General features: G+C 67.1%; 51 protein-coding genes (2 of these 51 cut by a window edge). 18 read left to right on the top strand and 33 right to left on the bottom strand.

Annotated elements, in window-relative coordinates; translation table 11 throughout:
- The 24 genes from ACFQ2S_RS05615 to ACFQ2S_RS05500 form a co-directional block, all read right to left on the bottom strand.
- Positions 1-300, bottom strand: partial view of a molybdopterin oxidoreductase family protein gene (locus tag ACFQ2S_RS05615; protein ID WP_386073405.1) — the 5' portion only. 2,556 nt of this gene lie to the left of the window's left edge; 300 of the gene's 2,856 nt are visible here — the first part of the coding sequence; its start codon is at positions 298-300; the stop codon falls past the left edge of the window.
- 86 nt (positions 301-386) lie between these two features.
- On the bottom strand, positions 387-941 hold the full coding sequence (gene comE / locus ACFQ2S_RS05610) for a sulfopyruvate decarboxylase subunit beta (RefSeq protein WP_386073404.1): 555 nt from the start codon (positions 939-941) through the stop codon (positions 387-389).
- Positions 938-1,444, bottom strand: a complete 507-nt coding sequence (gene comD, locus ACFQ2S_RS05605) for a sulfopyruvate decarboxylase subunit alpha (RefSeq protein ID WP_386073403.1) — start codon at positions 1,442-1,444, stop codon at positions 938-940. Before comD ends, comE begins: the two co-directional genes overlap by 4 nt.
- Before the next feature lie 12 nt (positions 1,445-1,456).
- Entirely contained in the window at positions 1,457-2,380 is a 924-nt protein-coding gene (locus tag ACFQ2S_RS05600) for a hydroxyacid dehydrogenase (RefSeq protein WP_386073402.1), read from the bottom strand.
- Positions 2,381-2,382: 2 nt separating this feature from the next.
- Positions 2,383-3,834, bottom strand: a complete 1,452-nt coding sequence (locus tag ACFQ2S_RS05595; protein ID WP_386073400.1) for an NAD-dependent succinate-semialdehyde dehydrogenase — start codon at positions 3,832-3,834, stop codon at positions 2,383-2,385.
- Positions 3,831-4,841: an aldose epimerase family protein gene (locus ACFQ2S_RS05590; RefSeq protein ID WP_386073398.1), complete on the bottom strand. Its 1,011-nt coding sequence runs from the start codon at positions 4,839-4,841 to the stop codon at positions 3,831-3,833. The genes ACFQ2S_RS05595 and ACFQ2S_RS05590 overlap by 4 nt, the downstream gene beginning before the upstream one ends.
- Entirely contained in the window at positions 4,838-5,929 is a 1,092-nt protein-coding gene (locus tag ACFQ2S_RS05585) for a Gfo/Idh/MocA family protein (RefSeq protein WP_386073397.1), read from the bottom strand. Before ACFQ2S_RS05585 ends, ACFQ2S_RS05590 begins: the two co-directional genes overlap by 4 nt.
- 4 nt (positions 5,930-5,933) lie before the next feature.
- Positions 5,934-7,316 carry a hypothetical protein gene (locus ACFQ2S_RS05580; protein WP_386073395.1) on the bottom strand — a complete coding sequence of 461 codons (1,383 nt, stop codon included), beginning with the start codon at positions 7,314-7,316 and terminating at the stop codon, positions 5,934-5,936.
- A 10-nt stretch (positions 7,317-7,326) separates the two neighbouring features.
- Complete coding sequence (locus ACFQ2S_RS05575) at positions 7,327-8,352, bottom strand: tagatose 1,6-diphosphate aldolase (RefSeq protein ID WP_386073393.1); 1,026 nt, start codon at positions 8,350-8,352, stop codon at positions 7,327-7,329.
- The gene (locus ACFQ2S_RS05570; protein ID WP_386073391.1) at positions 8,352-9,236 is read right to left on the bottom strand and encodes a PfkB family carbohydrate kinase; all 885 of its coding nucleotides are present in this window, start codon (positions 9,234-9,236) and stop codon (positions 8,352-8,354) included. Before ACFQ2S_RS05570 ends, ACFQ2S_RS05575 begins: the two co-directional genes overlap by 1 nt.
- A 203-nt stretch (positions 9,237-9,439) precedes the next feature.
- Positions 9,440-10,498, bottom strand: a complete 1,059-nt coding sequence (locus ACFQ2S_RS05565; RefSeq protein WP_386073389.1) for a TRAP transporter substrate-binding protein — start codon at positions 10,496-10,498, stop codon at positions 9,440-9,442.
- A gap of 29 nt (positions 10,499-10,527) precedes the next feature.
- Entirely contained in the window at positions 10,528-12,024 is a 1,497-nt protein-coding gene (locus ACFQ2S_RS05560) for a TRAP transporter large permease (RefSeq protein WP_386073388.1), read from the bottom strand.
- A complete protein-coding gene (locus ACFQ2S_RS05555) occupies positions 12,024-12,608 on the bottom strand; it encodes a TRAP transporter small permease (RefSeq protein WP_386073387.1) in 585 nt (194 codons plus the stop codon). The genes ACFQ2S_RS05560 and ACFQ2S_RS05555 overlap by 1 nt, the downstream gene beginning before the upstream one ends.
- A gap of 141 nt (positions 12,609-12,749) precedes the next feature.
- Positions 12,750-13,523, bottom strand: a complete 774-nt coding sequence (locus ACFQ2S_RS05550) for a DeoR/GlpR family DNA-binding transcription regulator (RefSeq protein ID WP_386073385.1) — start codon at positions 13,521-13,523, stop codon at positions 12,750-12,752.
- A 115-nt stretch (positions 13,524-13,638) separates the two neighbouring features.
- Positions 13,639-16,080: a GcvT family protein gene (locus tag ACFQ2S_RS05545; protein ID WP_386073384.1), complete on the bottom strand. Its 2,442-nt coding sequence runs from the start codon at positions 16,078-16,080 to the stop codon at positions 13,639-13,641.
- Between the two features lie 339 nt (positions 16,081-16,419).
- Positions 16,420-16,953: a DUF3833 domain-containing protein gene (locus tag ACFQ2S_RS05540; RefSeq protein WP_386073383.1), complete on the bottom strand. Its 534-nt coding sequence runs from the start codon at positions 16,951-16,953 to the stop codon at positions 16,420-16,422.
- 15 nt (positions 16,954-16,968) lie between these two features.
- Complete coding sequence (locus ACFQ2S_RS05535) at positions 16,969-17,553, bottom strand: DUF3833 family protein (protein ID WP_386073382.1); 585 nt, start codon at positions 17,551-17,553, stop codon at positions 16,969-16,971.
- Positions 17,550-18,815 carry an MFS transporter gene (locus ACFQ2S_RS05530; protein ID WP_386073380.1) on the bottom strand — a complete coding sequence of 422 codons (1,266 nt, stop codon included), beginning with the start codon at positions 18,813-18,815 and terminating at the stop codon, positions 17,550-17,552. The genes ACFQ2S_RS05535 and ACFQ2S_RS05530 overlap by 4 nt, the downstream gene beginning before the upstream one ends.
- Positions 18,812-19,306 carry a hypothetical protein gene (locus ACFQ2S_RS05525; protein WP_386073378.1) on the bottom strand — a complete coding sequence of 165 codons (495 nt, stop codon included), beginning with the start codon at positions 19,304-19,306 and terminating at the stop codon, positions 18,812-18,814. The genes ACFQ2S_RS05530 and ACFQ2S_RS05525 overlap by 4 nt, the downstream gene beginning before the upstream one ends.
- Positions 19,299-20,456 carry a class I SAM-dependent methyltransferase gene (locus ACFQ2S_RS05520; RefSeq protein WP_386073376.1) on the bottom strand — a complete coding sequence of 386 codons (1,158 nt, stop codon included), beginning with the start codon at positions 20,454-20,456 and terminating at the stop codon, positions 19,299-19,301. The genes ACFQ2S_RS05525 and ACFQ2S_RS05520 overlap by 8 nt, the downstream gene beginning before the upstream one ends.
- Positions 20,395-21,741: an NAD(P)/FAD-dependent oxidoreductase gene (locus ACFQ2S_RS05515; protein ID WP_386073374.1), complete on the bottom strand. Its 1,347-nt coding sequence runs from the start codon at positions 21,739-21,741 to the stop codon at positions 20,395-20,397. The genes ACFQ2S_RS05520 and ACFQ2S_RS05515 overlap by 62 nt, the downstream gene beginning before the upstream one ends.
- A gap of 124 nt (positions 21,742-21,865) precedes the next feature.
- Positions 21,866-22,939: an ABC transporter substrate-binding protein gene (locus ACFQ2S_RS05510; RefSeq protein ID WP_386073373.1), complete on the bottom strand. Its 1,074-nt coding sequence runs from the start codon at positions 22,937-22,939 to the stop codon at positions 21,866-21,868.
- Entirely contained in the window at positions 22,936-24,294 is a 1,359-nt protein-coding gene (locus ACFQ2S_RS05505) for a sensor histidine kinase (RefSeq protein ID WP_386073371.1), read from the bottom strand. Before ACFQ2S_RS05505 ends, ACFQ2S_RS05510 begins: the two co-directional genes overlap by 4 nt.
- Before the next feature lie 6 nt (positions 24,295-24,300).
- Positions 24,301-24,972, bottom strand: coding sequence for a response regulator (locus ACFQ2S_RS05500; RefSeq protein ID WP_386073369.1), 672 nt, complete (start codon positions 24,970-24,972; stop codon positions 24,301-24,303).
- A gap of 210 nt (positions 24,973-25,182) precedes the next feature.
- Here ACFQ2S_RS05500 and ACFQ2S_RS05495 point away from each other — a divergent pair, with 210 nt between their 5' ends.
- From ACFQ2S_RS05495 to ACFQ2S_RS05485, 3 genes are all read left to right on the top strand, one after another.
- Entirely contained in the window at positions 25,183-26,169 is a 987-nt protein-coding gene (locus ACFQ2S_RS05495; protein ID WP_386073367.1) for a Bug family tripartite tricarboxylate transporter substrate binding protein, read from the top strand.
- Positions 26,170-26,318: 149 nt separating this feature from the next.
- Complete coding sequence (locus ACFQ2S_RS05490; RefSeq protein ID WP_386073366.1) at positions 26,319-26,750, top strand: tripartite tricarboxylate transporter TctB family protein; 432 nt, start codon at positions 26,319-26,321, stop codon at positions 26,748-26,750.
- Between the two features lie 15 nt (positions 26,751-26,765).
- Positions 26,766-28,310: a tripartite tricarboxylate transporter permease gene (locus ACFQ2S_RS05485; RefSeq protein ID WP_386073364.1), complete on the top strand. Its 1,545-nt coding sequence runs from the start codon at positions 26,766-26,768 to the stop codon at positions 28,308-28,310.
- Between the two features lie 61 nt (positions 28,311-28,371).
- On the opposite strand, the gene pbfA is transcribed toward ACFQ2S_RS05485, so the two are convergent.
- A complete protein-coding gene (gene pbfA, locus ACFQ2S_RS05480) occupies positions 28,372-29,730 on the bottom strand; it encodes a (R)-1-hydroxy-2-aminoethylphosphonate ammonia-lyase (RefSeq protein ID WP_386073363.1) in 1,359 nt (452 codons plus the stop codon).
- Positions 29,731-29,848: 118 nt separating this feature from the next.
- On the opposite strand from pbfA, the gene ACFQ2S_RS05475 reads away from it, so the two are divergent.
- The 9 genes from ACFQ2S_RS05475 (at position 29,849) to ACFQ2S_RS05435 (ending at position 41,004) form a co-directional block, all read left to right on the top strand.
- A complete protein-coding gene (locus ACFQ2S_RS05475; RefSeq protein ID WP_386073362.1) occupies positions 29,849-30,724 on the top strand; it encodes a LysR substrate-binding domain-containing protein in 876 nt (291 codons plus the stop codon).
- Between the two features lie 119 nt (positions 30,725-30,843).
- Complete coding sequence (locus tag ACFQ2S_RS05470) at positions 30,844-32,892, top strand: ABC transporter substrate-binding protein (protein WP_386073360.1); 2,049 nt, start codon at positions 30,844-30,846, stop codon at positions 32,890-32,892.
- A gap of 88 nt (positions 32,893-32,980) precedes the next feature.
- Entirely contained in the window at positions 32,981-33,973 is a 993-nt protein-coding gene (locus ACFQ2S_RS05465) for an ABC transporter permease (RefSeq protein WP_386073358.1), read from the top strand.
- A gap of 2 nt (positions 33,974-33,975) precedes the next feature.
- Positions 33,976-35,127, top strand: coding sequence for an ABC transporter permease (locus ACFQ2S_RS05460; RefSeq protein WP_386073357.1), 1,152 nt, complete (start codon positions 33,976-33,978; stop codon positions 35,125-35,127).
- Entirely contained in the window at positions 35,127-36,290 is a 1,164-nt protein-coding gene (locus tag ACFQ2S_RS05455; RefSeq protein ID WP_386073355.1) for an ABC transporter ATP-binding protein, read from the top strand. The genes ACFQ2S_RS05460 and ACFQ2S_RS05455 overlap by 1 nt, the downstream gene beginning before the upstream one ends.
- Positions 36,287-37,429 carry an ABC transporter ATP-binding protein gene (locus tag ACFQ2S_RS05450; RefSeq protein WP_386073353.1) on the top strand — a complete coding sequence of 381 codons (1,143 nt, stop codon included), beginning with the start codon at positions 36,287-36,289 and terminating at the stop codon, positions 37,427-37,429. The genes ACFQ2S_RS05455 and ACFQ2S_RS05450 overlap by 4 nt, the downstream gene beginning before the upstream one ends.
- A 17-nt stretch (positions 37,430-37,446) precedes the next feature.
- Positions 37,447-38,628: a 2-aminoethylphosphonate--pyruvate transaminase gene (locus ACFQ2S_RS05445; RefSeq protein WP_386073352.1), complete on the top strand. Its 1,182-nt coding sequence runs from the start codon at positions 37,447-37,449 to the stop codon at positions 38,626-38,628.
- 27 nt (positions 38,629-38,655) lie between these two features.
- The gene (gene phnX, locus ACFQ2S_RS05440) at positions 38,656-39,441 is read left to right on the top strand and encodes a phosphonoacetaldehyde hydrolase (RefSeq protein WP_386073350.1); all 786 of its coding nucleotides are present in this window, start codon (positions 38,656-38,658) and stop codon (positions 39,439-39,441) included.
- 51 nt (positions 39,442-39,492) lie between these two features.
- Entirely contained in the window at positions 39,493-41,004 is a 1,512-nt protein-coding gene (locus ACFQ2S_RS05435) for a sulfatase-like hydrolase/transferase (protein ID WP_386073349.1), read from the top strand.
- A 9-nt stretch (positions 41,005-41,013) separates the two neighbouring features.
- Here the strand turns inward: ACFQ2S_RS05435 and ACFQ2S_RS05430 are convergent, their stop codons facing one another.
- The 8 genes from ACFQ2S_RS05430 to ACFQ2S_RS05395 all read right to left on the bottom strand — a co-directional run bounded on the left by ACFQ2S_RS05430 (position 41,014) and on the right by ACFQ2S_RS05395 (position 50,075).
- The gene (locus tag ACFQ2S_RS05430) at positions 41,014-42,243 is read right to left on the bottom strand and encodes a D-amino acid dehydrogenase (RefSeq protein WP_386073347.1); all 1,230 of its coding nucleotides are present in this window, start codon (positions 42,241-42,243) and stop codon (positions 41,014-41,016) included.
- A gap of 11 nt (positions 42,244-42,254) precedes the next feature.
- Entirely contained in the window at positions 42,255-43,034 is a 780-nt protein-coding gene (locus tag ACFQ2S_RS05425) for an SDR family oxidoreductase (RefSeq protein ID WP_386073346.1), read from the bottom strand.
- The gene (locus ACFQ2S_RS05420) at positions 43,034-45,274 is read right to left on the bottom strand and encodes a molybdopterin-dependent oxidoreductase (protein WP_386073344.1); all 2,241 of its coding nucleotides are present in this window, start codon (positions 45,272-45,274) and stop codon (positions 43,034-43,036) included. The genes ACFQ2S_RS05425 and ACFQ2S_RS05420 overlap by 1 nt, the downstream gene beginning before the upstream one ends.
- A gap of 10 nt (positions 45,275-45,284) precedes the next feature.
- Positions 45,285-46,223, bottom strand: a complete 939-nt coding sequence (locus tag ACFQ2S_RS05415) for a dihydrodipicolinate synthase family protein (RefSeq protein WP_386073342.1) — start codon at positions 46,221-46,223, stop codon at positions 45,285-45,287.
- Between the two features lie 15 nt (positions 46,224-46,238).
- Positions 46,239-47,528 (bottom strand): TRAP transporter large permease, encoded by a 1,290-nt coding sequence (locus ACFQ2S_RS05410; RefSeq protein ID WP_386073340.1) that lies wholly within the window; start codon positions 47,526-47,528, stop codon positions 46,239-46,241.
- A complete protein-coding gene (locus ACFQ2S_RS05405; protein WP_386073338.1) occupies positions 47,525-48,004 on the bottom strand; it encodes a TRAP transporter small permease in 480 nt (159 codons plus the stop codon). Before ACFQ2S_RS05405 ends, ACFQ2S_RS05410 begins: the two co-directional genes overlap by 4 nt.
- A 67-nt stretch (positions 48,005-48,071) precedes the next feature.
- Positions 48,072-49,067: a TRAP transporter substrate-binding protein gene (locus ACFQ2S_RS05400; RefSeq protein ID WP_386073336.1), complete on the bottom strand. Its 996-nt coding sequence runs from the start codon at positions 49,065-49,067 to the stop codon at positions 48,072-48,074.
- 90 nt (positions 49,068-49,157) lie between these two features.
- Positions 49,158-50,075, bottom strand: a complete 918-nt coding sequence (locus ACFQ2S_RS05395; RefSeq protein WP_386073335.1) for a LysR substrate-binding domain-containing protein — start codon at positions 50,073-50,075, stop codon at positions 49,158-49,160.
- Between the two features lie 220 nt (positions 50,076-50,295).
- Between ACFQ2S_RS05395 and ACFQ2S_RS05390 the strand changes: the two genes are divergently transcribed.
- The 6 genes from ACFQ2S_RS05390 to ACFQ2S_RS05365 all read left to right on the top strand — a co-directional run.
- Positions 50,296-51,066: an alpha/beta fold hydrolase gene (locus ACFQ2S_RS05390; protein WP_386073333.1), complete on the top strand. Its 771-nt coding sequence runs from the start codon at positions 50,296-50,298 to the stop codon at positions 51,064-51,066.
- Positions 51,063-52,529 carry an amidase family protein gene (locus ACFQ2S_RS05385; RefSeq protein ID WP_386073331.1) on the top strand — a complete coding sequence of 489 codons (1,467 nt, stop codon included), beginning with the start codon at positions 51,063-51,065 and terminating at the stop codon, positions 52,527-52,529. The genes ACFQ2S_RS05390 and ACFQ2S_RS05385 overlap by 4 nt, the downstream gene beginning before the upstream one ends.
- The gene (locus ACFQ2S_RS05380) at positions 52,526-54,025 is read left to right on the top strand and encodes a M81 family metallopeptidase (protein WP_386073330.1); all 1,500 of its coding nucleotides are present in this window, start codon (positions 52,526-52,528) and stop codon (positions 54,023-54,025) included. The genes ACFQ2S_RS05385 and ACFQ2S_RS05380 overlap by 4 nt, the downstream gene beginning before the upstream one ends.
- Positions 54,026-54,072: 47 nt before the next feature.
- The gene (locus tag ACFQ2S_RS05375) at positions 54,073-55,587 is read left to right on the top strand and encodes an ABC transporter substrate-binding protein (RefSeq protein WP_386073328.1); all 1,515 of its coding nucleotides are present in this window, start codon (positions 54,073-54,075) and stop codon (positions 55,585-55,587) included.
- A 65-nt stretch (positions 55,588-55,652) separates the two neighbouring features.
- The gene (locus ACFQ2S_RS05370; protein ID WP_386073326.1) at positions 55,653-56,573 is read left to right on the top strand and encodes an ABC transporter permease; all 921 of its coding nucleotides are present in this window, start codon (positions 55,653-55,655) and stop codon (positions 56,571-56,573) included.
- Positions 56,570-56,745, top strand: the 5' end (the start) of a protein-coding gene (locus ACFQ2S_RS05365) for an ABC transporter permease (protein ID WP_386073325.1). It continues 703 nt past the right edge of the window; the window shows 176 of its 879 coding nt (coding positions 1-176); the start codon lies at positions 56,570-56,572; its stop codon lies beyond the right edge, outside the window. Before ACFQ2S_RS05370 ends, ACFQ2S_RS05365 begins: the two co-directional genes overlap by 4 nt.

Here is a 56,745-nt window from a genome sequence, read left to right as displayed (position 1 = left end):
GGCCGTCTCCAGCGCCTCGTCCCAGGTGATCTCCTCGAACCGGCCTGAGCCGCGCGGCCCGACGCGCCTCATCGGCGCCCGCAGCCGCGCCGGGGAATAGTGCTGCATGATGCCCGAGGCGCCCTTGCCGCAGATCACCCCCTTGTTCACCGGATGGTCGCGGTTGCCCTCGATGTAGCGGACCTTGCCGTCCCGGATGTGCACGTCGATCCCGCAGCGGCAGGCGCACATGTAGCAGGTCGTCTTGGCAACCCGGTCGCCGACCGGCTGGTTGAGTTCGATTGTCGGCTCACGCATCATGTCCTGCCCCCGAGCGGCCGCAGCCTGCTGCTGTCCTGTTCGCCAATCCCAAGCCAGTGCGCCCGTCCGCTGGCGGCACCTCGGCGCTAGCGCGCGACCTCGCGCATGAAACGCTCGCGGATCGTGATCGGGTTCATCGTGATGACCGGGCATTTCACGTTGCCGCTGTCGCATTTCGAGACGATGACCGTCATCCGGTTGGCGTCCAGCGCGGCACGCAGCGCCTCCGGCGTCTCCTCGGCCGAACATTCCACCACGTTCTCGCAACCGCAGGCCTCGGCGACCTTGGCCAGAGAGGTCCGGCCGCCGGTATAGGTCGGCTGGTCTCCGGTGGAACCGTAGCTGCCGTTGTCCACGATCAGCAGGATGAAGTTGTCGCAAGGATTGTTGCCGATGGTGGCCAGGGTGCCGAGGTTGGTCAGCACCGAGCCGTCGCCGTCGATGGCGATCACCTTCTTGTCGGTCGCCATCGCAAGGCCGAGACCGATGGACGAGGCCAGCCCCATGGTGCCCAGCATGTAGAAGTTCGACGGCTGGTCGTCGAGCGCGTGCAGTTCCTGGCTCGGCGAGCCGATGTTGCAGACCACGAGTTCCTCGGTGAGGATCGGTTTCAGCAGGTCCAGAAGCTCGTAACGGATCATTTTGCGCTCCCCCAGAAGCTGGCGTCGGTCAGGATGGCGGTGGGCTTGGAGCACATCTGGGTGTGCTGCAGGATGCCGGGCAGTTCGGCGACGTTCTCGGCCTTGTGGAAGTGATAGGTCGGGATGTGGAACTGGGCGAGCAGCGCCTTGGTGTGCAGCGCCATCTCGACCTGGCAGGCCACCGGCTCGCCCACCTCGCCGCGATAGGAGATCAGCATCGGCAGCGGGATCTGGTAGAACTGGATCAGCGTCGCCAGCGAATTGAGCGTCACGCCGAGCGCGGTGTTCTGCATCATGATCAGCGGCCGCATCCCGCCCATGTAGGCACCGGCGCACAGGCCCATGCCCTCGTCCTCCTTGTTGCAGGGGACGTGCAGGATGCCGTCGGTCTGGTCGACCAGTTCGATCACCCCGGCGAGCTGCTTGCACGGCACGCTGGTGACGAAGTCGATTCCGTTGTCGCGCAGATCCCCGATGATCTGCCTGTCGATCTCCCTGGCCATGTCGCCTCCTCCTCAGGACTTGTTCAACCGCTCGAGCACCATTTCGGCAATCATGGTGCTGACTCGGACGTTGGATTCCTCCGTGACGCCGGCAATGTGCGGCGTCAGGATCAGGTTGCCCAGACCCTCGAACTTCGCGGCCGCTTCCGCGGTCAGCGGCTCGGTCTCGAAGACATCGAGCGCTGCGCCGGCGATCTTCCCCTCCCGCAGCGCCGCGACCAGCGCATCCTCGTCAACCACCCCGCCACGAGCGGCGTTGATCAGGACGGCGCCCGGTTTCATCGCCGCAAGCGTCTGGGCATTGACCATGTGTCGTGTGGCGTCGACCAGCGGCACGTGCAGGCTGATCACGTCCGCGGCCCGGAGCACGCCGGAAAGATCGGTCCGCATCACGCCGGTCCAGGCCGGGCTGTCGGCGAGCACGTAGGGATCGGTGGCGCAGATCTGCATGCCGAGGCTCTGCGCCAGCTTTGCCGTCTCCTGCGCGATCGCGCCGAAGCCGATCAGGCCGAGCGTCTTGCCATGCACCTCGCGGCCCGCGCAATCCATGCGCGGCCACTCGCCCGCCAGCATCCGCGCATTGGCCTGATAGGCGCCGCGCAGCAGCACGAGCGCATTGGTGATCACGTATTCCGCAACGCTCAGGTTGTTGGCGCCGGTCGCGGGAATGACCTCGACGCCCTTCGCCTTGCAGGCCGCGAGGTCGATGTTGTCGAGGCCGACGCCAAGCCGGCCGACGACCTTCAGGTCCGCCGCGGCAGCGAGCAGATCCTCGGTGACCTGCGTCCGGTTGCGGACGATCAGCGCCTGAACGCCTGCCATCATGCCCGGGATTTCGCCCTGCCGGTCCGCCAGATCGGGCTGGTATTCCGCAGGCACGGCGGACTTGAGGGACGCAACGGCGTCTTCGTCCATGAACTCGGTGATCAGGATCATCGTCAGAGCACTCCCGCCACGCAGACATACTTGGTTTCGAGGTAATCGTCCAAACCCTGGCTGCCGCCTTCCTTGCCCATGCCGGATTCCTTGAGCCCGCCAAAGGGCGCCTCGACCGTCGTGATCAACCCGGCGTTGATGCCGATGAGCCCGTATTCCAGCCCGTCGTTCAGCCGGAACACCCGGCCGACGTCCCGGGTATAGGCATAGGCCGCGAGGCCGAAGTCCGTGGCGTTGGCGGCGGCGATGGCCTCGTCCTCTTCCTCGAACTTGAACACCGCCGCGAGCGGGCCAAAGATCTCCTCGGTCGCGAAAGCCATGTCGGCGGTCGCACCGGTCACCACCGTCGGCTCGAAGAAGGTGCCGCCGTTGCCGTGGCGCTTGCCCCCTTCGACGATGGTCGCGCCCTTCCCGATGGCGTCGGAGATGAACTCCTCGACCTTCTCGACGGCGGCCATGTCGATCATCGGCCCCTGCTGCACGCCCTCCTCGACCCCGTTGCCGACCACGAGGGCGGCCGTCGCCTCCTTCAGCTTCGCGACGAAGGCGTCGTGGATGCCGGACTGCACGTAGAACCGGTTGGTGCAGACGCAGGTCTGCCCCATGTTGCGGAACTTCGCGATCATCGCCCCTTCGACCGCCGCATCGAGATCGGCGTCGTCGAAGACGATGAAGGGCGCGTTGCCCCCCAGTTCCATCGACACCTTCTTCACCGTGGCGGCGGACTGGCGGATGAGCTGCTTGCCGATCTCGGTGGAGCCGGTGAAGGTGACCTTGCGAATCTCGGGGCTCTCCATGATCGCGCCGCCGATGGCGCGGGCCGATCCGGTGACGATGTTGACCACCCCGGCCGGGAAGCCAACCTCCTCGCAGAGCTTGCCCCAGGCCAGGCCGGAATAGGGCGTGGCCGTCGCGGGCTTGGCCACCACGGTGCAGCCTGCGGCGAGTGCCGGGCCGAGCTTGCGCGCCAGCATCGACGAGGGGAAGTTCCACGGCGTGATCGCCCCCACGACCCCCACCGGGTGGCGGGTCACCAGCAGGCGGCGATCCTGCGAGGGAGAGGGCACGATCTCGCCCTTGGCGCGGCGGATCTCCTCGGCGAACCAACGGACGTAGGCCGCGCAGATGGCGATCTCGCCTCGGGCCTCGAAGAGCGGCTTGCCCTGCTCGGTCGTCAGCAGCAGCGCCAGCGCCTCCTGGTTGTCCATCAGCGCGTCATGCAGGCCCTGAAGCAACTTCACGCGATAGAGCAGATCGGTTTTGGACCAGCTCCGGAAGGCGTCGCTCGCGGCGGCGATGGCGCGGTTGGATTCTTCCGCGCCGCAGTTCGGCACGGTGCCGATCACCTCGCCGGTGGCAGGATTCGTGACGTCGATCGTCTTGCCGCTGTCGGCCCCGACCCACGCGCCGCCGATCAGGTTGGACTGCTGCAGATAGGAGGTGAAATCGGTCATCGGCTGTCCTTCCGGAAGATGAACTGGGTGTGTTGGCTGTATGTCTCGCCCGGACGCAGCACAGCCTGGGGAAAGTCCGGATGGTGTGGCGCATCCGGCCAGACTTGCGGCTCGAGCGCAACCCCGGAACGCGGCCCCATGCGCCGGCCGTCAAGGCCCGGCACCGGCACGTCGAGCGCCGATCCGTCATAGACCTGCAGGCCCGGTTCGGTGCTGCGCAGCTCCATGGAAAGCCCTCTGTCGGGGCAACAAAGCTCCGCCACCCGGCGGATCGCCTCGCGGCCGGAGGAGAGGCAGAAATTATGGTCGATGAGCCCCTGCGCGCAGGCCGGACCGAGGGAAGCGGGCGTACGGAAATCGAACCGCGTGCCAGCAACGGAGGCGCGCTCGCCTGTCGGAATCATCTCCGCATCGACCGGCAGGTAAGCCTCTGCCGCGACCTCGAGAAGATGCCCGTCGATCGTCTCTGCCGCGCCCAAGTTGAAGTAGCTGTGATGCGCGAGGTTGCAGAGCGTCGGTGCATCGCTCCGCGCCAGCAGGGTGATGTCCAGCACCCCGCCCCCGGCGAGACGGACCGTCTGGAGGATCTCGAGATTGCCGGGAAAGCCCATCTCGCCGTCCGCCGCGCGGATACCGAGTGTGATGCTGTCGGCCGTCAGGTCCTTCAGCTCCCAAACCCGCTTGCCGATGCCGGCGGCGCCCCCGTGCAGCGTGTGCCGGCCGAGGTAGTTGGTATCGAGCTGGAAGGTCTCGCCGTCCAGTTCCAGGTGGCCGTCGCGGATGCGGTTGGCGTAGCGGCCCGCCGTCGCGCCAAAATAACGCGAATGGGCGAGGTAATCGTCAAAGGCCTCGAAGCCGAGCACCAGTGGGGCCTCGTGCCCCTCGAGCCGCAGATCCTGGAGCACGGCGCCATAGGTCAGGTACTGCGCCGTCAGCCCCCCACCCCGGAGCGTGTAGCGCCGGACCGGGGTGCCGTCGGGCATCAAGCCGAAGACCTCGGCGCTCACAGCGACACCTCGATGGCCTGGCCGGTGCGGGCAGATTGCTCGGCCGCCTCGCCCACGATGACCGACCAGAGCCCGTCGGTCAGCGTGACCTCCGGCTCCCCTCGGCCCGCCAGCACCAGATCGCGGAAGCGCTGATGCTGGAAATAGGTCGAGCCGTGGTGATCGCCGGCCTGGAGCACCTCGTTGGGCACATGGATCACCTCGCGCGTGATCTTCTTGGTGGCGCGCTCGGAAATGACGACCTCCGCGTCGCGCTCCTTGCCGTCGGGCGAGAAGCGCGAAGGACCCGGCACCTTGGCCTCGATCCGGGCATGGTCGCCGGTGACGCAGATCTTCTCCTGCCAGTAGGCGCCTTCGGAGAACATGCACAGATCCAACATCCCCCGCGTGCCGTTGGCGAAGTCGATGGTGACGAAGGCGTTGTCGATGATGTCGGGCCGGCGTCCGTCGTATTCCTCGTCGCGGTGGTTCACATCCATCGCCCCGCTGGCGTAGACCCGCACCGGGTCGCTCTGCAGGGTGAAGCGCATCAGATCCCAGAAGTGGCAGCATTTCTCGACCAGCGTGCCCCCGGTGCGCTCGTTGAACCGGTTCCAGTCGCCAACCTTGGGCAGGAAGGGGAAGCGGTGCTCGCGGATAGACATCATCTGCGGCCGCCCGATCCGACCTTCGGCAAGGTCGGCCAGAAGCCGCTGCATGGGCGGCATGTAGCGGTATTCCATCGCCACCCATATCGGCGCCGCGCGGCCCCGCGCCTTGGCCACCAGTTCCCGGCAATGGTCGGATGTGGTGCAGAGGGGCTTCTCGCAGAGGATCGGTTTGCCGGTGTCCATGACGTCCAGCATGATCCGATGGTGGGTGTCGTTGGGCGAGATGATCATCAGCACATCGCAGATGTCGGCCGAGAGCATCTCCCTGTAGTCGTTGAAAGCCCGCGCCGTTCCGCCCGAGGTCTCGACCGAGAGCACCCGCATCCCCTCGTCCGGGTCGGCGATGGCCGTCACCTCGCAACCGCCGAGGATGTTGAGGTTCCGGATATGCTCCTGCCCCATCATGCCCGATCCGATCAGCCCGTATCGCAATGTCATCGAGTCAGATCTCCAGGAGTGGCAGGCCAAGCTCCGCGGCGACGGCTCGAAGCGTCGCGCGGTGGTCGCCGTATGCCAGCGCCATGTGGTGTTCGAGCCCGCAGGCAATGATATCGGCCAGCACAGCGCCCGCCGGCCGCTCGAAGCGGACGACGCCGGAGGTGCCGGTGAAGGCCATCGGCCGGCGCAGCATCTCGCCGAAGGAAAGGATCATCTTCGGCGCGCCAAAGGCCTGGCTGATGCGCAGGAAGGTCACCGGCCCCGGCTTCAGAGGGAACTGGTAGAGCAGCGGCTGCTTTCGGTTGGTGTGGACCGTCGCGGTGGCCTCGGCCGTGTCGTCGCGCATGGAGATCGGCGCCTGCCCGCAATGCCAGACGACACCGGTGTTGTCGGCGGCATCCATATCGACGAGATCGGTCAGGAACACCGGCGCCTGCGCCGCCTCCAGCAGCACAAGCTGGGTGAGCGCACCATAGACGTCGGCCTCGCAGGCGCAGGGCACCTGGCCCTCGCCCAGCATCGCCGTCGGGCCGCAGACGGCGCCGCCGTACTGGGTGAAGGTCTCGGGCCAGCAGCGGATGGCGAAGGCGTTGTAGCTGCCGGACTCCCGGATCGTCTCGAGCGCGGCCTTCAGCCGAAGCGACCGGTCGAGCTCCTCCTGGTTTACCGCGTCCAGCCCGGTCACGTCGGCCTCCGCCGCCCGGCGCACCTCGGCCGCCGCCTCGGCGGGCACGGTCCGTGCGGTGTCGAACAGGTCGTCGAGCGCCAGCGCATCCACGGACACACCGGCAAGCGCCTGCACGGCCTCCGGCGTATAGGCGCAGGTGTCGAAGCCCACGGGGTGTTCGCCGATCCGGGCGATCTTCTGCCCCCGGAGCGCTTCCGCGACACGCGCGCCATCGGGCGACCGCGTCGCGACCGGCACCGCGTCGAGCCGCCCGGCCGGCCGTTCACCCGCCAGAAGCGCCTTGAGATCTCCGGCAATATCGTCCCCCGGATCGGCATAGAGCCAGGAGAAAGCCCGTCCGTTCAGCCCGAGCGCGTGAGAGGCGAGGTTCAGACCGCAGAACGCGTTCAGCCGCAAACGCCCGCCAAGGCGCGGCTCGGGCACGGCCCAGATTGACAACGGCTGGTCGAAACCTGCGGCGGCCGCCACGGCCATCGAGGCGTCGGTGAAGGTGACCTGCAAGATCAGCAGCTGGTCGATCCCTGCCCTGGCAAGCCCGGCCATCGCGGCGCGCGTCGCCGCCTCGTCGAAGAGCAGCTCGCGCGGGCCCACGATTTCGTGGCCGGTCGCGTCGAGCGCCGCTAGCATGGCCGCCAGTTTCTCCTCGGCGAATGGCACATCGAAGGTGGGGCGACCGAGCGGAAGGAGTCCGATTTTCACGGCCTTGTCCTCACATGGATGCGTATCTGTGGCGGAAGCTGGCATCGGCCGGGGTGAACCGCGCGCCGCCCGCGCCATAACAGGAATGTTGTGACCATTCGGCCGCGTGCGCGTCGGCCAGCGCGGAGATGTCGGCCATGTAGTCGACGGCGCCGCCGCGCAGCCCCGCCTCGATCGCGGCCCAGTCCGGGTAGGCCCGGAAGGCATCGAGCCAGATCGCGCGTCCGGCGAGGAACCCGCTCGCCCCCGCCGCGAAGGCATGCTCCAGCACCTTGCGGAACTCGGCCTTGCCGGCCCCGGCGGAGAGCATCACCCAAGGGCGGCCGGCCAGCCGACCCATCTCGTCGAAGATCGCCTGCACCTCGGCCGAGCCGTCGGCGTCGGCGGCGTTCACCGGGCTTTCCAGCTTGAAGACGTCGACACCGTAGTCGGGCTTGGCAAATTCCTCGACGGTCGCCAGCACGTCGTCGGCCTTCTTGCCCTTCATCTCGACGTAGTCCTTCGTCTGGTGCGCATCGGCCGCCAGCGGATAGACCAGCATCTCGAGCAGGAAGGGGATGTCGTAGCGTGCGCATTCCTCGCCGATGCGCTTCACATAGTCGTTCTGCTTCCGCACGACCTCGGCGTCGGCATCCGGGCGATACCACACCAGCACTTTCACCGCGTCGCCGCCCATGCGCTTGATCTTGGCCACCGACCAGTCGTCGATATCCGACGAGAGCCGCCCGCCCGGCGTCTCGGTGAAAACCGAGTCCTCCAGCGTCACGATCAGACCCCTGGTGGGCGAGAGCGCACCGATGCCGTAGGGGATCGCATAATGCGGGTCGAGCAGCATGGCGGTGGAGTGCGCCTGCAAGGTCTCGATCAGAAGGCCCTTGAAGCGGGCGACCTCCTCCCACGGCGCCTGCTCGAGCCCGAGATGCGCGGCGATCGGGCCCTTGATCGGCGGGCGCTGGTCCACCGCGGTCATCTTGAAGATGCCGTTCGCATCGGCCATGCGACGCAGGCCCCAGAGCTTGCCCGGTGTCAGTTCCATCATCCCGTCTCCTTGAGGAAGGTCATCACGGCGGCGCGGTCGGGCGATCCCGAACGGCCACCAAAGGTCATGCATTTGAGGGCGGCGGCCGCGCTGGCGAAGCGGATCGCCTCCGGCTCGCCCTGCCCTTCGGCAAGCGCCAGGGCAAAGGCGCCGTGCCAGACATCGCCCGCGCCGAGCGTGTCCTTCACCGCCACACGAAACGCCGGGAAATGCCGGATATCTGCGTCCTCGGTCCACCAGACACCGTTCTCGCCGTCCGTCACGCAGGCCCAGCCCGGGATTCGCGCGGCCAGACGGGCCAGCGCCGTGGCCGCATCCTCACCGGGTTCGAGCGAGGCCAGCCCCGGCCGGGACAGCGCAACGTGGCTCGCAGCCTCCAGCAGCGCGAGGTCGATCGGCGCCTCGCCGTCGACGATGCCCGGCACGCCCCATGCACGGGCGGAGGCCAGTGCCGCCGCCGCGCCGGCCGTCCATCGCGTGTCCACCAGCACCGCCTGCGCCCGAGGCGCGGCCGCGATCCAGTCGGTCGTTTCGGTCAGCCCGGAACCTCGGAAATTCATGATCTGCCGCTCGCCCGCGGCGTCGATATAGATCGAGGAGAAGGAGGAGCGCCCGCCCGCCGCGCGATGCACGTGGTCGATGCGAACGCCCTCCCCGGCCAGCTCTCCCAGCACCAGGTCGGCCAGCGGATCGTCCCCGACCCGCGTCGCCAGCGTCGCCTTGCCGCCGAGCCGGGCGATCGCCACCGCGGCATTGGCAGCCACGCCCCCGCCCACGATCTCGGCCGTGTCAGCGCGATACTTGGCGGCCGCGGTCGGAAAGCGCTCCATCGAGAGCACGAAATCCACCACCGCCATCCCGAGCACGAGAACCTCGGTCATGCCGCCGCCTTCCGGCCGTGGCCGGCCGCCCGTGGCAATACGATGCCCGGCCGCAACCGGGGCGCTGCCCGGAGACGATGGCGCACATAGGGATAGGACATACCTTGGTCCTGCTCGATGAATGTCAGTTCTGGCCCATCCCGCTGGCGGAAGGGGCCGGCTTTGCCCGGAGCCCCAGGGCGGGGCTCCGGAAACGTCGCTTGTTACTTCAGGTCCATCGCATTGGCTTCGGCGATCTTCGCCTCGACCTCGGCCACGGCCTCGGTGAGCGCGGTGAAGATCTCCTCGCCGCCGTCGACATTGGCCTTGAACCAGTCGTAGACCGGCGCAGCGGCCTCCTTGAACGCGGCCTTCTCTTCGGGCGTCGGCACGTAGAGATCGCCGCCCCCGGCCACGAAATCCTCGTAGGCCTGGATCGACTTGCGCTTGGGCGAGGCGAAGGTCGCCTGCTGGAGCGCGTAGAAGCCGTCGTTCACGACCATCTTCAGCTCGTCGGGCATCTCCATGAACTTGGCGTTGTTCATCCACCAGAGCGCGCCCATGTAGGCGTGGCCGTCGAGGGTCATGTATTGCAGGCCGGCATCGGGGAACTTCATGCCCATGATGTCGGTGATGCCGTTCTTGGAACCTTCCACCACCCCGGTCTGCAGCGAGGTGAAGAGCTCCGGCCACGGGATCGGCGTGGGCGACGCGCCGAGCGCGCGCACAAGCTCCTGCGGCAGGTCGGCGACCACGGTTCGGATCTTGAGCCCGGCGAGGTCATCGGGGCCCTGCACCCGCCGCTGGGTATTGGCGAAGTTGCGCCAGCCGCCGGTGTTGCCGATGGTCATCAGCCGGATCATGTTGTCGCTGTCGGCCAGCGCCATGTCGCGCATCGTCCGAGTGAAATCTCCCTGCAACACGGCCTCGGCGATCCGGTCCGAGGTCATCAGGTAGGGAAGGTCGAGCACCTGCACATATGGGAAGATCCCGGCAGCTCCGCCCGAGGTGGAGATGTAGATGTCGATCGAACCGTCGGCCACGCCCTGCAGGCATTCCGCGCCGTTGGCGCAGAGTTGGGTGCCGATGAACAGCTCGACCTCGATGGCGCCGTTGGAAGCGCTTTCGACATAGTTCTTGAAGACCACGAGGCCGTCGTAATCCTCGTCGTTCTCGTTCGAGTTCGCGGTCGCCCGCAGCGTGTAGTCCGCCGCGGTCGCCACGACGGTCGACCCGGCCAGGATGGCCGCGGCCGCGAGGGTCCTTATGGATGTTCGGAACATGCTTTCCTCCCTTTCAAGCACTTCTTCGATCATTGCACGAATCCCGTCAGCCGGGGGATCGTCATGGAAATGGCGGGAAAATAGGTGATCAGAAAGATCACGACCACCTCGACCGCCAGGAATGGCAGGATCGCCCTGGCGATACTCTCGACCTTCTCGCCCGAGACGGCCGAGGCGACGAAAAGCACCAGCCCCATCGGCGGCGTCGCGAGGCCCACAGTCAGGTTCACCGACATGATGATGGCGAAATGCACCGGGTGCACGCCGAGCTCGGTGAAGATCGGGCCGAGGATCGGACCGAGGATGATGATGGCCGGCCCGGCGTCGAGGAACATGCCGACGATGAACAGCAGAATGTTGATCAGGAACAGAAGGATCAACGGGTTTTCGGACAGGCCCAGGATGAAGCTGGCCATGTGCTCGGGTGCGTGACTGAGCGAGACCACCGTCTTGAACGACACCGCGGCACCGACGATGAGCAGCACCGTCGCGGAGGACAGCGCCGCCTTGGTGATCGTCGCCGGCAGGTCGCGGAGCGTCATGCTGCGCAGCACGAAGAATGCGATGATCAGCGCATAGGCCACCGCGATGGCCGAGGCCTCGGTGGGGGTGAAGATGCCGATCAGGATCCCGCCGAGGATGATGATCGGCGTCTGCAGCGGCGCCACCGCCTTCTTGCAGATGATCCGGAAATCCTGCGACACGGTCCGGCGCAGGCGCATCAGCAGAAGGTGGGCGATCGGGAGGAAGACGAGGAAGACCAGCCAGCCATTGACCGACACCGGTATGCCCACCGTCGCGAGCGAGGTCGCGATCAGCGCGAAGATCCCGGCAAGAAGCCCCGCCAGGTTCAGCCGCAGCAGCACGAAGGCGACACCGCTTTCCAGCCGGGAGATCTCCTGGCCCGGCGTCACGATGCGCTCCGCCTTGGGGAGGTCGTACTTGTCCGCCATCAGGCGCACCACCAGCATCAGGCCGATCCCGACGAGGACGCCGGGCACGATGCCTGCAAGAAACAGCGCGGCAACGCTTTCGCCCATGACATAGGCATAGATGATCATGATGCCCGAGGGCGGGATGATCGGCCCGATAACCGAGGACGCCGCGGTGACGGCGGCTGCGAACCTGCGCGAATAGCCGTTCCGCTCCATCGCCGGGATCAGCGTGGAGCCGAGCGCGGAAGTATCCGCGACGGCCGAGCCGGAAAGGCCGGCGAAGAGGATGGAGCTGAGGATGTTCACATGCGCGAGCCCGCCGCGCAGGTGGCCCATCAGGGCCTGGCTGAACTCGACGAGCCGGGTGGTGATGCCGCCCTTGTTCATCAGCTCGCCTGCGAGCACGAAGAACGGCAGCGCCATCAGCGGGAAGCTGTCCATCCCGTTGTAGAGGTTGCGGTAGAGCAGAGCGATGTCGCGCTCCTGCCCGTTGATCTGCAATAGCAGCCCCGGCGCCAGGAGCAGCGCGAAGAACACGGGCATCCCGATCATCAGGAAGACCAGAAAAACGGGGAGGAACCAGGCCAGCATCAGTCGGCCGCCTGCAGGATAGCCGGCGCATCATCGTGCGGCAGCTCGGCATCTGGATCGAAGAGCAGGACCACGCTGCGCAGGATCAGCTCGATGTTCACCGAGATCAGCAGGATCATGCAAACGAAGAGCGAGGCATACATGTACTTCAACTTGAGCTTCACCGTCTCCAACCCGACCCAGTCCAGCGGAATGCGTAGCGAGGAACTGTCGAACCGGCCGCCGAAGCCGAAGGTGTGCTGGTATCCGTGCTTTACACCGACCAGCAGCACCAGAAGCGACAGCACCAGGATCACCAGCATGAGCATCTGCCCTGCCGCGCGCGGCAGGGCCAGCGGCAGCATGTCGATGGCCACGAAGCCGCCCCAGCGATAGGCCGAAGGCGCCATTAGCCCGGTCATCCAGAGCATCAGGAAGCGTGCCGCCTCGTCCGGCCAGGCCAGCGCGTTGTTGAGAACGTAGCGGAAGAAGACCTGCAGCAGGATCACCACCACCATGATGGCGAGCGCGACCCAGCCGAGACTGCGCCCGAGTCGCAGCACGTGCGTATTGACCCAGCTCAGCGGGCCCAGAATTGCCAGCATCGGGTTCCTCCTCCCCGGCATTCGGCAGCGGCGGCGCACACATCGAGGCGCGTTTCCACTTTCGAATGGATCGAACGCTGCGCCATACGAACCATCCTGTCAAGCATCGTCGACAGCCCGGCATAGCGCTTTTGGGCCCGATCACCCGGCCAGCGTCAAGCCCACGCCGTTTTCGCGGCAGAGCGCGCGCAACTCCTGCGGACAGCCCGCGTCGGTCACCAGCGTGCGCATCTGGCGAAGGTGCCCGATGCAGACCGGCGCCATGCGTCGGAACTTGGAGGAATCGGCCGCAAGAATCGCGTGCCTGGACGCCGCCAGGATAGCCCGCGCCACTGCCGCCTCGCGCAGGTCGTAATCGAGCAACGCGCCGTCCGGGGCGATGGCCGCACAGCCTACGATGGCGATGTCGGCCCGGAACTGGCGAATGAACTCCACCGCTGTCTCGCCGAGCACGGTGCCGTCGGAGCCACGGATCACCCCGCCGGGAACCATCACCTCGACACCGGGAAAGCGCCTTATTTCGTTGGCCAATGCAACGTTGTCGGTCACGATCTTCAAGCCGACGTGCTGCCCCAGCCGCATCGCGGCCTCGGCCGTGGTCGTGCCGGAATTGATGATGACGGCGGTGTTGTTGGGCACCAGTGCGGCGGTGGCGCGCCCGATTCGTTCCTTCTGTTCGCGGGCGATCTGCTTGCGCAGTTCGTAATCGGTGTATTCCGTCCCCGCGAGAAGCGCCGCGCCGCCGTGAAACCGCATCACACGGCCGGTATCGGCCAGCGTGTTGAGATCCTTTCGGATGGTCTGCGGCGTGGTGTCGAAAAGGGCCGCCAACTCCTCCACCATTGCGCGCCCGTTCTGGCGCAGATGGCGCAGGATCGCCTGCTGACGTGTCTTGGATGCGCGAACGGCCTTCATCCCCTCCCCCTGCGCCGAAACACTTTCGATTTGAACACAAAACGAAAGCCAAGGGAAATGATGTTCTCCTCCTTCGCCGCGGCCGAGGTGGGAGATGCGCATGCCTTCGCCGCCTTCACGCCCGCAGGCGCAGGTTCTCCGCATCCCAGAGCGGCCCGTCTGGCTGCACGACCGCCCTGCGCCGCTCGCCGAAGATCGCGACCTCCAGCTCGGTTCCCGGCGCCGTCCTGTCGGCCCGCACCATCGCCAGCGCGATCGAGGCGTTGACGCGGTAGCCCCAGCCGCCCGAGGTCGTCTCGCCGACGATCTCGTCGCCGCTCCAGACCGACGACATGTAGGGCGCGTCGCAATCGCCGGCATCCACGACCAGCGTGGCGAACCGCTTGGCGACGCCGCGCTGGCTTTCCGCGAGAAGCGCGGCCTTGCCCGGAAAGTCATCGGGCTTGTCGAGCTTCACAAAGCGGTCGAGCCCGGCCTCGAGCAGGGAATAGTCGCTGGAGAGATCGCCCTTCCAGGTCCGGTAGCCCTTTTCGAGCCGCAGCGCGTCCAGCGCAAACATCCCGAAAGGTTTCGCCCCTCCGGCGAGAACGGCGTCATAAATCGCCGGCATGTCGTCGAAGGACGCGTGGACTTCCCAACCGAGTTCACCGGCATAGGACACCCGCACCATCAGCGCCGGCTTTCCCGCGACCTCCGCCTGCTGATGGGCTAGCCAGCCGAGGCTCAGGTTTGCGGTCGAGATACCCTCGAAGAGGTCGCGGGATTTCGGGCCGGTGACGATGAGCGTGGAGAGCTCCCGCGTCCGGTCAACCAGCGACAGCCCTTCGGGCAGGTGCTTCTTCAGGAGCTCGAAATCGTGCCACTGGGCCGACGCGGCGGTGATCAGCGTGAAGGCATCCTCACCATGCCGCAGCACCGACATCTCGGTCAGGATGCGGCCGTGCTGGTCCGGGAAATAGGCTAGCGTCATCCGGCCCACACGACAAAGTGCGCCGGCGATCCGACTACGTAGCCAGTCCGTGGCGCCCGTGCCTTCGAGCGAGAAGCGCGAGAAACCGGGCAGGTCGAGCACCCCGACGCCGTCGCGCACCGCCTCGCATTCCTCGCGGATGCGCGGCTCCCATGGGCCGGCACGGAGCCAGCTTTGTGTCGCTTCCTCCGACGTGTCGTCGCCCGGCTGCGCAAACCAGTTCGCACGCTCCCAGCCGTTGTAGCTGCCCATCTGGCCGCCAAGGGCCCGAATCTTGGCGTCGACGGGCGACAGCTTGCGGTCGCGTGCGGCGGGCCAGCTGTGCCGGGGGAAATGCATCGCGTATTCGTGGCCATAGACCTCCATGGCCTTGTCGATGCAGAACTCCAGGTCGGTGTAGTCGGTGAAGCGGCGCGGGTCGCAGGCCCACATGTCCCATTCCGTCGCGCCTTCGGTGATCCATTCCGCCGCGACCTTGCCGGCGCCCCCGCCTTGGGCAATGCCGAAGGTGAAGGAATGCGCTTCGAAGGCGTTCGGCACCCCCGGCATCGGCCCGATCATCGGATGGCCATCGGGCGCGTATGGGATCGGGCCGTTGATGTTGCGCGCCACGCCCTGCGTGCCGAGGATCGGCACCCGGGCCATCGCGTCCTCGATATGCCACTCCAGCCTGTCGAGATCGTCGGGATAGAGCTGGAAGGAGAAATCCTCGGGGAAGGGATCGTCTTGGGTGATCCAGTGCGCCTTGCAGTTGGGCTCATAGGGGCCGAGGTTCAGCCCGTTCTTGTCCTGGCGCAGGTAGTAGGAGGTGTCGACGTCGCGCAGGATCGGCAGCTTGCGGCCGGCTTCCTTGGTCCAGGCGGCCAGTTCCGGGATCTCGTCGGTCAGGAAGTACTGGTGGGACATCACCGCCGCCGGCGCCAGACGCCCGCCGTAGGGGAGGAACCACTCGCTCACGCGCCGCGCATAGTAGCCGGCGGCATTGACCACGATCTCGCAGCGAACCTCGCCCTGACCGGTCTCGACGATCCATTCGCCCCCCTCGCGGCGCACCCCGGTGACCGGCGTGAACCGTGCGATCCGCGCGCCGAGATCGCGCGCGCCTTTCGCCATCGCCTGGGTCACCTGCGCGGGGTCGATGTCGCCGTCCAGGGGGTCCCAGAGACCACCGGCAAGGTCATGCGTCTCCATGAACGGGTGGTAGGCCTGCAGTTCCTCGGGAGTGCAGATCTTCATCTCCAGCCCCTGGTGGCGGCCCATGCTGGCGACGCGCTCGAACTCCCGCATCCGGGTGTCGGAATGGGCCAGTCGGACGGCGCCGGTGACATGATAGTTGATCGGGTAGTCAACCAATTCGGCGAGGCCCCGGTAGAGCTGCAGCGAATAGCGCTGCATGTTCATTACCGCCCAGGAGGCCGAGAAATTCGGGCAGTTGCCAGCCGCGTGCCAGGTCGAGCCCGCGGTGAGCTCGTTCTTTTCGAGCAGAAGGCAGTCGATCCAGCCTGCCCTGGCGAGGTGATAGAGCGTCGAGACAGCGACGACCCCACCCCCGATGATGACGACACGTGCAGTAGAAGGCAGGCTCATGCGCGGTTCCCTGGTCTGACCGGGCGGAGAGGTCCCGGTGCGCCATGAGGTTCCTGCCTGTCCGCGGCGCCGGGAACGCCCTCCGTCAGTGGCCTCGGCGGGCTGGGAGAGGTAACGACGGAGCGCCCGAAAGGCCGGTCATGGCGACTGGTTTCGTGAAATTTTCCACGAATTTTTCACCCGCCGATCCGCGCTCTGTCAACATCAATCTCGCGACCAGCCGCACAGACACGCTCGAATGCACCGGCGAGGTCGGTCATCTGCAAAGGAAATGCCTCCACCGCACCAGCGCCAAAGGTCGACAGACCATTCGAGCAGCCTTGCACGCAGGGCGCCCTGTCATTCCTTCTCGAACTGGATGATCGCCTCGCCGAGGCGTATACCGAACCGAGAAACGTAGGCCCGGTTGAGCAAACGATCCTCGGTTTGAAGCCACATCCAGTCGTCGAAATCGACGCGCATCGTGCCGCTTCGGACCGGCAGGTCGATGCGGTAGCGCCAGTTGAACGTGTCCCCGCGCTCCTCGCCCTTCGCAATGCCGATCACACCGGGCGCGGAGCCTTCCCATGTCTGCGCCCCGGTCTTGCGCAGCGTCCAGATACGCTGCTCCGTCTCGCCGTCGTCATAGGTGAAATCCTCCACCAGGCGCAGCATGCTGCCGTCCCAGGTGCCGTCGATCTCCACCGCGAAGCGCCGCTGCACCGTGCCGAAACGGTCCTGGAACTGCCCGTAGGCCACGGTGCGGCCCGCGAAGAACTCCTCCAGGTTCAGCTCCCTGTCCGAAAGGAGCGCATCGTTCGGACCGGGGGTGCCGGAACAGGCGGCCAGCGTCATCACCATGCCTGCGGCCAGAAGGGTCGGGATCGTCTTCATCGTCGCCTCCCTTGCCTATTCGGCGGCGAGCGCGTCGCGCGCCTTGGCATCCGCGGGGCGCATCGTCGCGACCAGTTCCGCGACCTTGATGCCGAACTTGCGCATCTCGGAGCGGTTCATGATCGCGCCATCCTCCATCAGGTACATCCAGTCGGTGGTGTCGAGCACATGTCCGCCGGCCTCCTCGGGCAGCCGGATGCGGTAGCGCAGCATGACCGTGGCGCCCGAGATCACGCCCTGCCCCTCGCCCTCGATATCCTCGGCGGTGGCAACGAAATGGGTGTCGTCCCGTAGCTCCAGGAACCACTTGCGCTGCATCCGGTTGCCGTTGGAATAGGTGAAGTCCTCGGTGAGCGTGCCTTTGCTGCCCGTCCATTCGCCTTCCATCCGGGCAACGAAGCTGTTGGTCATGCGCCCCGTCGGCCCGTAGATCAGCCCTTCGGAGGCGATCGTACCATTCAGCACCTCGCTCAGGTCGAACCGCGGCGCAGTGGAGGCGTAATCCTCGGGTTTCTGGGCGCGAAAGCTGAGCAGCTTTGCCCGGATCGCCACCACCAGGAGGATCAGCAGCAGGACTATCAGGATAACATTGGCCGTCATGGGGTCGGCTCCTCTCTTGGCAGCGCCAGGACAAGGGCCATGGCGAAGAGTTTCAGGACGCAAGGGACGAAGGCATAGGCAATGGTGAGCGCCCGGATCGCGCCCGGCGCGTTTTCTTGCCCGGGGGCGAAGCCGCTGAGGTCCAGCGCGGGCAGCACGAGGAACGCGGCGAGCGCAAGGCCGAGCTTTCCGGCAAAGGACCAGATGCCGAAGGCGGCGGAGGCGTTGAGCCCCGCTCGGGTCAGCGCGACAGAGAACATGGCAGGCAGCACCACCATGTCGGCCCCCAGAGCCGCGCCGGAAGCAATGCAGATCGCGGCAAAGGCGACGGCGTTCCCCGGGCCGATGAAGCCCGCACCGACGAAGCCCAGGATAGCCAGTGGCATCGCGAGGAGCAGCACGGATCGTGCTCCGATCCGGTTGCTCAGCCGCGCCCAGCCTGGCACGCTCAGCCCCGCACAGAGGAAGAACAGGATCAGGAACGGCCCGGCCAGCCCCGGAAGCTGGAGCCTATCTTCCACGAAGAACAGGAACAGCGTGGAAGTGATTGCGACTGGCAGGCTATTGACCAGTGCCAGAGCGAGCAGGCGCGTGGCGCCTGCCTTCCGCAGCCCCGCCAGAGAAAGCGCCGATCCGGGGCGCACCGGGCGTCGCCACATCGGCAGGGTCAGGGCCGCTACAAGGCAGGCGACGGCACCGAGCAGCAGGCCGAAAGAGCGATATCCCTCGGCCTCTCCGCCCTGCCCCGCAAGCAGCGTGGGCGCGAGCGCAGCGAGCACCACGCCGGCCAGCATCCCCGCCTCGCGCCATGCCGCGAGCGTCATCAGTTCCCGCGGCTCCGGGCGTGCGGCAAGCGTCGCGCTGCGGCCGTAGAGCAGGATCATGCCGAGGCTGTAGGCCGAGAAGAGTAGAACCAGTGTCGCCGGAAGCTGCCAGGCCAGACCCGGTCCGGACTCAAGGGCGAAGAGCAGCGGGAAACCGATCGCCAGACCGGCCGCGGCGGTCATGGCGAAGGCGGCCTGCGCGCGCGGCCAGCGGTCGATCGCCCAGCCGATGGCCGGGTCCTGCACCAGGTCCACCAGACGGATCGCCAGCAGGAGCGAGCCGATGGTCGCGAGCCCTATGTCGAGCTGGACCGACGCAAATCGCGGCAGGTGGATATAGAGCGGGATGCCCGCCGCTGCGAGCATGAGCGCGTAAAGGCTCACCCGCGGATAGAGGCTCACCGCCCCCGCCTCCCGTGATCGGACCCCTGCACTCATTGGCCGCGCAGCTTCCGGGTGAAGGCGCTGGAGCGTGTGTTCTCGCCAAGGAAGATGCCCATGAACCGCGAGGTGATCTGCGGGTGCGCGAGCGTGCAGGTCTGCTGACCATTTCGGAAGAAGGCGATCCGGTCCGGCCCCTGGGTCACCGCCAGGTAACGGTCGCCCTTGCTCACGGCATCAAAGCACGCTTCCAGCTTGCCGCGGACGGGCAGCGCGCCGCCGGTGCGCTCCAATTCCCGCATCGTGCCCTCGACGAGGTCGAATTGCGTGAGATTGCGCATGTAGCGCAGTTCCAGCCCGAAGGGCGCGTTCCAGTCCAGCGGCGCCCCGCCCGGCGTGAAGAGCCTCGCTTCGTAGAGAGGCAGCCCGAAGTACCGGTAGACCGCCGAGCCGCGCTCGCGCGCGCCGGCAAAGGCCGCCTCTGCCGTCGGGACATGGGCGAGTTGCGATGCGGCCAGAAGTAGGGCGAGAAGGAGCGGCCTAGGCATGGGCAAGCTCCACCTGGACGACATTGGTATGGCCGACCGCGAAGGAAGCTGCGCAAATCTCGAGGTAGTACTGCCAGGTGCGGAAGAACCCGTCTCCATGGCCCAACTCGTCCACCCGGCGTTTCTGCTGAACCAGCCGCTCCGCCCAGATCCGGCAGGTCCGCGCGTAGTCCTCCCCGAAGGCGAAGTTGCCCTGCACCGCGAGGCCGGCCGAGCGCGCCTGATCCGCGATCACCCGATCCGAGAGCAGCATCCCGCCGGGGAACACGTACTGGCGGATGAAATCCGAGGAGGCCCGGTAGGTCTCGAAGAAGCTGTCCGGCACGGTGATCGCCTGGATCAGCGCCTTTCCGCCCTCGGCAAGGTTGCGCTTGATGACGCCGAAATAGCTGGGCCAGTAGCGTTCCCCGACGGCCTCGATCATCTCGATGGACACGATGTTGTCGTAGTGGCCGGAGATGTCGCGGTAGTCGCAAAGCTGTATGTCGGCCCGCCCGTCGAGACGGGCCTCCGCATAGCTGTGCTGGTTGCGCGAAATGGTGACACCGGAGACGCGGCGTCCGTCCTCGGCCGCCTGCTCGGCGAAACCACCCCAGCCACAGCCGATCTCGAGGATCTGTTCGCCGTCGGTCAAACGCGACAGGGCGCGTGCGTTCTTGCGGATCTGCCCCTGCGCCAGGTCATCCGACGCGCCGTCGAACAGCGCCGAGGAGTAGGTCATCCCCTCGTCGAGCCAGAGCTGGTAGAACTCGTTGCCGACGTCGTAATGGGCGCGGATGTTCTTGCGCGCCCCGCGGCGGGAATTGGCGCGCAATACGCTGTCCACCAGCCGGAATTTCAGCCGGTTCACGCCGCTCGCGTGATCGAAGGCGCCGAACTCCTCGCGGTTGCGCATCGCGAGGGTCACCAGCCCCTCGACCGACGGCGTGTCCCACAGGCCCTGGACGTAGGCCTCGCCCAGCCCAACCTGCCCGTGCGCAGCCAGCGCGGTGATGGCCGCCCAGTCGCGGATCACCATCTCCGCTTCCGGCCCGGTGTCGCCGAAACTGTACACGTCGCCCTCGGGCGTGCGCAGCGTCAGCTGGCCCTCACGCAGGCGTTCGCAGGCCGAGAGCAATTGCGTCTTCATGGCTTTGCTGGTCAGGTTCATGACTTGGTCCTTCCATCTGCGTCGTCTGGGTGATCATGCGAACGACGCGCAGCGCGCTTGCGATGCCGTCCTCGTGAAATCCGTGGCGGTTGTATGCGCCGGCAAACCAGGTCCGGTTCTGGCCCTGTATGGCCTTCAGACCGTGCTGCGCTCGCAAGGCCGGACCATCGAAGACCGGGTGGGCGAAATCCTTTACGTCGTAGATCGTATGCTCGGGGATCTCGGTCGAGGGGTTGAGCGTGACGAAAAGCGGGTCATTCTCGTCGATCGCCTGCAGGCGGTTCATCCAGTAGGTGACGCCTATTGCGCCGTCCTGCGAGCGATAGGCCCAGCTCGACCAGCAGGCCCGGCGCCTGGGCATCTGGCCGGGGTCGCGATGCAGCACGGCGCGGTTGGTCTGGTAGCGGATGGCGCCGAGGTTCGCGCGCTCCTGCGCCGTTGCGCTATTCCCGAGGATCGCGAGCGCCTGGTCGGAATGGCAGGCAAGGATCACCTCGTCGAAGGTATCCTCGTGCCCGCCCGCGGTGCGAAGCGTGGCGCCCGATGCGCTGCGGGTCAGGCCGACGGTAGGCGCATTGAGCCGGATAGTGACGCCCCGCGCCAGCAACGCGGCCTCGAGCCGACGCAGGTATTCCACGCTTCCGCCCTTCACGGTCCACCACTGGTGCTTGCCGCTGCCTGCCAGCAGGGCGTGATTGCGGAAGAACCGGACCAGCGACCGGGCGGGGAAGCGGTCCACTTCTTCCACGGGCGTCGACCAGATCGCACCGCACATCGGCATGAGATAGTAGTTTCGGAACCAGGCGCCGAGGCCGAGCGCGTCGACCAGTTCGCCGATCGTGCGGCTGTCGTCCTCCGCCGCCGCTTCGGCGTTTTTCCCGAAGCGCAGGATGTCTGCGACCATCCCGTGGAACTGCGGACGCAGCAGGTTGCGACGCTGCGCAGCCAGCGCGCCGAGGCTGCCCAGACCATATTCGATCCGGCCGTTGTCGATGCTAGCACCAAAGGTCATGTCGCTGCGGGTCACCGGCACGTCCAGGTCGCGAAAGAGCCGGGTCAGGTGCGGATAGGTCGCGTAGTTGAACACGATGAAGCCAGTGTCCACCGGCTGGTCGCCATTCCGTCCGGCTACAACCGTTCGCGCATGCCCGCCAAGGCGCCCCGCGGCCTCGAACACCGTGACGTCATGGCTTGCGCCGAGGTAGTAGGCGGCGGAGAGGCCGGAAATGCCCGCGCCGACGACGGCGATCCGCTTTCTTCCGGTTTCCGGCTTGCAATCGAACATGGGAGCCCTCGCATCATCTTTTGGAGGGGTTACGTTCCGCCGGCCTGTCTGGATCAGGAAAAGCCGCACCTAAAACCTGGGCCGCTGCCGCTTTTGGCATTCGTTACAATCCGGTGCGGACCGGTCAGTCGCGGCGGAAGGTGGAACGCCAGAGGTCGATGAAGGCCGCCCGCTTCTGCCGATCCAGTCCGACAAGGAGCACCGGCGACAAGGGGATTTCCCGCAACGCGGCGCCGGTGGCCAGCGGCACGTCTACGTCGCCTTCCTCAGCATTGCCGACATCGACAAAAAGATGCGTCTCGGCCAACAACCGCCTGCCCTCTGAAGAGAGGATGAAGTCCAGAAGTTGCGCCGCGCCCGCCGGGTTGCCCGCATCTTTCGGAATCAGGGCCGCACGGCGCAGGATCAGGGTGTAGTCGGAGGGCGCCACGACGACCAGGTTGTCGGCGGTCTCCGCCCGGTTCAGCGCATAAGAGCCGAGCACGTTGTAGGCGATCAGGTAGCGACCGTCTGCGACGCCGTCGATGATCTCGGCCGAGCAGCAGGTCGCGATCGCACCCGCCCGGGCGAAGGCCTCGATCATGCTGCCGAAGGTGGTGGCCTGCTGGCTGTCCAGGAAGGCGAAGAGATACCCGAGCCCGGAGGCCTGAATGTCATAGGTCGCGACCCGCCCGGCAAACCGGCTTCCGGCGGGGCGCAACAGGTCGATGATGTCGAAGCGGGACATCGGAGCTTCGTCGATGGTCACGAAATCGGAATTGTAGACGATGACCGCGGGCTCGACCGTGATGCCGAAAACCTCGTTGCGCCAGTTCGCGACGGGTCCGGTTCCCGGCTCGTCGACCAAGGGCCAATGCGGCTGAGCGCAGCCGTCATTGACCAGTTTCACCTGCTGGTCCACCGCCGAGCTGATCACGAGGTCGGCCGCGTTTGAACCGGTCCGGCAGGCCCGGGCCGCGTCGGCATAGAGGGGGTTGGAGTTCCACTGCTCATATCGAACCCGGCTTTGCGGCGCACTGGCGGCGAAGGCCCGCAGGAGCGGCTCCAGCAGCTCGATGTCGGTTGTGCTCCGAACCACGATCTCGTCCCGCACCTCTTCCGAGCCATAGATTTTCACCGCCTCGGGCTCGGCGCTCGCGGCGGCGGTGGTCGCGGCCCAGAATGCGATTGGCCTGACCCATTTCCCGATCCCGGTCATGTGGCCCCCTGAAATTCCATGCGGACCTCGAATCCGCCTCCGTCCGGGTGGGCGAACAGCATGCGGCCCCGGTGCGCCCGGGCAACCGATGCCACGATGGCCAGCCCAAGCCCCGCGCTTTCCGGCGAGACGCCGGAGCTGCGCGAATATCGTTTCGCGGCCCCTGCCCAGTCCGCCTTCGGGATGCCGTCTCCCAGGTCGCGCACCGCGATAAAGGGGCGCCCTCCCTCCATACCGACGCGCAGGCTGATCGGCGGCTCGCCGTGGCGCAGGGCATTGGCGACGAGGTTCTTGCAGGCCTCGACCAGCGAGAGCATGTCGCCCTGGCAGGGCACGGCATCCTCGGGAAGATCGAGCTCCAGGTGGGAGGCATCGGCGAGCTGATCGTGGTCGAACTCCTCCGCCACCTGCACGGCCACCTGGCGCAGGTCGAGCGCGGCGAGATCGAAGGCGTCGGCGCGGTGGATGATCAGCGCATGGGTCAGGAGCTGGTCGGTCAGGCGGCTGAGGTTCACCGACCGGGTGGAGATCCGCTCCGCGATCCGCCGCAGCGCGGCCGGGTCGGTCTCCTCGGCGGCCAGGTCGGCCTGCGCCCGCAGGGCCGCGATGGGGGTGCGGATCTGGTGCGAGGCGTCCGCGATGAACCCCTGCATAACGTCGATCTGGCGGCGCAGCCGCAGAATGAAGCGGTCGAGCGCGGCGACGAGGCTTTCGACCTCGCGCGGCACGTCGAGATCGAGCGGTTTGAGGTCCTTCGCCGACCGGCCCTGGATCTGGCGTTCGATCTTGCGCAACGGCGCGAAGGCGGCCCGCACGGCAAGGGCGGCCAGCACTGACAGCAAAATTCCGAAACTGCCGGCGGCGATCATGGCGTTGCGGGTGATCTCCGCTGCCATCTTCTGCCGGGCGCGCAGAGTCTGCCCCACCAGCACCAACGCGGAACCGCCATAGTCGCGCTCGGCAAAGGGTCGAACGACTTGGGCGATCCGGAACGGCTCGCCTTCGATCTCCCGGGTTTCGAAGGTCGTGTCTCCCTCGCTCGGCACCACGTCGGGATAGCCGGTCACGAACCCCCGATCGCTGTCGAAGACGGCGTAGACGATCCGGTCCTCCGGCGCGAGCGACAGCAGCTCGAAGGCGGAGACCGGAAGGTCGGTGACGAGGATCCCGTTGCTCGGCGTCACCGAGCGGGAGATCTGCCGGGCCGCGCCGATCAGGAGCTGGTCGAACGACGCTTGCGCCGCCCTCTGGCCATAGGCGAAGGCGGCATAGGAGACCGCGCCGCCGCCGATCGCGAAAACCGCGGCGATGGACAGCACGAGCCGCGTGGTCAGGGAGTAGCGGCGACGCGGCATCCCGTCCTAGCCTGCCGCCACGAGCTGGTAGCCGAGGCCCCGCAAGGTCTTGATCGCCGTGCCGCTGCCGTCGAGCTTCTTGCGTAGCCGGCCGATCTGGATTTCCACCGCGTTCAGGCTCGCGGGCTCGTCACCGAAAGCGAACATCCGGTCGTAGATCTTCTCCTTCGGCACCACCCTGCCCCGGTTGTTCATCAGGATCTCCAGCAGCGAGATCTCGCGCCGGGTCAACGCCACCGGCGCGCCACCAATACGCGCCATGCCGCCGGCCGTGTCGAGCGTCAGGTTCTCGAATTCCAGCACTCCCGTCAGCTCTCCCATGCCGCGCCGGTGCAGCGCCCGCACCCGGGCTTCCAGCTCACGCAGGTCGAAGGGTTTGACGAGATAATCGTCGGCGCCGCTGTCGAGCGCGGAGACCCGATCGTCGACTTTCGTCCGTGCGGTCAGCATCAAGACCGGGGTCGGCACCTGCTTGTCGCGCAGCGACTTGAGCACTTCCGTCCCCTCTCCGTCCGGAAGCCCGATGTCTAGGATCGCCACGTCATAGTCCTGCACGGAGATGAAGTCGTAGGCGCTTCTCAGAGTGACGACGTGATCCACCACGTCACCGCGTTGCCGGAATCGCTCGGTAATAGCTTCTGCCACGTCCGGCGCGTCCTCGAGAAGCAGCACGCGCATCCCCATTCCTCCCCGTCGCCCGGTGAAGTTTCCTTCACCAGCCCCCTGCTTCTTGCACCCTAGCCGCTACCGGAGCCGCGTGACAACTCTGCGCCGGGCCGCCGTCAACCAATCAAGACAGGTTCATGACAGATTGGTCCGCTAGAGGGATGAACCAGCGCGCGCCCCCATCCGGGCTGCGTGCGGAGGACATTCAAAGGAGGAGACACAATGCGGTTTCAACACTCGCTGCGTTTCGCGCTTGTCGGCGCGGTCGTCGCAACCGGTCTGGCCGTGGCGCCGGCCTCGGCTTTCGAGCCCGAGCAGCCCGAATGCATCGCCCCGGCCAACCCGGGCGGCGGCTGGGACTTCACCTGCCGGCAGGTCGGCAAGACCATGCAGGACCTGGGCCTGATCGGCTCGACCATGCAGGTCGTCAACCTCGCCGGCGGCGGCGGCGGCGTGGCCTTTGCCGAGGTCGTGAACAAGCGCGGCGACGACAATGACCTGATCGTCGCGGCCTCGACGGCGACCGCAACGCGACTGGCCACCGGCGCCTACCCAGGCAACACGATGGACCAGGTCCGCTGGCTCGCCACCATCGGCGCCGATTACGGCGTGATCGCCGTGGCCGCCGATTCCGAGATCGAGACGCTTCCGCAATTGCTCGACCAGATCAAGGCAGACCCGACCTCGATCGCCGTCGCCGGCGGCTCCGCCGTGGGTGGCTGGGACCATCTCAAGGTGCTGATCGCGGCCAAGGCCGGCGGCATCGACGACTTCCGCTCCGTGAAGTACATCGCCTTCGATGGCGGCGGCGAAGCCGTGACCCAGCTTCTGGCCGGCTCCGTCCAGGCGTTCTCGGGCGACATCTCGGAAGCCAAGGGCTTCGTGGATTCCGGCGACATCAAGGTGATCGCCGTGCTTTCGCCGGAGCGGCTCTCGGGCGACTTCTCTAAGTTCCCGACCGCGACCGAGCAGGGCATCGAGGCGCTTGGCGCCAACTGGCGCGGCTTCTATGCGCCCAAGGGCATGTCTGACGAGGCCTACGACCACTGGGTCGGCCAGATCAAGGCACTCTACGACTCGCCGGAATGGAAAGAGGTCATGGCAGCGAACGGCCTCGAGCCGCTCGACCTGCAGGGCGCCGACTTTGAAGCCTTCGTGGCCGAGTCCGTCGCGACCATCAAGGACCTGACCGCGGCGATCACGCAGTAAGCGACGCCGCAACCTCCGGGGCGGCACCTGCTGCCCCGGCCTTTGCCTGATCCGGCCGATGCCGGCCATGGCCCGGACCGGACACGCCGCCATGGGCCGGCGCATCACGGCCCAAGCATCCGTTCATACGCTCACCTGGGAGGACCACCATGAGTGACCGAATCCTTGGCGGGACAGGCATTGTCCTGTCGCTGTTCTTCATCTGGCAGGCGACGCTCATCGAGATCAGCCCGTTCTCGGACGTTGTCGGCCCAAGCGCCTTCCCGATAATCATCGGCGTCGTGCTGGGCCTGAGCTCGCTCTACTTCATGATCAAGCCCGACGTCGGCCCCGAATGGCCCGCGCCCGCCCGGTTGTTCGAGATCGTAATGGCGGTGGCCGTCATGGTGCTCTACGCCGAGTTGCTCCCGGTCCTGGGCTTCATCATCGCGACCGCGCTGGCCTCGTCCTACCTCACCTGGAGGCTGGGCACCCGGCCGCTTCAATCCATTCTCGTGGGCGTCCTGACCTCCGGCGGCATCTACCTGGTGTTCCGGGTGATACTCGGGCTGTCGCTCGCCCGCGGACCGTTCGGTTTCTGACAGGAGAAGAATTCAATGGAAGTCCTGGCATCCCTCGGGGACGGCTTCTCCGTCGCCTTCACCCTCCAGAACCTGATGCTCGCGGCCCTCGGCTGTTTTCTCGGGACCATCATGGGCGCCCTGCCCGGCCTCGGGCCGTCGAACGGCGTGGCGATCCTGATCCCGCTTGCCTTCACCCTCGGCCTGCCTCCCACCGCGGCGCTGATCCTGCTGACGAGCGTCTATTACGGGGCCATGTACGGCGGGCGGATCTCCTCGATCCTGCTCAACATCCCCGGCGACGAGCCGGCGCTGATGACTTGCCTCGACGGCTACCCGATGGCCCAGCAGGGACGCGCTGGCGAGGCGCTGGCGCTCTCGGGCGTGGCCTCCTTCGTTGGCGCCTTCCTGGCGACCTGGGGGCTCGTCTTCATCGCGCCGCAGCTCGTCAAGGTCGCGCTCCTGTTCGGTCCGGCGGAGTACTTCGCCCTGTTCACGCTGGCCTTTGCCACTCTCGGCGGCATTTCCTCGACCAATCAGGCCAAGGCCGCCTTCGCCGCAGCCCTCGGGCTCGGCATCGCGATGATCGGCGTCGACGGCCAGACCGGCGTGCCGCGCTTCACCTTCGGCGAGGTGCATCTCTATGACGGCATCGACTTCCTCGTCGCGTTGGTCGGCCTGTTCGCCCTGTCGGAAGTCCTGATCTTCCTTGAACATCGCCACGGAGAGAGCGAGGCATCGAGCAAGAAGGTCGAGATCGGCCGGATCACCCCGTCGTGGGCGATGCTGAAATACTGCACACCGACCATGCTGCGGACCTCCGTGCTTGGCTTCGTCGCCGGTGTCCTGCCGGGCGCGGGGGCCTCGCTGGGCTCATTCATCTCCTACTCGATGGAAAAGCGCCTGGTCGACCGCGAGGGCACCTTCGGCACCGGCGACCCGCGCGGCGTGGCTGCGCCGGAGGCGGGCAACAACGCGGCGGCCGGCGGTGCGCTGGTGCCGATGCTGGCGCTCGGCGTACCCGGTTCGGGCACCACGGCGGTTCTGCTGGCGGTACTGTTGTCGCTCAACATCACGCCCGGCCCGCTGCTGTTCACCCAGAACCCGGATGTCGTCTGGGGCCTGATCGCAGCGCTCTTCATCGGCAACTTCATGCTGCTGGCGATGAATATCCCGATGGTCGGCATGTTCACACGCGTGCTGCTGGTCCCGCCGCGGATCCTGATGCCCATCGTCGCGATGGTCTCCTTCGTCGGCATCTACGGCATCTCGGGCTCCAGCTTCGACCTGCTGGTGATGGTGTTCTTCGGCGTGCTCGGCTGGCTGCTGCGCAAGCTCGACGTGCCGTTGGTGCCGATCATCCTCGGCATCCTGCTGGGCAACGCGATGGAGGCGAACCTGCGCCGCGCGATCTCGATCTCCGACGGTGACTGGTCGGTGCTGGTCGGCTCGCCGCTGGCGATCGGCCTCTGGGTCATCGCTTTCGTAGGGTTCATCCTGCCGATCATCTTCGGCGCAGCGCTCAAGCGGCGCATGAAGCTGGCCGCCAGCAAGGAAGACGAGGGCGAACTGGTCGACTGACCCTCAGCTTCGGGAACCAAGACACACCGGCGCGCCGAGCCAAGGCGCGCCGGTTTCCCTTTCAGCGGGATGCAAGCTCCTCGGAGATCGCGGCCTCGACGATCCCCAGGGCCCGGTCGAGGTCTTCCTCCGCAATGGTCAGGGGCGGCGAGAGGGTCAGCACCGCACCCTGGCTGATCTTGAAGCTCAGCCCCGCCGCCATGCACCGGTAGTAGATTCGCTCCGCCGCCGCGTTGCCCGGCGCCTTGCTCGCCCGGTCCTCGACCATCTCGATCCCGAACATCAGGCCCCTGCCCCGCACGTCGCCGATGATCGGGCAGGTCTCGGCGAAGGCCGCCAGCCGATCCATGGCCCCCGCACCCAGCCGGGCCGAGCGCTCCACCAGCCCCTCCTCCTCGATCACCGCGATCGTCGCCAGCGCCGCGGCCGCGGTTACCGGGTTCTTCTCGTGAGTGTAGTGGCCGATCGCGAAGTCGCCGCAGATATCCAGATCGCGCCGGGCGATGCAGGCGGCGATGGGCAGGATGCCCCCGCCGAGCGCCTTTCCGAGGGTCACGATGTCGGGCACGATTCCGTCATGCTCGAAGGCGAAGAACGCGCCGGTCTTGCCCAGACCGGTCGGAATCTCGTCCATGATGAGCAACGCGCCATGCCGTTCGCAGGCCTCCCGCACCGCTTGCCAGAATCTCGCAGGCGGCACGTATGGCACGGCGCGCATCGGCTCGGCGATGACGGCCGCGATGTCGCCCTCCCGCCCGAGCACGAAGTCGATCATGCCGGCACAGGCGAGATTGCAGCTCTCCGGCCCCGCATGGCCGTAGGGGCAGCGATAGCAGGCGAATGGCGCGACATGCTCGGCCCCGGGGAGCAACGGACCGGCGATATGGCTCCGGAACGTCGCCTCGCCCCCGACCGAGGACGCCCCGAAGCCCGCGCCGTGAAAGGCATCCCAGAACGACAGCGTCTTGAACCGACCGGTCGCGGCGCGCGCAATCCGGAGTGCGACCTCGTTGGCGTCCGAGCCGCCGGTGGTGAACAACACTTTCGAGAGATCGCCCGGCGCCAGCGCGCCGAGTTTCTCGGCCAGACCTACCGCGGTTTCGTTGGTGAAGCGCCGGGGCGAGAAGGGCAGCACGTCGATCTGGTCCTTGATCGCCTGCACGACCCTCGGATGGCTCCAGCCGACGTGGTGCGCCGAATTACCGTGGAAATCCATGTAGCGGCGCCCGTCGAGATCCTCGATCCAGATCCCCTCCGCCCGGCGGATCGTGCCGACACAGGGGGTCGACAGGCTCTGGTGCAGGAAGGCGTTGGAATCGCGCTGCAGGAGCGCGCCGCTCATCGCGCCGGTATGTGCCGCATCCCAGCGCCGCCGCGCATCTGAGGAATTGGTTTCGCCTTCGGTATGGATCGTGGTCATCTGGAACTCCGCCCGGTCAGTCCCGACCTGATAGCCGCGTTCTGTGACAGTTTGCCGAATCCGGTGCCGGACGCTAGCGTTCGGCCATCGCGTAACCGGCCGGAACGACGGGGGCCCAATGCCGAAGCGGCTTTCTCTCAGCCAGCTCAGAGCCGTCGAGGCCGTCGACCGGCTCGGCAATTTCTCCCTCGCCGCGCGCGACATCGGCGTCTCCCAGCCGTCGGTCTCGACCCGCGTCCAGGCGCTGGAGAGCCAGTATGGCGTGCGGCTATTCCACCGGAACGGTCACGAGGTGGAAGCCACCCCGCTGCTGAAGGAGATCCTGCCCTCGATACGCTCCGTGCTCGCGGTCACCGAGGATATCGAGACGCTGCTCGACGACCAGCACGCGCTGAACGTCGGCCAGCTTGCCATCGGCTATTCGACCTACCAGATCGCGGTGCCCTACATCTCCCGCTACATGAAAACCTACCCGGACATCCGGGTGGAGGCGCGGGCGATGGCCAGCCACGATCTGCTGCCCGAGCTGGAATCCGGCCAGCTCGACGTCTGCTTCATCACCGCGCGAGAGATCCCGTCGCACCTCGTCGGACACGAGATCTGCGAGGCGCGGATCGTGCTCGCGGTGCCGCGAGATCATCCCTATGCCGGGCGCGCCTCCATCGGCTGGGAGGAGGCCGTCGCCTATCCGCTGGTGCAGCGCGAGAAAAGCTCCGGAACGCGGCGCATCTTCGAAGCCTCGGCGCGGCTCGCCCGCGTGGAGCCCAACACGATTCTCGGGGTCGGATCCTGGGGCTCGATCGTCACCATGGTGAAGCTCGGGCTCGGACTGGGCGTCGCGATGGATGTGGAGATCCTCCCTAGCGACGAGCTTGTCGGCGTCGAGATCTCGGGCAGCGGCCTGCGCGCCCGGCAATACGCCGTCTGCCTGCCACAGATGCAATCTGTCCGCGCGGTCAGCCGCTTTCTGGACCTGATCTCCGGCCGTCCATGACACTTTGGTGACGTCGGCCACTTGATAACCAAAAGCTATAGAACGGATAGCTTTACAAAATTGTCGCATAGAGCGGTTAGCCGGATCCTCGCAATGCCACCAGCGAGGGATGCTGAGACATGTCCATCAAATCCGCTTACCTTTCGGGCGCCGCGCTGATCGCGCTGAGCCTGCCCGCCTTTGCCGACTGCCCGGCCATCACCGTCGCCGACATGGGCGGTCTGAGCCCGGACTTCCCGCAACAGTTCGAGCTCGCCCAGTTCGAGGAACAGGCCGCCTGCGACCTCGGCTTTTCCGAGAACCCGGCCGCCGGCGAAATGAACGCCCGCATCCTCGGCAACCCGGAGCTGCCGCCCCTGGCCGAGCGCCTGCCCGCCGAGCCGCTGGTCGTGGTGCCCTACGAGCAGGTCGGGGCCTATGGCGGTGTCCTGACCGGGCTGTCGCGCGGCACCGAATCCGGCACCTCGGACCTTCTGTCGATCCGCCACGTCAACCTCGTGCGCTATTCCGACGACCTGCAGACCATCGTTCCCAACGTCGCCAAGTCCAGGGAATGGAACGACGACTTCACCGAGCTGACCTTCTACCTGCGGGCCGGCCACAAATGGTCGGACGGCGCGCCCTTCACCGCCGATGACGTGGTGTTCTGGTACAACGACGTGCTGATGAACCCGGCTGTCATCGAAAAGGCTCCGGGCCGCTGGGTGTTCAATGGCGAGCCCGCCACGGTCGAGGCGCTGGACGAGACGACGGTCAAGTTCACCTTCCCGATCGCGCAGCCCAACCTGCTGAACCGCTGGGCCATCGACTACGGCCAGACGTTCCTGCCCAAGCATTTCCTCGGCCGGTTCCTCGACAAGTACAATCCCGACGCCGACGCCCTGCGCGAACAGCACGGCTTCGCCAACGAGAGCGAGGCGGTGAACTTCTACTACGGCAGCTCGGACTGGATGGACGTTCCCTCGCCGCTGATGAAGGACGCCGACAAGGCGGCCGCGATCGGCACTGGCGTCAAGCCGACGCTCGAGTCGCACATCGTCATCGACGAGAACACCGAGGGCCGCCGGCTGGTCGCCAACCCCTACTTTTTCATGGTGGACACCGCCGGCAACCAGCTTCCCTACATCAACGAGATCCGCGAGGAATACGTGCCCGAGCGTGAGGTCGTAAACCTCCGGATCATGAACGGCGAAGTCACCTGGAAGCAGCAGGCGATGCAGCTCAACGACTTCCCGCTGCTCAAGGAGAACGAGGCCAAGGGCGACTACACCGTCGTTCTCGCCCCGACGCTGGGCCAGACGCCGTTCTACAGCTTCAACCGGACCCACAAGGACCCGGTGCTGGCAGAGATCTTCTCGGACGTCCGTTTCAGCCAGGCGATGTCGCTCGGCATGGACCGCAACGAGATCAACGAGATCGTCTTTCTCGGCCAGGGCCGCCCGATGCAGACAGCTGCGACCGAGTACAAGACGGTGCCGTTCCTCGAAGCCGAAGAGCTGATGGAGTTCACCGAGTTCGACCCCGAGCGCGCCAATGCCCTGCTCGACGAGATGGGCCTCGCCCGCGGCAGCGACGGCGTGCGGATGCGTCCTGACGGCAAGCCGCTGGCGATCCGCATCGTCTTCGCCAGCCAGGGCACCGCGTCGCAGCTCCAGGAACTGGTGAGCGGCTACTGGTCCGACCTCGGCATCCAGGTCGACATCCGCGAGGTCACATCGGACGAGTACCGCGCGGCGGCGAATGCCAACGAGGTCGATGTGATGACCTGGAAGAACGATGGCGTCTCCGGCCCGAACATCAGCCAGGACGTCACCGACGCGCTCTTCCCGGGCGATCCGTTCAACCCCAAGGGCCATGCCGACTGGGCGACCTGGATCGAGACCGACGGTGCCCAGGGCACCGAGCCGCCGGCAGACATCCAGCGCCTCTTCGCGGCCGCGACCGAGTTCACCCAGCACCCGCTGGGCTCCGACGAGAGCAACGCGCTTGGCGCCGAGATCATGAAGATTCACCTCGACAACATGATCAAGATCGGCGTCGTCGCCGATATCCCGGAGCCGATCGTCTACAGCAACGCGCTGAAGAACGTGCCGGAGTTCACGGCCAAGGCCTACGACTACTACTGGACCTACCCCTACCGCCCCCAGCAGTGGTGGCTGGAACAGTAACCGCGCGTCTCTCGCGAACGATCCCGGGCGCCCTTCGCGGCGCCCGGACCTCTCCACAACACCCGCCTCGTCGCAAGGGGACTGAGCCATGCTGCGGTTCACCGCCGAACGTCTCGTCGGAATGATCGTCACGATGCTGCTGGTGTCGCTGATGGTCTTCATCATCATGGAGCTTCCGCCCGGCGACTACGCGGACCGCTACGCCTTCCGTAAGTACTCGGGCACCGGCGTCTCGGTCACGGCCTCCGACATCGAGGCGATCCGGGTCGAGCTCGGGCTCGATAAGCCCATGATGCTGAGGTATCTCGACTGGATCGGCGGGATCGTCCTGCGGGGCGATTTCGGGCAGGCCTTCGCCTTCGAGACCTCGGTCGTGAAGGTAATCGGCGACAAGGTCTGGCTGACGCTCGCGATCCTGCTCTCGACCCTGCTCGTCACCTATCTCGTCTCGATCCCCATCGGCATCCTCGCCGCCGTCCGCCGCGGCTCCGCCGCCGACTACGGCCTCACCGTGATTTCCTATCTCGGGCTGGCGCTGCCGAACTTCCTGCTGGCGCTGATCCTGCTCTACTTCGCCAACAAGTGGTTCGGCGCGGATATCGGCGGGCTCTTCTCGGCGGAATATGCCGATGCGCCGTGGTCACTCGAAAAGGCCTGGGACCTGGTGAAGCACCTCTGGCTGCCCGCGCTGGTGCTCGCCTGGTCGGCCGTCGCCTACCAGATCCAGACCGTCCGGGCGACCATGTCGGACGAGATCAACAAACTTTCCGTCACAGCCGCCCGCGCACGCGGCGTGCCGGAGACGCGCCTGCTGCTCAAGTATCCCGCCCGGCTCGCAATCAACCCGGTCGTCTCCACCATCGGCTTCGACGTGAACCGGATCTTTTCCGAACTGCCGATCGTCGCGGTGGTGCTGGGGCTCACCGAGCTCGGTGAACTGCTGCTGCAAGCCTATCTCGACCTCGACATGTACGTCGCCGGCGCGATCTTGCTGCTGCTTACCGCGGTCGTCGTCTTCATGAACTTCGTCTCCGACATCCTGCTCGCGTGGCTCGACCCGCGGATCAAGCTGGGGGCCTGACAATGACCGACATCACCCCCGGCGCCCTGTCGCCCGAAGAGGAACGGGAACGCCAGCAGCGGCTGAAATACTACTCGGCCTCGCAATGGACGCTGATCTGGTGGCGGTTCCGCCGCCACCGTGCCGCGATGATCGCGGCCATGGTGCTCGGGCTGATGGCGCTGCTCGGCATCTTCGCTGAATTCGTCGCGCCCTACGGCGTGACCACGCGCGATGCGAACTACCTCGCCGGCGCGCCACAGATGCCGAAGTTCTGCGACGAGAACGGCTGTTCGCTGCGCCCCTTCGTTCACGGTGTGAAGACGGAACGCGACCCGGTGACCCTGCGCGCGAAGCAGGTGCCGGATCCCGACACCCGCGTGCACGTGACCTTTCTCGCGAGGGGCGAGCCGGTGAAGGTACTGGGCTTCATCCCGACCGACCGGCACCTCTTCGGCCTCGAAGATCCGAACGCGCGGCTCCACATCTGGGGCACCGACGAGCTCGGCCGCGATGTCTTTTCGCGGACGCTCTACGCCACGCGGGTCTCGCTCTCGATCGGCGTGATCGGGGTGATGATCTCCTTCGCCATGGCGCTCGCGATCGGCGGCGTGGCAGGCTATGCCGGCGGCCTGCTCGACAACGTCATCCAGCGTGTGACCGAGGTCATCCGGGTGGTGCCGATCATCCCGCTCTACATGGGCCTCGCCGCCGCCATGCCGAAGGAATGGTCGACCGTGCAGGTCTATTTCGCGATGACCATCATCCTCGGCCTCTTCGGCTGGCCGACGCTGGCGCGCCGCATCCGCTCCCAGCTCCTGTCGATCCGAGGCGAGGACTACGTGATCGCCGCCCGGCTCGCAGGCGCCCGCCCGCGCCGGATCATCGCCCAGCATATGCTGCCGTCCTTCACCAGCTTCATCATCGTCGATCTGGTGATCTCCTTCCCCTACATGATCCTCTCCGAGACCGCGCTGTCCTTCGTCGGCCTCGGGCTGAGGCCGCCCACGGTTTCCTGGGGCGTGCTGCTGCAACAGGCGCAATCGGTGCGCGTGATCGAGCAGACGCCCTGGCTCTTCATCCCGGCGGCCTTCGTGGTGGTCGCGGTGCTCGCCTTCACGGTCATCGGCGACGGGCTGCGGGACGCGGCCGACCCCTATTCGGAGACGCGGTGATGCCCGACCAGAGACCAGGCCCCAGCCCCTACGGCGCCGCATTGCGGTTGCTGATGGAGCCCGCTCCGAACACGGCTGCCACGGCGGCGACCAAGCCACCCACAGCGACCGCACCCGCGCGGGCGACGCGCCCCGACACCCGGCGCGCGCCGGCCGAGACCATGCTGAAGGTCGAGAACCTTTCGATCTCCTTCCGCACCGACGAGGGCCTCATCACCCCGGTGCAAGGCGTGGGTTTCGAGGTCCAGGCGGGCCGGACGCTCGGGCTGGTGGGCGAGTCCGGTTCCGGCAAGTCGGTCACGACCAAGGCGCTGATGAAGCTGCTGCCCGGCAACGCGGTGATCGCGCCCGAGACTAGCATGCACTACACGACCAAGGCCGGCTCAGAGGTGCGGATCGATACCCTCAAGCCCGGTTCGCGGGCCGCCCGGCAATTGCGCGGCGGCGAGATCGGCATGATCTTCCAGGAGCCTATGGCCTCCTTCTCGCCGGTCTACACCATCGGCAACCAGATGATGGAGGCCATCCGCCTGCACAAGCCCGTGGGCAGGAAGGAGGCGCGCGCGATTGCCATCGAGATGCTCGACAGGGTCGGCATCTCCCATCCCGCGGGCAGGATCGACCAGTACCCGCACGACCTGTCGGGCGGCATGCGCCAGCGCGCCATGATCGCGCTGGCGCTCTCCGCCGGCCCGCGCCTGCTGATCGCCGACGAACCCACCACGGCGCTCGACGTGACCATCCAGGCGCAGGTTCTGGAACTGATGCGCGAGCTGCAGCGCGACCTCGGAATGGGGATGATCTTCATCACCCACGACCTTGGCGTGATCGCCCAGATCGCCGACGAGATCGCGGTGATGTACCTTGGCACCATCGTCGAGCGCGGCCCGACCCGCGAGGTGATCCGCGACCCGAAGCACCCCTATACCCAGGGCCTGCTCCGGGCGATCCCCTCGCTCGACCACCTTCAGGACCGCCTGACCCCGGTGCCCGGCGACACCCCCAGCCCAACGGAGCGGCCGAAGGGCTGCCCGTTTCATACCCGCTGCGCTCAGGCGCTGGTGGGAACCTGCGACCGCAAGACCCCAGACGAGGTTTTTCCCTCCCGCGGGCACGGCGTGCGCTGCTGGCTGCATGACGGCAACGGAAGGAGCGTGGCATGAGCGATGCCGCCAACGACCTGCTGATCGAGGTGAAGAACCTCGAGGTCCGGTTCCCCATCCGGTTGAAGAAGCTGTTCCGCACCGAACTGCAGGAGCTCCGCGCCGTCGATGGCGTGAGCTTCGACATCCGCCGCGGCGAAACCGTCGGGCTGGTGGGCGAAAGCGGGTCCGGCAAGACGACGGTGGGCCGCGCGATCCTGCGCGCCATCGACCCGACGGCCGGCGAGGTGACCTTTCACTGCTGCGACCGCGACGTGGACCTTGCCGAGCTGGAGGGCGAGAGCCTGCGCGAGTTCCGCAAGAACATGAACATGGTTTTCTCCGAAGGCTCCCACAGCCTCGCCACCATGACCTCGGACATGCTGCGCGCCTTCCGCCCGCGGATGAACCTGGTGTTCCAGGACCCCTATTCCTCGCTGAACCCGCGGATGACGGTGCGCGACATCATCGCCGAGCCGCTCATCGCCTCCGGCATGATGAGAAACCGCGCGAAGATCGACGAGCGGGTGCGCGAGATAGCGGCGCGCTGCAAGCTCAACCTCGAGCACCTGCGCCGCTTCCCCCATGCCTTCTCGGGCGGCCAGCGGCAGCGGATCTGCATCGCGCGGGCGCTCGTGACGCGCCCGGATTTCGTGGTCTGCGACGAGAGCGTCTCGGCCCTCGACGTCTCGATCCAGGCCGAGATCGTGAACCTGCTGAAGGACCTGCAGGACGAGATGGGAGTGGCCTTCCTGTTTATCGCCCACGACCTGTCTGTCGTGGCGCAGATGAGCCACCGGGTGGCGGTGATGTACGTGGGCAAGTTCGTCGAATACGCACCGACGGCATCGCTCTTCTTCCACCCGCGCCACCCCTATACCCACGCCCTGCTGTCGGCGGTGCCGCATGCCGACCCCGACGCTGCGTTCGATCCGATCCGGCTGGTCGGCGAGATTCCGAACCCGCTCGACGTGCCGAGCGGATGCCGGCTCCAAACACGCTGCCCGTTCGTGGTCGAAGCCTGCCGGCGAGAGACACCCGAATGGCGCGAGATCGCGGCGGATCACTTCGTCTCCTGCCACCGGGCGGACGAGCTGGATTTCTCGCGCCCGGCCGGGACCGCGAGCCGCGCGGAGACGCCCGTCAAGGCGCAAGGTTAATTGGCAGGGAGGCCAGGATGAACAAACGTGTCGAACCGCCCCGACTGGGCGAGCCCTTCCTGCTGACGCCGGGTCCGCTCACAACCTCCTTCAAGGTCAAGCAGGCCATGCTGCGGGACTGGGGAAGCTGGGACGCCGATTTCCGGCAGATGACCGCGGAGCTGCGCGCGCGGCTCGTCGCGATGCTGGGCGACGGCGGCGAGGCCTATGATTGCGTCCCGCTGCAGGGCTCGGGCACCTTCATCGTCGAGGCAATGCTGGGCAGCCTGGTGCCGCGCAACGGCAAGGTCCTGGTGCTCGCCAACGGGGCCTACGGCAAGCGCGCCGCGCATACGCTGGCCTGCCTCGGCCGGAGATATATCCTGCTCGACAAGGGCGATTACCTGCCGCCGCGCGGGGTGGAGGTCGCCGAGGCGCTGGCCGCCGACGACAAGATCACCCACGTGGTTGCGATCCATTGCGAAACCTCGTCCGGCATCCTCAACCCGCTCGCCGAGATCTCGGAGGCGACCTACGCCTTCGGGCGGAAACTGCTGATCGACTCCATGTCGGCTTTCGGCGCGATCCCGGTCGAGCCCGCGAAGATCCGGTTCGAGGCCCTTGTCTCCTCGGCCAACAAGTGCATCGAGGGCGTGCCGGGCTTCGGCTTCGCGCTGGTCCGCAGGGCAGAGCTGGAGGAGGCCTCCGGCAACAGCCACTCGCTTTCGCTCGATCTGCACGCCCAGTGGCGCCACATGAACGAGACCGGCCAGTGGCGCTTCACCCCGCCGACCCACGTGGTCGCGGCCTTCCTGCAGGCGCTGACCGAACACCGGGAGGAAGGCGGGGTCGCGGCCCGCGGCGCGCGATACGCGCGTAACCGCGATCTCCTGGTCACCGGGATGCAGGAACTGGGCTTCGAAACCCTGCTGAACGAACGCTGGCTGTCTCCGATCATCGTGACCTTCTTCTCACCCGCCGATCCGGCCTTCTCCTTCGATCGCTTCTACGACCTGATGAAGGCGCGCGGGTTCATCATCTATCCCGGCAAGCTCACCGTGGTCGACAGTTTCCGGATCGGCTGCATCGGGCAGATGGACGAGGCCGTGATGCACGAGGTGGTGCGCGCCGCCCGCGCCTGCCTCGACGAAATGGGGGTCGGCAGCGCCGCGCCCTCAGACACCGCACTGGAAGAACGCGCACGGCTCGGGGCCGCCTGAGCCGCAGGACAACGTGAGGAAAGCAGAATGACCAAGTTCAAGGCCGCCGTTTTCGACTGGGCGGGCACCACCATCGATTTCGGATCCTTCGCGCCGATGGGCGTCTTCGTGAAGGCCTTTGCCGAGTTCGGGATCGAGGCGACGATCGAGCAGGCCCGCGCCCCGATGGGCGCCCCCAAGTGGGACCATATCCGCGCCATGATGGACATGCCGTCGATCGCCGCGCAGTGGGAACACCGCCACGGCAACCTGCCCGACGATTCCGACGTCGACTGCGTCTACAAGGTCTTCGTGCCGATGAACGAGGAAGTGGTGGCCGACTACGCCACGCTGGTTCCCGGGACGCTGGAGATGGTTAAGGCCCTCCGTGCCCGCGGCATGAAGATCGGATCCACCACCGGCTACACCCGTTCGATCATGGAGCGCGTCCTGCCCCGCGCCGCCGAGCAGGGCTACACACCCGACAACCTCGTCTGTTCGGACGACCTGCCCGAAGGGCGCCCCGGCCCGCTCGGCATGTACAAATGCTTCATCGACCTCGTGGTCTATCCGCCGGAGGCCGTGGTCAAGGTGGACGACACCGAGCCGGGCATCCGCGAAGGCAAGGCGGCCGGCTGCCTCGCCGTCGGCGTAGCGCTCTCGGGAAATGCCGTCGGCCTGACGCCGGAGGAACTTGCGGCCTTGCCGCCCGAACGGGTCGAGGAGCTGCGCCGCGCGGCGACCGAGATGCTGACGGCAGCCGGGGCCGATCACGTGATCGACACCGTGGCCGACCTGCCGGCGCTGCTCGACCGGCTCGAAGCGCAGCCCTGACCGCAGCGGACGGGCGGCGCCCCCGCCGCCCGCGCATCCGGAGCCAAGTCCATGCCCCGCCCCAACATCCTTCTCATCACCGCGGACCAGTGGCGCGGCGATTGCCTCGGCGCGGTCGGCCACCCGGCCGTGCTGACGCCCAACGTCGATGCGCTTGCCGGGGACGGCACGCTCTTTGCCCGGCACTACGCGCCCTGCGCCCCCTGCTCGCCGGCGCGCGCGTCGCTCTACACCGGGCTTTACCAAATGAACCACCGGGTGATCTGGAACGGCGCGCCGCTCGACGACCGGTTCGACAATATCGCCCGCGCCGCCCGACGTGCAGGCTACAGTCCCACGCTCTTCGGCTATACCGACACCGCCCCCGACCCGCGCCACCTCGCCCCCCGCGACCCCGCGCGGCAGACCTACGAGGGGCTGTTGCCGGGGTTCGAGCTGCGCCAGCCGCTTCCGGAAGACGACAAGCCGTGGATCTCGTGGCTGGCCGCCCGCGGCCGGGACGTCTCCGACCCCGAAAACATCCACCGCGTCCCGCCCGAACCCGGCGAGCGGATCTCGATGCAGCCGCCGCGCTATGACGCCGACGAAACGCAGACTGCGTTTCTGACCGACGCGTTCCTGCGCTGGATGGGCGAGCAGGAGGGCGGCGCGCCCTGGTTCGCGCATGTCTCCCTTCTGCGCCCGCATCCGCCCTTTGCAGTGCCCGCGCCCTACAATCGCCTCTGCGACGTGGACGCGCTGCCGGACCCAGTGCGCGCCGGGAACCCGGAAGCGGAGCCCGGTATCACCCCCTGCCTGACGGCGGTGCATCACGCCCAGATGCTCTCGGGCTTCGTGCCGGGCGCGGAGGGCCTCGTTCGCGACCTCTCCCCGCGTGACCTGCTTCGGCTGCGCGGGATCTACCTCGGCATGATTGCCGAGGTCGACGCGCAGATCGGGCGGCTCGTCGCCGGCCTGAAAGCCGCAAAGGCGTACGAGGCAACGCTGATCGTCTTCACCTCCGATCACGGCGAGATGCTGGGCGATCACTGGATGATGGGAAAGGGCGGGTTTCACGAGCAAAGCTACCATATCCCGCTGGTCCTGAAGGTGCCGGGCGGCAAGGGCGGGCAGAGGGTCGAGGCCTTCACCTCCGCCGTCGACGTCTATCCGACGCTCTGCGAGACGATGGGCGTGCGCCCGGACCACGCGCCCGACGGCGAGACGCTGCTCCCCTTCTGCGAGGGCGGACAGCCCAAGGCATGGCGGGACGCCGCGCTCTGGGAATACGACTTTCGCCACCTTGCCGACCGGCCGGACCAGATCGCGGACGGGCTCACCCCGGAGGATTGCGTGCTCGTCTGCCGCAGGGACGCGGAGACGCTCTACGTTCACACCCCCAGGCGGCCGCCGCTCCTGTTCGACCTCGCATCGGACCCGGGGTGCCTGAACAATGTCGCGGAGCGGCCCGAGGCGCTGGCAACGCGCCTGCGCTGCGCCGAGGCCCTGCTGGGCGAGCGCGCGCGGCTGGCGGACCGCACGCTGGCGCAGCACCTTGTCTGGGATCACCCGGCCTCGGCCTGAGCGCCCGGCTCAGCCCTCGACCTCGGGCGTCGGCCGCCCGGCAAGACGGTTGGCCAGCAGCTGCCCGGTGTCGCAGGCCTGAGTCCAGCCGTTGGAACCATGTCCGAGGTTGAGCCAGAGCCCCTGTGGCCCGCGCGGCTCGACGATTGAGGGGCCGCCGGGTGTCATCGGGCGAAAGCCGTGCCATGTCTCGGCCTCGGCATAGTTTCCGGCGCCGGGGAACAGCGCCTCCACGCGGGCGCGGAGCGCGGCAAGGACCGGAGCCGGCATCGAGGCGTCGAACCCGGCCAGTTCGGCCACACCGGCCGCGCGGATGCGATTGCCAAGCCGCGAGACCATGACCTTGGAATGCTCGTCCATGATCGAGGAGCGCGGGGCCCGTACCCTGTCTTCAACCTCGCAGGTCAGTGAATAGCCCTTCACCGGGTAGACGGGCACCCGCACGCCGAGCGGCGCCAGCAGATCGCGCGCCCAGGGGCCGGTCGCGACGACCACGGCCTCGGCCTCGAAGGTGCCGGCATCTGTGTCCGCCCCGGTCACCTTCCCGCCCGATGCCCGGAGCCGCTCGACCGTCACACCGTAGTTGAACAGAACGCCCCGCGCCGCCGCCAGGTCCGCCAGTGCGCGGCAGAACAGGTGGCAATCGCCGGTCTCGTCCTTCGTCAGGTGCAGACCGCCGGTGAAGGTCAGGGGCGAGTTGGCAAGCGCCGGCTCGATCCCACCCAGATCCTTGGGCGGCACCAGCCGGTGGGCGATCCCGAGGCTCTCCAGAACTCCGGCCGAACGCCGACCGCCCTCCGCCTCCTCCGGCGTGGAAAAGAGCTGCAGGATCCCATCAGAGGCGTTGTCGTAGACGATCCCGCTTTCCTCGCGCAGCGCGCGCAGACAGGCCATCGAGTAATGCGCCACCCGCTGCATCCGGGCCTTGTTCTGCTTGAAGCGGGCGGTGGTGCAGTTGCGCAGGAACTCGCCAAGCCAGAGCCATTGCTGCGCATCGAAACGCGGGCGGATCTTGAGCGGCGCCTGCTCGGCCGCCATCCACCGCAGCGCCTTGAGCGTAATCGTGGGCGTTGCCCAGGGGCCTGCGAAGCCGGGGCAGACGCCGCCGGCATTGCCGTAGCTCGTGGCAAGCCCCGGCCCCTCCAGCCGCTCCAGCACGGTGACCTCGTGGCCGTCCTTCGCCAGGTACCAGGCGCTGGTCACGCCCACCACGCCCGCGCCGAGAACGAGGATCCGCATGCGCCGCCCCCTCAGTAGGTGCCGGGGTAGGAGCCGCCGTCGATCAGCAGGTTCTGCCCGGTCACAAAGCCCGAATGCTGGCTGCAGAGAAAGGCGAACCAGGCCCCTATCTCTTCCGGACGACCGTAGCGGCCCGCCGGGTTGGCCTTGGCGCGGGCGCTCCAGACCTCGTCGAAACTCGGTCCGTCGCCGGTCAGCATGCCCTCGATATGCTCGCGCTGCGCATCGCTGTCGACGATACCGGGCAGCAGGTTGTTGACCGTCACCCCCCGCGCGATGGTCTGACGGGCAAGCCCCGCGGTGAAGCCAACGAGGCCGGAGCGGGCACCGTTCGACAGGCCCAGCTCGAGCTGCGGGATCTTGACCGAGCGCGAGACGATGTTGACGATCCGCCCCCAGCCGCGCTCCATCATCCCGTCCACGGTAGCGCGCATCATCAGGATCGGCGGGATCATCATAAGCTCCACCGCCGAGACCCATTCGTCGCGGTCCCAGTCGCGAAAATCGCCCGGCGCCTTGCCGCCCGCGTTGTTCAGCAGGATGTCGGGGTCCGGACAGGCCGCGATGATCGACGCGCGCCCTTCCTCCGTGGTCACGTCCGCCGCCACGGTATGGACGGTGGCCCCGGTCGCCCGGCGGATCGCCTCGGCGGTTTCTTCCAGGGGGCCTGCGGAACGGGCGCAGATGGTGATTTCGCAGCTCTCCCGCGCCAACGCCTCGGCGCAGGCCCGCCCCATCCCGCGGCTCGCGCCGGTCAGCAGGGCCCGTTTGCCGGCAATTCCAAGATCCATCAGGTATCCTCGTCTTCGGTAAGGGGGCGCGCCTCGACCAGGGCGCTCAGGGCGGCGCAGGCCTGACCGAGCCGCGAGGTGCCGCGATCCCCGGTCAGCACGTTGGGGTTGCCGTTGTGCTCTCGCCCCGTCTCCGGGTCGGGCGCGTACCAGGCGCCGGTCGGCATCACCAGCACGCCCGGACGCTGGCCAGGAGCGATCCGTGCGGTCGCGCGACAGCGCCCGCGCGCATTGAACAGCTCCATCGGCGCGCCATCGGCAACGCCTAGGCGTGCGGCATCCTCGGGGGCGATTCTGCAAGTGGCCGGCATCCGCTCCTTCACCTGCCAGAGCTGGCTGTGCAGCTGTTTCGGCGGCTGATTGGTGACGAGATGGAACTGCCCCGCCTCGGCCGCGCCCAGCCATTCGTGCGGCGGCAGCCAGCTCGGGTGACCGGGGCAATCGTCATAGCCGAAGCCCGCGACCGTGGCGGAGGTAAGCTCGATCCGGCCCGAAGGAGTTGGCAGCGGATAGGCCTCGGGATCGGCGCGGAAATCCTCCAGCAGCACCTCCGGCCGCTCGGGCAACGGGATGCGGACGTACCCCCGGTCGCGCAGACCGGCGAGATCGGGCAGATCCACCAATTCCTTCGCGGCCTTCGCCAGGCTGCCGGCCCACATCCGTTCGAGCCAGCCGTCGTCGTCCAGTCCTTCGTCGTAGGATTCGCGGCACCCCAAGCGGTCGGCCAGGGCGCGGAAGATGTCGATATCGTTGCGGGAGTGATGCACCGGCGGGATCAGCCGCGGCATGAAGAAGACATGCGGATCGCGGGAAGTTCCGCCGATGTCGTCGCGTTCCAGCGTCGTCGTGGCGGGCAGGACGATGTCGGCACGGCGAGCCGTCGCCGTCCACCACGGATCCTGCACGATCACTGTTTCTGGCCGCGCCCAGGCGCGCTCCAGCCGGCCGAGATCCTGCGCGTGGTGGAACGGGTTGCCGCCGGCCCAGTAGACCAGCCGCACATCCGGGTAGGTGACTTGCCGCCCGTTGAACGCGATGGTCTCGCCGGGGTTCAGGATTGCATCAGCGAAGCGGGCGACCGGGATCGCGGTGCCCTTGTTGGGCAGGCCCGGGAGCGACGGCACGAAGCCCTTGCGGGCCTCGCCGCCGACAGCGTTCATCGATCCGTAGCCAAAGGAGAAACCGCCTCCCGGCAGGCCAATCTGACCCAGCATGGCGGCAAGCGCGATCAGAGCCCAGAAGGGTTGTTCGCCGTGATCGGCCCGTTGCAGCGCCCAAGCCGCAGTCAGCATCACGCGGCCGGTGGAGATCGCCTGCCACAGCGCCTGCAATTCGGCGACCGGCACGTCGGCAATGGCCGCGGCCCAGTCGAGCGTCTTGGGCTGACCGTCGGTCCCGCCGCGAAGGGAGTCTAGAAAGGGTGCAGCACCGGTGGTGAAGCGTTCGAGAAAATCCGTATCAGCCCGCCCAGTCTCCAACGCCTCATGGGCGAGCGCCAGCATGATCGCCGTGTCGGAACCCGGCCGCGGACGGATCAGCACCGCGTCGAGGCCGGGCGGGACATCCTCGGGCTGCGGCGAAAGGACGAAGAATTTCACTCCGCGCGCCTGCGCTCGGGCCACGGCATTGGGGATGTGGAATTCCCCTGCCCCGCCGGAACTCACTCGCCAGTTCTTGGGATTGAGCCCGCCAAAGGCCACGACCACATCGCCATGTTCGGCGATGCTCCGCCAGCAGGTCGCGGCACCGGAGACCGCGTCGGCAGTGCCCAGCACATGGGGCAGGATCGCATGGGCCGCGCCCCAGGAATAGTTCGAGATCTGGTCGGTGAAGCCGCCGGCGGCGGCGAGAAAGCGGCGGACCTGGCTGCGCGCGTGGTGCAGCCGCCCGGCGGAGGACCAGCCGTAGGAGCCGCCGAAGATCGCCGTCGGCCCGTGCATGGCGTGAACGCGGGAAAGCTCGGCCGCGACGAGGTCGAGCGCGGTGGGCCAGTCCACCGGCACCATCTCCTCCCGCCCGCGCCCCGCGCCACCGGCTTCCGGGCCCTGCTCGAGCCAACCGCGCCGCACATGCGGCCGGTCGATGCGGAGCGGCGAATGCACCCAGTCCGCCAAGGCGCCGATCATGTCGGGATCGGCGCCGCTTCCCGGCAGCGGGCGCGCCGCCACCAGCCGCCCGTTCGAGACATCGGCCTCGAACGCGCCCCAGTGGCAGAGGCTGATGCCCGTGGTGACGGTCATCGCCCGGCGCCTATTCGGCGGCGAGGCCGGGCTTGGGGGCGAAGCCGTACTTCTCGACGAGCCCGAGGTCGCGCACCGCGTCGAGCCCCTTCTGCAGGATCTCCGGCCGGGCCGGCTGCAGCGGCTTGCGCAGCGGGCCGGACGGCAGGCCGATGACGCGCATCAGGGTCTTGATCGAGACCGGGTTGATGGTCGAATAGGCGTAGTGAAGCATGGAGAGGTTGTCGAGCCAGGCGGCGCGGCAGGCAAACGCGTCCTCGCCGGTCTCCCAGGGTTTCGAGATCACCGCCATTTCCTGCGGGATGATGTTGCCGGTCATGTTCGCCGTGCCGTGCCCGCCGAGCGCCATGGTCGGGATCACCAGGCCGAGGTTGGGCGAGCAGCAGCACATGATCGACATGTCCGGCTTCGCCGCACAGACCTGCGCCACCTGTCCGACGCGGGTGGTCGATTCCTTCAGCACCACCATGTTGTCGTGCTTCGCCAGCTTCAGCAGGTTGTCCCAGTGCAGGTCGGTCTTCACCCGCGGCGGGTTGTTGTAGAAGCCCATGGCGAGGTCGGTGCTGTCGAGTACCTCCATCGTGAAATCGGTGATCGCGTCGTTGTCGGCACAGATATAGGCCGGCGCGGCAAGGATCGCCCCGTCGGCGCCCTCGGCCTTGGCATAGCGGGCATAGTCGATGGTGGTCGCGGTGTTGTTGCCGGTGATGCCGTAGTACATCAGCATGTTGCCGGGCTTCATCTTCACCGTCTCGGTGATGATCGCCTTGCGCTCCTCGGGCGAGAGCATCGAGACCTCGCCGGTCGAGCCCATGATGAGCACCGCCTCGGTGCCGTTCTCCGCATGCCAGTTGAGCAGCGTGCGGAAGCCTTCGAAGTCGATGGAGCCGTCCTCGTTCATGGGCGTGACAAGGGCGACGAAGGAGCCTTTGGGTTTGATGTGGGGCACGGGTAAACCTCCGGGTCAGAAGAGTTCGGGAACCAGCAGTTTGGGCAATCCGAGAATGATGTTTGGGAACCACAGAGAGAGGATCCCGACGGAAATGGTGAGAAGGCAGATCGGTGCGGCGGCCAGCATGGCACGGCCGAGCGAGGCGCCGGCGATCTGCGAGGCGATGAGCAGGCAGATGCCGTAGGGCGGCGTGACGAGCCCGACCGACAGGATCACCGTCGAGAGCACCCCCATGTGGACCGGGTGCACGCCGGCGGTTTCGCTGAGCGCCTGGATGATCGGCAGAAAGATCAGCGTGGCGGAGATCGGGTTCAGCACCATGCCGACGAGCAGCAGGAAGCCGATCAGCATCAGCATGATGAGATAGCCGTTCGAGGTCACGCCGAGGATGAAGTCCACCACGATCTTCGACGCGCCGAGATAGGCGATCAGCCAGCCGAAGATGCCGGCCCCGGCGACGGTGAACATCGGGATGGCGAAGTCGATACAGCCATCGGCGAGGATCCTCGGCAGGGCGGCGAGCGGGATGTCGCGATAGACCACCAGCGACAGGAACAGCGCCCAGAGCACGGCCGCGATGGCGCCCTCGGTCGGGGTGAAGAAACCGCCGACGATGCCGCCAAGCACGATCACCGGGATCATCAGCGGCGGCAGCCCGCGCCAGACCACCTTGGCGGCCTTCTTCACGCCCGGAAAGGGATTGGCCGGATAGCCGTGGCGGACCGCGAGCACGTAGGTGTAGGCCATCATGAAGAGGCCAGCGAGCAGCCCCGGCACCACGCCACCGACGAACAGCGCGCCGATCGAGACGTTTCCGAAGGCGCCGTAGACGATCAGAATGATCGAGGGCGGGATAATGACACCCAGAGTCGAGGAGGCCGCCGTGAGGGCCGCGGCGAAGGCGGGCGGGTAGCCGGCCTTTTTCATCGCCGGGATAAGGATCGAGCCGACCGAGGCGGTGTCGGCCGCCGCCGATCCGGAGAGCGAAGCAAAGACCATCGAGACGAAGACGTTCACATGCCCCAGCCCGCCGCGAACATGGCCCACGGTGGCATCGGCCACGTTGAGCAGCCGCTCGGTGATCGATCCAGCGTTCAGAATCCGGCCGAGCAGCATGAAGAAGGGCACCGCCAGCAGGGTAAAGCTGTCGATCCCGGCGTACATCTGATTGACGACGGAGATCAGGGGCAGGTCTTCGAGCAGGATCACCAGCGCCGAGGAAAGGATCAACGAAAAGCCGATGTTCACCCGCAGCGCGACCAGCACAAAGAACGACAGGATCAGTGTGACCAGGGGGTTCATCGCACCGCCTCCCCGCGCGCGGCGACAAGGCGCATCGCGGCCTCCGCGAGGTAAAGCATCATCAGCCCCCCGGAGACCGGCAGCGGCAGGAACATCCAGAAGCGCGAGATGTCGAGCGACTGGACCGTCGCCGTCTTGCGCACCATCGCCAGTTCCCAGCCGTAATACAGAAGCAGCCAGGCCACTGCGAAACCGGCCAACAGCGCCACGGCATCGGCCAGCAGGTTGAGCGGCCTGTTGCCTTCGGGGAGCATGTCCACGCGGTAATGCGCGCCCGTCCGGAGGCCCACGGCGGCGCCGACGAAGATCAGCCAGGCGAAGAGCAGTTGCGCCACGTCCGACGTCCAGATCAGCGGGCTCATCAGCACGTTGCGCGCCAGAACCTGCAAGGCGACCGTGCCAATCAGCCCGGCGAAGGCGATCCACATCAAGGTTCTGACGACCAGAGTTACCCGGTCGCAAACGCGGGTCAGCATGGCGGTGTCCGGATAAGGATAAGTCGCCCGCCCCGGGGAGGGGCGGCGGGGCGGGCGAGGCACAGGATTACTCGGTGAGAAGCTTGTATTCCTCGACCAGGTCGAGTTCCTCGGCGAGTTGCACCTGCATGGGGGAGACGACCTCGATGAAGGGCGCCTTGTCGGGGACGGTGACGCTGACACCGTGTTCGGTCTTCAGCGTCTCTACGAGGGCATCATCGTAGCCCTTGGCCTTTTCGACGCCGAAGCTGTTCGCCGCCTGCGCGGCTGCCAGGACGACGGCCTGCATGTCCTCGGGAAGCTTGTCCCAGGTCCGCTGCGAGATCGAGGTATGGTTGACCTGGATGGTATGCGCCGTCAGCGCGAGATTGGGCGCCACCTCGTAGAGCTTGGAGCCAGTGTAGCCGGGCAGCGAGCTTTCCATCGCGTCGGCCACGCCGGTCTGCATGGCGGCATAGAGCTCGCCCCAGGCGACGGTCACCGGCAGCATGCCGAAGGCCGCCCAGGTCTTGCTGTCCATCGGCGACGGCGGGGTGCGCATCTTGAGCCCGTCGAGATCGCCCGGTCCTTCAACCGGCACCGAGACGGTGGACATGTTTCGGGTACCGGAAGCGCCGAGCGCGAGCAGCTTCATGCCGACGCTGCGCTCCTCGTAGACCTGCTGGAAATGCGCCTCTACGGCGGAGCCGGGGCCGACCTTCTCGAGCGCTTGGTCCATGTCCTGGAACAGGTAGGGCATCGTGAAAATCGCGTATTCGGGGATCTGCTGCACGGCGTTAGAAGTGGTCGAGATCATCACGTCGATGGTACCGAAGCCGATCTCGCCGATCACCGCAGGGTCCTGCCCGAGCTGGCCGGAGTCGAAGATCTCGACCTCGATCGCGCCACCGCTCTCGGCCTCGACCTGCTCCTTGAAGGCCGCGGCCATGTCGTTGTACGGGTGCGGCGACTTTACCAGAGTGTGGACCCGCAGCGTGTAGTCGGCCGCCATGGCAGCGCCGGACGACAGGAGGGCGAGGGCGGCTGCGCTCAGCCCCAGTGAGGCACGTCTGGAAAGTCTCATTGGCGGTCCCTGTTTGCTGTTTTCTGTTATGGTATGCAGAAAAGTGTTCCCCAGCGACATGATAATATCAAATATTAATTCCGGATCGGATCATGCATTTTTGTTATGATCCTCGGTGACAATGTCGGCATGGTCGGAGAGGACGTCGCCAAGAACATCGAGAAAGGCAAGCCCTGCCCGCGAAAGCGGCACCTCGCGGGATTTCATGATCTGGAATTCGAAGGGAATGCGGGGTGCGAAAGGCACGCTGGCAAGACTGTTGCCAAAGATGCGCGGCGTAATCGGGTCGACGATGGCGATCCCCACCCCGAGCGACGCCTGTCCGCAGGCGGAATAGGAAGGCTGCGTCTCGGCCACGATATTGGGCAGAACGCCGGCCTCCGCAAAGCATTGCATCATGTAACTGTAGGTCAGCGTGCGGTAATTCAACGCCACCAGCGGCTGCCCGTCGAGATCCTTCGGGGTGATCCGGGCGCGACCGGCCAGCGGATGATCGGGCTTCATCACACAGACGCAATCGCTGTTGAAGGCCGCAAGCACATCCACGTCGGTCCGGCCAGGCGATGTCTGCGCGAGCCCGAGATCGATCTGCCGCGCGGCAAGCAGATCCAGTATGCGCGGCGAGGTATGCACGTCATGGGTGATGCCGATCCCGGCATGAGCAGCGGTGAAGCGTGCGACAGCGAGCGGGATGATCTCGAAACTGACCATCGGCATGGATGCGACGCGAAGGGTCGCCCGTTGCAGTGTTCGGATCTCGTCGGCGACCTGTGCAAGCCGGTCGAGGCCGTAGAACATGCGCTCGACTTCAGGGAAGAACTCGTAGGCCTCCGCCGTCGGCTGCACCCGCGCACCGGTTCGCAGCAGCAGCGGAAAGCCGAGCGAGGCTTCCAGATCGGCCACGAGCCGGCTCACCGCTGGCTGCGAGACATTGAGCGCCTGCGCCGCGGCGGTGACCGAACCGTGGCGCATGACCATCCGAAAAGCGTTCACCTGTTTCTGATTCATCCTTGCCTCGCCTGCCCTGATTGGCTGTGTCACGCGATCATAACATTTACGCATGACCTTACCATATTTTGGAATTTGACAGTATGGAGTCCCGCCCACAACATGCCCCCGGTACGAACAAGGCGACCCGGTGCAAGACTCCCCAGCTTCAGATCAGCGAACCTTTCGATTGCCCTCGGGCACGGAACTGCGGTGCCAGACGGCCGGCGCGGGGACGGCGGTGCTTTTTTTGCACGGGATCGGCGGGCATTCGGGGCAATGGACCCCGATCGCCGATGGGCTGACCGCCCGCGCGGCCACCCTGTGCTGGGATGCGCGAAACTACGGCGGCAGTCACGGCCCGATGGTTCTGAGCATGGCCGATTTCGCCGACGACCTGCTGGCGCTTCTGGATCTCCTCGGTCTTGAGCGGGTGATCGCCGTCGGACATTCCATGGGCGGACGCATCCTGATCGAGGCCGCCTGCCGCGCGCCGGAGCGCTTCGCCGGGCTGGTGCTCTCGGGGGCGCAGGCCGCGCACCTGGCGCATATGACGGAGGCGGAGCGGGAGATCTATCTCGGCCGGCGCCGCGCCATGTTCGACGGCGAGACCGTCACCCCCGAGATGGCGGCGCGCGTCGCCGACAGCGTGCTCGCCCCGGATGCCCCAGAGGCCGCCCGCACCGCGCTTTCGGCCGACTTTCAGGCGCTTCGCCGCGATGGCTACCTCTCTGCGCTGGCCGCCTCCATCGGCTGGGACCGACGGGCGGACCTGACCTCGCTGACAATGCCCGTGGCTCTGTTAACCGGCACGCTCGACACCGTCTGCCCGCCGTCCGAAACCCGCGCCATCGAACTGGCCCTGCCCGAAGCCGGCATGACCCTGCTGGACGGGATTGGACACATGCCGCAACTGGAGGCACCCGAAGCCTGCATCCGGCTGATCAACGACTTCCTCACGCGCCACGGCTCCGGCGCCTCCGTGACCGAGTTTCCCAGGAAAGACCTATGACCGACATGACAGATCTCGCCACGATCCCCGCTGACCTGCTGGCCGAGGCCTATCGCGCCCGACGGCTGAGCCCCGTGGAGGTGACCGAGGCGGTGCTCGCCGCGCTCGTCGCGGTGGAGCCCTCGATCAACGCCTTTGTCCATGTCGATCGCGACGGCGCGCTGGCGCAGGCCCGGGCCGCAGAGGCCCGCTTCACCAAGGGCGCGCCGCTCGGCCTGCTCGATGGCGTGCCGGTGTCGATCAAGGACATGCTGCTCACCAAGGGCATGCCCACGCGCAAGGGCTCCCGCACAACCGATCCGGACGCGCCGCAGGACACCGACGCACCCTCCGTGGCACGGCTCCGCGCGCAGGGGGCAGTGCTCTATGGCAAGAGCACGACCACCGAGTTCGGCGGCAGCCCCTATTCCCGCAGCCCGCTGACCGGCGACACCCGCTCGCCCTGGCACCTCGGCTATGGCTGCTCCGGTTCTTCCATGGGCGCGGCGGCGCATCTGGCCGCGGGCGTCGGCACGCTGGCCGTCGGCAACGACGCGGCGGGCTCTATCCGCATGCCGGCGAGCTTCGGCGGCTGTTTCGGGCTGAAGCCCAGCTTCGGCGTGGTCGCCAACTGGCCGCCAAGCGCGGCGGGCATCCTCGGCCACACCGGCCCGATGAGCTGGGGCGTGAGCGAGGGGGCGATGCTGCTCGCCGCCATGGCCGGGCCGGACCCGCGCGATCCCTATTCGCTGCCCCGGCTCGAAGCGATGCTGGCAGCAGAGCCCGAAGACGGCGTCGCCGGGCTGCGGATCGCCTACAGCCCCGGCCTCGGCATCCGCTCCCCGGACGACCAGGTGCGGCAAGCCTGCGACGCGGCTGCGGCCACATTCGCAGCCCTCGGCGCCACGGTGGAAGAGGCCGATCCCGATCTCTCGGGGCTCTTTCTGGCCTACGATTGCCTGCGGATCTGCAATCGCGCCGCGACCTATCGCGCGAACGGCGCCAGCCAGGCGCGCGACGAGATGGACGAGCTGGTCGCGCGCGTGCTCGATCAGGCCGAGGCCTATGACACCGATGCCTACATCGCCGCGCTCGGCACCCGCGAGGCGCTCGCGGCCCGGATGCGGGCCTTCCACGAGACCTACGACCTGATGATCTGCCCGACCATGGCGGTGCCGCCGCTGCCGATCGGCGCCGGGCCGGGCCCGAAGGACGCGCATTGGTACCAGATCGACGGCGATATCTGGTCGCCCTACACCTTCGTTTTCAACATGACCCACCAGCCGGCAGCCAGCATCCCCTGTGGACTCACGCGGCCCGACCCGGCGAGCGGCCTGCCCGGTGGCCTGCCGCTCGGGCTGCAGATCGTGGCCGCGCCGTTCCGTGACGACCTCGTCCTGCGCGCCGCCCGCGCCTTTGAGGCCAGCCGCGAATGGAAACGCCCCAGCTTCCCCTTCCGGTCGGACGCGATGGCGGCGGAATGAGGATCGCAATCGTCGGATTTCAACACGAAACCAACAGCTTTTCGCCCGGAGTTACCACGGCCGAAGCCTTCGAAACCCCGTTCGGCTGGCCACGTCTGAGCCGGGGCGAGGAACTGCTGGAGCGGCTGCCGGGCACCGCGGTGCCCTCGGCCGGAGCGCTGGCTGAACTGAAGGCCGCAGGCGGCACGCCGGTCCCGATCTTCTGGGCCATCGCCCTGCCCTCCGCCCCCGTGGACCACGCGGCCTTCGAAGGCTATCGCAACGAGATCCTCGACGGACTCCGCGCCGCGCTGCCGCTCGACGGCGTGTTCCTGGAACTCCACGGCGCGATGGCCACGACCGAGGAGGAGGATGCGGAGGGGGCGATCATCGCGGCCGTCCGGGACCTCGTAGGGTCCGATCTGCCAATCGTGGTATCGCTCGATCTGCACACCAACCTGACGCAGCGCATGGTCTCCGGCGCGGATTTCCTCGACGCCTACCGCACCTATCCGCATGTGGACATGTCGGAGACGGGCGCCCGGGCGATGCGCCGCATGATCAGCTTCGTCAACGGGGCGTCCCGCCCCGCCGCCGCGTTCCGCGAGGTGCCGTTCCTGCTCCCGTTGACGGCGCAGGCGACCGGGGCGGAGCCAGTCTGCCGCCTCTACCGAGCGGCGCAGGAAGCCGGGGGCGACGGGCGGGACGTGACGCTGACGCTCGGTTTTCCGCTGGCCGATATCGCCAGCGCCGGCCCGGCCATCGCCGCCTACGCGCCCGATGCGGCCACGGCCGAGGCTCTTGCCGAGGCGCAACTCGCGCTCTGGACCGCCGCCGAGACGGAGTTCGCAGCACCGATCCTGCCACCGGCCGAGGCCATCGCCGCGGCCCGCGCCGTGCCTCCCGGTCCCGGCCCCGTCGTGCTCGCCGATGTGCAGGACAACCCCGGCGGCGGCGGCACGAACGACACTACCGGCCTGCTGCAGGCGATGGTCGACGCAGGCCTAGACGGCGCGCTCCTCGTCCACATCGCCGATGCGGAGGCCGTCGCGGCCGCCCAGGTCGCCGGGCCGGGAGCGGTGGTCGACGTGCCCCTTGGTGGCAAATCCGACCCGGAGACCGGAGCACCGGTGCCGGGGCCCTGGCGCGTGTGCCGCCTCGGAGACGGACGCTTCACCGGACAGGGGCCGATGTATTCCGGCAACGCGATCGACATGGGACCGGTGGCGCTGCTCGAGCGCAACGGAGTTCAGGTCATCGTCGCGGCCGGGCGGATGCAGGCTTCGGAGCCCGCGCTGATCCGCCACCTCGGGATCGAACCGGCCGAGCTGCCGTTCCTCGCGGTGAAAAGCTCCGTCCATTTCCGCGGCGCCTACCAAGAGATGGCCCGCGGGATCCTCCATGTCGACGCGCCCGGCCGCGTGACGATGGACCTGACCAGATTGCCGTACCGGAGGGCGCTGCGTCCGCCCGCCGGCACCCGGAGGAACTCCGGGCAAGACACGGAAAAATCATAATAAACGGCGCAGGAAGGCCCTTTTCCAGTTCAACAGGAGACGACCACATGAATTTCCGCAAACTCTGCCCCCTTGCAGCCGGCCTCGGCCTGCTTGCTGGCCCGGTGCTGGCCGGTGCGGCCGACAACAGCCTGACCATCGGCATGGGCGAGGAGCTCCCGAGCTTCGACGGCTACATCTCGACCTCGCGCGACGGCGTGGTCATGACCCGGCACCTGTTCGACATGCTGATCTACCGCAACCCGGAGACCTTCGAATTCGAACCGCTGCTGGCCACCGAATGGAGCCGGGTGGATGACCTGACCTGGGAGTTCAAGCTGCGCGAGGGCGTGACCTTCCACGACGGCTCGGAGTTCAACGCCGACGATGTCGTCTGGACCCTCAACCACTACGCCGACCCGGAATCCGGGGCGCGCTCGCAGGCGTCGGTGAGCTGGATCGACAAGGTCGAGGCCGTCGACCCGATGATCGTGCGCATCGTCTCCAAGGAGCCGTTCCCCGCGGCGTTGGAATTCGTCTCCGGATCGCTGCCGATCTATCCCTCGGACTACGTCGAGAGCGTCGGCCTGCAGGAATTCGGTCAGGCTCCGATCGGCACCGGCCCCTACAAGTTCACGCCGGGCGACAGCAACAGCTACACGCTTACGGCCTACGAGGGCTACTACGAAGGCGGCGGCAAGGGCACGCCGGCCATCGGCACGCTGACCTTCCGCATCATCCCAGACACCGCCACTCGGATCGCCGAACTCATCGGCGGCGGCGTGGAATGGATCTGGAACGTGCCGGCCGACCAGGTGGCCCAGCTCGGCACCCTGCCCCACCTCCAGGCCGAACTCGGCTCGACGATGCGGATCGCGATGATCGGCATGGACGCCGCCGGGCGCGCCAACCCCGACACGCCCTTCAAGGACGAACGCGTGCGCCGCGCGGTGAACCACGCCATCGACCGCGACACCATCGTCGCCAACCTTGTGGGCGGAGACGGCGAGGTGATCGACGTGCCCTGCTACCCCGCGCAGTTCGGCTGCGTGACCGAGGCTGCGACCACCTACGAATACGACCCCGAGAAGGCCAAGGCGCTTCTGGCCGAGGCGGGATATGGCGAAGGGTTCAAGGTCCGGATGAACTCCTACCGTGACCGCGCCCGCGCCGAGGCCGTGCAGAGCTACCTCGCCGCCGTCGGGATCGAGGCCGACCTCGAGATGCTTCAGGCCCGCGCCTCCTTCTCCGCCTGGCGCGAAGGCAACGTGGACATCTGGTACGGCGACTGGGGCAGCTTCTCCATCGGCGACGCCTCCGCCTCCACCGGCAACTTCTTCGACGGCTCGACCAACGACGGCGCTCGTGACGAGGAGATCATCGGCCTTGTGCAGCAGGCGGCCACGACGGTCGACGAGGCGGAGCGCGAGGCGCTCTATTCCGACGTGATCGGCAAGATCACCGAGCGGGCCTACTGGGTGCCGATGCACACCATCGTCATGGGCTATGGCTATGCCGACGGGCTGAACTTCACCCCGAACGTCGACGAACTGCCGCGCTTCTTCCTCGCTTCCTGGGAATAACTCCGGCAGGGATATCGCGCCGGGCGGCCACGTTCCGCCCGGCGCCACGTTTCAAGGACCCTTCGATGCTCGGTTTCCTCTTCCGCCGCAGCCTGCTCGCGCTGTTCGTGGTCTTCTCGATCTCGGTGATCACCTTCGTGCTGAGCCATGTCGCCGTCGATCCCGCGACCGGCATCGCGGGCGACAGCGCCACCGACGCCGACCTGGCCGCGATCCGGGTGCAATACGGCTTCGACCAGTCGCTGATGACGCAATACGCCGGCTACCTCGCCGATCTCGCCCGCGGCGACCTTGGGCGCTCCTACCTATCCGGCGAGCCGGTCGGGCAGATCATTGCCGAGCGCGTCCCCGCGACGGCACTGCTTGCCTGCCTGTCGCTGCTCTTCGCGCTCGGCATCGCCATCCCGCTCGGCGTGCTGGCCGCATTGCATGCGAATTCCTGGCTCGACCGTATGGCGCTGACCCTCGCCGTCGTCGGTCAGGCCGTGCCGAACTTCTGGGCCGGGCTGCTGCTGATCCTGCTGTTCGGGATCAAGCTCGGCTGGCTGCCGATCTCCGGCAGCGACAGCCTCGCCCATTTCATTCTGCCGGCGATCACCCTCGGCTCCTTTGCCATGCCCGCGCTGATGCGGCTGGTGCGGGCCGGGATGATCGAGGTGCTGGAGGCCGATTACATCCGCACCGCCCGCGCCATGGGACTGGGCGAAGGGCAGATCCTCTTCAAATACGCGCTGCGCAACGCTGTGCTGCCGGTGATCTCGCTCACGGCGGTGCAGTTCGGCTTCATGCTGGGCGGCTCCATTGTCGTCGAGTCGATCTTCGCGGTGCAAGGCGTGGGTTACCTGGCCTGGCAATCGATGAGCCGCTCCGACATGCCGGTGATCCAGGCCATCGTGCTGCTGATCTCGATGATCTACATCCTGCTGACGCTCCTCGCCGACCTCGCCAACGCAGCCCTCGACCCGCGCATCCGGAGCAAGGCATGACCGACACCGCCCCCGAAACCACCGCCGGCGCTCCGGCGATCCGCCGCCTCTCGGTCCGAAAACACCTCGGTTTCATGATCGGCGCCGGCATCCTCGGCGCGATCGTCCTCGTCGCTGTTTTCGCCCCGTTGATCGCCCCGCACGATCCCTATGCCCAGGAACTGGCGCTGCG

This window comes from Tropicimonas aquimaris (assembly GCF_042676185.1).
In the GTDB taxonomy this organism is placed as follows: Bacteria; Pseudomonadota; Alphaproteobacteria; order Rhodobacterales; family Rhodobacteraceae; genus Tropicimonas; species Tropicimonas aquimaris.
The sequence above is the reverse complement of the archived record's forward strand: the minus strand, read 5'-3'. Positions and strand labels throughout refer to the sequence as shown.

Coding starts and splice junctions, on each gene's coding strand:
- ACFQ2S_RS05525 (WP_386073378.1), bottom strand. CDS start 19,306: ATGCCTAGGCCGCTCCTTCTCGCCCTACTTCTGGCCGCATCGCAACTC.
- ACFQ2S_RS05410 (WP_386073340.1), bottom strand. CDS start 47,528: ATGAACCCCCTGGTCACACTGATCCTGTCGTTCTTTGTGCTGGTCGCG.
- ACFQ2S_RS05520 (WP_386073376.1), bottom strand. CDS start 20,456: ATGAACCTGACCAGCAAAGCCATGAAGACGCAATTGCTCTCGGCCTGC.
- ACFQ2S_RS05425 (WP_386073346.1), bottom strand. CDS start 43,034: ATGGATCTTGGAATTGCCGGCAAACGGGCCCTGCTGACCGGCGCGAGC.
- ACFQ2S_RS05565 (WP_386073389.1), bottom strand. CDS start 10,498: ATGTTCCGAACATCCATAAGGACCCTCGCGGCCGCGGCCATCCTGGCC.
- ACFQ2S_RS05560 (WP_386073388.1), bottom strand. CDS start 12,024: ATGCTGGCCTGGTTCCTCCCCGTTTTTCTGGTCTTCCTGATGATCGGG.
- ACFQ2S_RS05550 (WP_386073385.1), bottom strand. CDS start 13,523: ATGAAGGCCGTTCGCGCATCCAAGACACGTCAGCAGGCGATCCTGCGC.
- ACFQ2S_RS05400 (WP_386073336.1), bottom strand. CDS start 49,067: ATGAGACTTTCCAGACGTGCCTCACTGGGGCTGAGCGCAGCCGCCCTC.
- ACFQ2S_RS05375 (WP_386073328.1), top strand. CDS start 54,073: ATGAATTTCCGCAAACTCTGCCCCCTTGCAGCCGGCCTCGGCCTGCTT.
- ACFQ2S_RS05435 (WP_386073349.1), top strand. CDS start 39,493: ATGCCCCGCCCCAACATCCTTCTCATCACCGCGGACCAGTGGCGCGGC.
- ACFQ2S_RS05505 (WP_386073371.1), bottom strand. CDS start 24,294: ATGCCGCGTCGCCGCTACTCCCTGACCACGCGGCTCGTGCTGTCCATC.
- phnX (WP_386073350.1), top strand. CDS start 38,656: ATGACCAAGTTCAAGGCCGCCGTTTTCGACTGGGCGGGCACCACCATC.
- ACFQ2S_RS05535 (WP_386073382.1), bottom strand. CDS start 17,553: ATGACGGCCAATGTTATCCTGATAGTCCTGCTGCTGATCCTCCTGGTG.
- ACFQ2S_RS05380 (WP_386073330.1), top strand. CDS start 52,526: ATGAGGATCGCAATCGTCGGATTTCAACACGAAACCAACAGCTTTTCG.
- ACFQ2S_RS05500 (WP_386073369.1), bottom strand. CDS start 24,972: ATGCGCGTGCTGCTTCTCGAGGACGCGCCGGACGTGGCAGAAGCTATT.
- ACFQ2S_RS05455 (WP_386073355.1), top strand. CDS start 35,127: ATGCCCGACCAGAGACCAGGCCCCAGCCCCTACGGCGCCGCATTGCGG.
- ACFQ2S_RS05515 (WP_386073374.1), bottom strand. CDS start 21,741: ATGTTCGATTGCAAGCCGGAAACCGGAAGAAAGCGGATCGCCGTCGTC.
- ACFQ2S_RS05370 (WP_386073326.1), top strand. CDS start 55,653: ATGCTCGGTTTCCTCTTCCGCCGCAGCCTGCTCGCGCTGTTCGTGGTC.
- ACFQ2S_RS05445 (WP_386073352.1), top strand. CDS start 37,447: ATGAACAAACGTGTCGAACCGCCCCGACTGGGCGAGCCCTTCCTGCTG.
- ACFQ2S_RS05600 (WP_386073402.1), bottom strand. CDS start 2,380: ATGATCCTGATCACCGAGTTCATGGACGAAGACGCCGTTGCGTCCCTC.
- ACFQ2S_RS05485 (WP_386073364.1), top strand. CDS start 26,766: ATGGAAGTCCTGGCATCCCTCGGGGACGGCTTCTCCGTCGCCTTCACC.
- ACFQ2S_RS05405 (WP_386073338.1), bottom strand. CDS start 48,004: ATGCTGACCCGCGTTTGCGACCGGGTAACTCTGGTCGTCAGAACCTTG.
- ACFQ2S_RS05420 (WP_386073344.1), bottom strand. CDS start 45,274: ATGACCGTCACCACGGGCATCAGCCTCTGCCACTGGGGCGCGTTCGAG.
- ACFQ2S_RS05465 (WP_386073358.1), top strand. CDS start 32,981: ATGCTGCGGTTCACCGCCGAACGTCTCGTCGGAATGATCGTCACGATG.
- ACFQ2S_RS05430 (WP_386073347.1), bottom strand. CDS start 42,243: ATGCGGATCCTCGTTCTCGGCGCGGGCGTGGTGGGCGTGACCAGCGCC.
- ACFQ2S_RS05575 (WP_386073393.1), bottom strand. CDS start 8,352: ATGGAACTGACACCGGGCAAGCTCTGGGGCCTGCGTCGCATGGCCGAT.
- comD (WP_386073403.1), bottom strand. CDS start 1,444: ATGGCCAGGGAGATCGACAGGCAGATCATCGGGGATCTGCGCGACAAC.
- ACFQ2S_RS05530 (WP_386073380.1), bottom strand. CDS start 18,815: ATGAGTGCAGGGGTCCGATCACGGGAGGCGGGGGCGGTGAGCCTCTAT.
- ACFQ2S_RS05470 (WP_386073360.1), top strand. CDS start 30,844: ATGTCCATCAAATCCGCTTACCTTTCGGGCGCCGCGCTGATCGCGCTG.
- ACFQ2S_RS05385 (WP_386073331.1), top strand. CDS start 51,063: ATGACCGACATGACAGATCTCGCCACGATCCCCGCTGACCTGCTGGCC.
- ACFQ2S_RS05545 (WP_386073384.1), bottom strand. CDS start 16,080: ATGAGCCTGCCTTCTACTGCACGTGTCGTCATCATCGGGGGTGGGGTC.
- ACFQ2S_RS05540 (WP_386073383.1), bottom strand. CDS start 16,953: ATGAAGACGATCCCGACCCTTCTGGCCGCAGGCATGGTGATGACGCTG.
- ACFQ2S_RS05475 (WP_386073362.1), top strand. CDS start 29,849: ATGCCGAAGCGGCTTTCTCTCAGCCAGCTCAGAGCCGTCGAGGCCGTC.
- ACFQ2S_RS05460 (WP_386073357.1), top strand. CDS start 33,976: ATGACCGACATCACCCCCGGCGCCCTGTCGCCCGAAGAGGAACGGGAA.
- ACFQ2S_RS05595 (WP_386073400.1), bottom strand. CDS start 3,834: ATGACCGATTTCACCTCCTATCTGCAGCAGTCCAACCTGATCGGCGGC.
- ACFQ2S_RS05570 (WP_386073391.1), bottom strand. CDS start 9,236: ATGACCGAGGTTCTCGTGCTCGGGATGGCGGTGGTGGATTTCGTGCTC.
- ACFQ2S_RS05395 (WP_386073335.1), bottom strand. CDS start 50,075: ATGAATCAGAAACAGGTGAACGCTTTTCGGATGGTCATGCGCCACGGT.
- ACFQ2S_RS05450 (WP_386073353.1), top strand. CDS start 36,287: ATGAGCGATGCCGCCAACGACCTGCTGATCGAGGTGAAGAACCTCGAG.
- ACFQ2S_RS05495 (WP_386073367.1), top strand. CDS start 25,183: ATGCGGTTTCAACACTCGCTGCGTTTCGCGCTTGTCGGCGCGGTCGTC.
- pbfA (WP_386073363.1), bottom strand. CDS start 29,730: ATGACCACGATCCATACCGAAGGCGAAACCAATTCCTCAGATGCGCGG.
- ACFQ2S_RS05510 (WP_386073373.1), bottom strand. CDS start 22,939: ATGACCGGGATCGGGAAATGGGTCAGGCCAATCGCATTCTGGGCCGCG.
- ACFQ2S_RS05490 (WP_386073366.1), top strand. CDS start 26,319: ATGAGTGACCGAATCCTTGGCGGGACAGGCATTGTCCTGTCGCTGTTC.
- ACFQ2S_RS05555 (WP_386073387.1), bottom strand. CDS start 12,608: ATGCTGGCAATTCTGGGCCCGCTGAGCTGGGTCAATACGCACGTGCTG.
- ACFQ2S_RS05585 (WP_386073397.1), bottom strand. CDS start 5,929: ATGACATTGCGATACGGGCTGATCGGATCGGGCATGATGGGGCAGGAG.
- comE (WP_386073404.1), bottom strand. CDS start 941: ATGATCCGTTACGAGCTTCTGGACCTGCTGAAACCGATCCTCACCGAG.